Source organism: Myxococcales bacterium (assembly GCA_012517325.1).
Lineage (GTDB): Bacteria > Lernaellota > Lernaellaia > Lernaellales > Lernaellaceae > JAAYVF01.
On the sequence record JAAYVF010000116.1, the window covers coordinates 1 to 54,719 of the forward strand.

Here is a 54,719-nt window from a genome sequence, read left to right on the forward strand (position 1 = left end):
CAAAGCCCGATGCAAAACGGAAAATCGAAAGGGAACAACCAACTGGACGTGGGTCTATCAGGCCTCGGCTCCGAACTCTACGTAACCAAGGGGACATTTTTGCTGCACAGTTGAGGGGACATATTGCCTAAGTATAAACAATCCGCGAAGCTTGACATCCCGGCCTCCGGCTTTATAGATGAAGAGAGATTTTCCCCTTCTTCACGGAAAGGTGAACGCGCATGAGCATTTATTCGCGCCTGATCATCCTGGTCGCCGGCCTGTTCGTTCTCGCCGCGGTTCCCGGCTGCGGCTACAACCGCCTCCAGGGAATGGACGAGGAAGTCAACGCCGCCTGGGCGGAAGTCCAGAACCAATACCAGCGCCGCTTCGACCTGATTCCCAACCTGGTCGAGACCGTCAAGGGGTACGCGGCGCACGAGGCCGACACCCTGAAAGCCGTCACCGAGGCCCGCGCCAAGGTCGGCCAGACCCAGATCACTCCGGAAATGCTTTCGGACCCGGCGAAATTCCAGGAATTTCAAGCCGCGCAATCCGGCCTCACCCAGGCCCTCAGCCGCCTCATGGTCGTGGTCGAAAAATATCCCGACCTCAAGGCCAACACCAACTTCCTCGATCTGCAATCCCAGCTCGAGGGCACCGAAAACCGCATCACCGTCGCCCGCAAGCGCTACATCGACGCGGTCAAGGAATACAACAAGATGGTCCGCTACTTCCCGACCAACCTGACGGCGAAATTCATTCTGCATCTGAAGACGAAAGAAACCTTCACCGTCGAGAACGAAGCGGCCAAGCAAGCCCCGAAAGTCCAGTTCTGAGGCCCGCCTTGCGCCGGCGCTTTTCCGTTTCGGCCTTCGCGCTGCTGGCCGGTCTGGCCCTGCTGTCGGGCGCGGCAATCGCCCTGGCACAGGCAGCCGTGCCGGCGTTGCAAGGGCGCATCAACGATTACGCCGGCCTGCTGGAGGCCGGCCAACGCGAACAACTCGAACAAACCCTCGCCGCGTTCGAGCGCGACACCACCACCCAAATCGTGCTGCTGACGGTGCCTTCGCTGGAAGGCGAGGACATCGAAGGCTTTTCGATGCGCGTCGCCGAAGCGTGGAAGATCGGCCAAAAAAGCAAGAACAACGGGGTATTGCTGATCGTCGCGCCCAACGATCACCGGGTGCGTATCGAGGTCGGCTACGGCCTGGAAGGCCCGCTGACCGACGCGCAGTCGGCGCGGATCGTTCGCGAAGTGATCACTCCCGCTTTCCGCGACGGCAATTATTACGCGGGCATCGCCGGCGGCTTGAACGCCATCATGCGGGCCACCCGCGGCGAGTTCGCCACGCCGACCGGAGCCGTCGGCCCGGGCGGCGTCAAGGAACTGACCTGCCGCCAGATGCTGAGCCTGCTGGCCGGATTGATCGTTCTGATCCTGCTGCTGTCCACCCGCACCGGCCGGTTCCTGCTGTTTGCGATGATGCTTTCCGGCCGCTCCTCGGGTAGCCGCGGCGGTTTCTCGGGCGGCGGAGGCGGCTTCGGAGGCGGCGGCGCCTCGGGTAGCTGGTAATCCAGGGGGAGGATGATGAAGCGACTGACACCTGCCGAACAGGAACGGATCACGGCGACCGTTCGCCGGGCGGAGCAATGGACCTCGGGCGAGATCGTTCCCCTGATCGTCGACGCGGCCGACCCATATCCCTCGGCCGATCTGCTCGGCGGGCTGGCCGGCCTGTTTCTCGTTTTGATCGTCTGGCTGTGGCTGCCGATCGCCTGGCAACCGTTGCCGGTGACCATCACCCTGCTAGCCGGCTTGCTGGCCGGCTGGTCCCTGACACATTTCACGCCGCCGCTCAAACGCGCCATTCTCGGCCCGCGCCTGGCAACCCAGGAAGTGTACCAGCGCGCGGTGCAGGCGTTTTTCGAACACGGCCTGATCAACACGCGCGATCGCACGGGAATCTTGATTCTAGTCGCATTGCTCGAACGGCGCGTGCAGGTGCTGGCCGACGCGGGAATTCATGCCAAAGTGCCGGACGGCACCTGGGACGAAGTGGTGCGGCTGGTGCTCGACGGCATTAAACGCGGCTCGCTGGCCGACGGTATGGCCGCGGCCATCGAACGGTGCGGCCAAATTCTAGCCAAGGATTTTCCCCGCCAACCCGACGATACGAACGAATTGCCCGACGAACCGATCCTCGAAAATCGCTGACTTCATCGCCTCGGCAAAAAAAAAACAGAGCGGAAAAACCGCTCTGTTTCCTGGCAATCGCCTTTCCGGAAACCGCCACGGCCCGCTGGGCCGGAGGCGGCGATCCGAAGCGCTTACTTCGCCGGCGGAATCACGGCATCTTTGAAGGCTTTGGACAAACGAGCCTTCGCCACGATCTTGGCGGGGATTTTAATCGTTTCGCCGGTTGCCGGGTTGCGGCCTTTGCGTGCCTTCCGCTTGGCTTTGGTCAGTTTGCCGATGCCGGGAAGGATGAATGCGCCGACTTTTTTGGTTTCGCCGGCGGCCAGTTTGGCCAGTTCATCGAAGAACAAATTGATGGTCTTCTTCGGCAGTTGGAACTTTTCGGCGAAGTACGTCGTCAATTGCGCCTTCGTCATGGGTTTCTTGTCCGCCATGTCTCTTCTCCTTTTTACTTGGGGGGTTAATTTTCGGATATCATTTTTCCCGCGCGCAGGTCAAGGAAAATCTTCATCGTCAATGCGATTTTCCCTTGTCTGATGGGGCGTCGAGCGTTTTCGTCGCCGCGAAGCCCCGTCAAACAAGGCTTTTGGCGTCGCCCAAATCGCCGCCAAACCGGCCGGCCGCCGCCAAGCCCCACCGCTGGGGCGTCCTCGCGAGTTGGCTTACCGCGTCCGACCGGCGGGCAAAGCCGGAGCGCGCAACGCATCGGTCTGACGAATGATCGAGGGAAATGCGGGCTGGACGGCGGAGGGCGCGGCCTAGTTCGCGCTGTACAGCCACTTGAGGCTGATCAGCAGGCGCTTGATGAGCCGCCGGTCGCCGTCGTCGTCCATGGGAATCTCGGGGTAGTAATTTTTGGATCGCGCCTTGAACATCGGGTGATAGCGCCGCGCCAGCAGGAAGCGCGTGAACAACTGAAAATGCAGGGCCATGGTGGAAACATCGACGTCGTCGCGCAGCGCGCCTTCCTGCACGCCGGAAAGCACCAGGTTCTGGAAGAACAGGGCGGCCCGGCCCTCGAAGCGATCGAAGGTCGCCTGCGTCAGGTCGGCCAAACCGCTGGCGCTGAGGCTTTTGTAAACCTCGAAAAACGCCTGGTATTGAAAACCGCGGCGCGTCGCGACATCCAACAGATACTCGACCCGATCCCAAAACGGCTGGTCCATTTTACCGACTTCGATGTAGGTCTGGCTGAAATACTGAATCGCCCGGCCGAGCACCGCCGCGATCAGATCCTTCTCGTCGTCGAAATACCGCTCGACCATCTCGGCGCCGATATTCAACCGTTCCGCGACTTCCTTGAGCGTGGCATAGCGCAAGCCATGATCGCGCAACGTCTCGGCCGCCGCCATTAAAATCTTGTCCTGGGCGACTTCCGGCAGTTGAAAAAATATGTCTTTCGGCACGATCCGCTCCTCTGTCGCGCGGGCAGCCGTCGCCCGCTTCATCCATCAACTTCCCGTCCGTCCTCCCCGGTATCCGCTGGCGGATTTTTTTCTGCCGCCGCTCACTCGGCCGGCGGTTCCTCCACCGCCGCCGTAGCGGGTTCCGCTTCGTTTTGCTGTGCTGCGGGCAACTCGCGCGGATGATCCTTGATCGTCGCCAACAGAATCAATTCCCACAGATTGTTGTCTTCCAAAGGCGCCTCGGTCGGCGTCAGGGCGACCCGCTGGCTTTGCGCCAGCAGGTGTCCGGCCAGTACGGCCCGATATTCCTTTTTGAAGCCTTTTTTGGTGAGAATCAGCTTTTTAAAAACGCGTTCGCAGCGATCCTGAAATTCCTCGGTGACCAGATCCTTGAGGATGGCGCGCCGTTTATCGCGCCAGAAATCGGCGTGTTTCTCGTCGTACGCCGGATAATCGTCGGCTTTCGCGTAGGCATCGGCAAGCGGTTCGCGTTCGGCCGCCAGATCGAATTTGGCGTAAACCTCGTCGGGATTGTATCGCAGGGCTTTGAGGTCTTCCTCGACCCGCATGAGCCCGGCGAGCGCCACGATGTTCTTGACGAAGTTCTGCATGTTGCCGAACTCGCTGAGCATCTGGTGTTGGACGGCATTCTCGGACAGCGCGACGCCCGACTTGGTCGCGGCCTTGTGCCGTTCCCGACTTTTCGCGTGCGCTTTCATTGCCTTGCGCGCCCGCTTCTGCGCCGCTTGTTTCGTGGTTTTTTTCGCCATGAATCGCCTCGTTTTTCACCTGATAGACAGAGAATATCTATCACAACCGACAATTTTTCGAAAGCGGGACCGACTTCGCGTTACTGAACGTCGGGACTGCCTTCCGTTAAAACAATTAATTGATCGGCATTTACTCCGGTCCAGGTCTCGGTTTCGCCGCCCGGCCATTGCACTTCAATCGTATCCGCCACCGCTTCCTGGGCCAACCCGAAGTGCTGGGTGAACATCGGCGTGGCGCCGAAATGGCCGCGCGGACCCTGCACGTAGCGCACCTGCGTCAGGTCGCCGGCGGTGACCGTGATTCGAGCGCCGATGGCGTCGTGGTTGGCGTTGACGCCCACCAGCTTGACTTCCAACCAGTTGTTCTGATTGCCGATCTCGTTGCGGAACAGCCGGACGCCGCCGCCGTCGCCGTTGAAGGATTCCAGCAGATCCATGTCGCCGTCGCCGTCGAAATCGCCCCAGGCGTTGCCGGTGCCGGCGTGGACTTCGACGCCGGCCCAGTAGGTGATGTCCGCCAGCGTGCCGTCGGCCTGTTGCTCGTACAACCGCGGATAGTGGCCGGAATAAAGGCTCGACATGAACAGGTCGAGCCGCCCGTCGTTGTTGTAGTCGACAAAGCTCGGGTCGACGTCGCCCTCGTCGGGCACGTAACCCGCGGCGTCGGTCTTGTCCTCGTAAACGTAGTCCGGCGCGCCGCCGCTGATCTTGAAGGCCGAGGTGCCGGTGGACGGCTGGTAGCGCGGATGGGCGATCGCCGACTGGATGTAGTCGAGGTTGCCGTCGTTGTTGTAATCGCCGAAATCGGCGCCGAAGTTGATCGCGCCGCCGTACGGATAGGACCGCTGCAGGTTCTTGTCGCGGGCCACGTCCTTGAAGGTGCCGTCGCCCTGGTTTTCCCAGACGTAGTTGTCGTTGCCGCCGTAATTGCACGACATCACGTCATACCGGCCGTCGTTGTTGAAGTCGACCCAGGTCACCCCGTAGCTCGGCAGCGGGATCTCGTCGTTGATGCCGGCGGCATCCGTCACGTCGGCATAAGTGCCGTCGCCTTCGTTGTGGAACAGGTGGTCCGGGTAATAGGGCCCGTAAGGATAGTTGGTCATCCAGCAGGCGACGTAGAGGTCGAGGTTGCCGTCGTTGTCGTAGTCGCCGAAGCCGCCGGAGCTGTAGTACGACAGCTCCTCCAGACCCGTCGTCGTGGTCACCTCGGTGAACACGCCGTCGCCGTCGTTCAGGAAGAGGGCGTTGTGCGTATCGTCGTCGGCTTTCACCGATTCCGTCAACGCGAGGGTATCGTTATCGTCGTCGTTGTCGTCGTCGTCGTCGTCATCGTCGTCGCTCGCCCAGACGTCGATCGTCACCATGGAGATCAAATCCTTGTCGCCGTCGTTGTCGTAGTCGGCCAGGAGGGTCACGCCGCTCTTCGACACCTGATTCAAGCCGGATTCGACGGTCAGGTTGGAGAAAGTGCCGTCGCCGTTGTTGCGGTAATAGAACACGTTGTTCGGCGTGTTGGTGGTATCGAGCTTGGTCAGCACGATGTCCTGCAGGCCGTCGCCGTCCACGTCGACCCAGGCGGTGCGGTGCTGGCCGGTCACGTCGATGCCGGCGGCGGTGGTGACGTCGGTGAAGTACGGATCGCCCTCGCGCTCGCAGAAATGCCGGCCTTCGAGGCGGATCATGTAGTAGCGGCCGATGGCGCCCCAGCGGTCGCCGTACTGCGCGTAAAAGTCGGGCGTGTAATACCGGCATTGATAGTAAGGATCGTCGGCGTAGCTGTAGTACAGCAGGGGCAGGCCGTCGTCCGATAGGTGTTCGTAAGCGACCCAGACCTTGGTGCCGGGCATGAACAGCAGGTTCTGATCGGTGACGTCCACCGTCACCCACCCGCCGTCCTTTTTCACCTCGACCTCGACAGGCGTCATCAGTTCGACCGTGGGGATGAAATCGGTCCAGGGAATGTACTTCGGCACCGAACCCAGGTAATCGGCATACAGGTGGATGCGCGCCGTGCCCTTGCCTTCCTTGAAGTGCAGCTTGATTTTCTGCAGGTGGTAGGGCGCCTGGAACTTGAACTGCATGGCTTCGACGTCGCCGGTCACAAAATCGCGTTTGGCGAGAAACGGCTCGTCGTCCTTGCGGTACTCGAAGTCCGTCCCGACGCAGCGATTCTGATTCTCCGGGCATTGAGCGGCATACAGATCCTTGATCGGGTCGCCGCAGGCGCTCGACGAATCGTCATCGTCGGTCGGGCTGCCGTCGTCATCGTTGTCGTTGTCGTTGTTGTCGTCGTCGTCGCCTTGGTCGCAAGCCGCCAAAAACGCCGCCGACACCAGGATCATCAGGACCAACCAACCCCATTTCGGCATGAGAAACCTCCGTCGGAAAAAACCGTCGCCAGATTAGCATGAACAACGCTTTTCACAAGCCTCCGCTCGTTCTATCTTGGGTCGACCGCCATTCGTCGCGCACCGCATTAAGGAGACGAAAACATGAAAGCGATCCGCTTGCCTCAAACGGGCGACGCCGAACTGTTGGAACTGATCGACCGGCCGATCCCCGACCCGGGACCGCACGATCTACGCCTGCGCGTCATGGCCGCCGGCGTCAATTACGCCGACGTCCTGGTGCGGCGCGGCCTCTACCAACCGATGCCGGACATGCCCGCCTACCCGGGCCTCGAGGTCGCGGGAACGGTCGATGCCGTCGGCGACCGGGTGACGCGCTTTCGCCCCGGCGACCGCGTGGTCGCCAACGTCCCGGCCGGCGGCTATGCGCAATACGCCCTGACCCGGGAGGCGATGGCCGCCGCGCTACCGGACGATATCGACTTCGACCTCGCGGCCGGCCTGCCGGTCGCCGGCATGACCGCCTATCACCTGACGCACACCGTGGCGGCGCCGGAGCCGGGACAGTTCGTCGTCGATTATGCCGCCGCCGGCGCGGTGGGCAGCGTGGTGATCGGCCTGGCCAAAACGCGCGGCGCCCGGGTGATCGCCTTGGTCGGATCGGCGGAAAAAGCGGCGCGGGCCCTGGAACTGGGCGCCGACTGGGCGATCGATTATCGCGCCGAGACCGACGTGCCGGCGCGGGTACGCGAGTTGACCGCCGGGCACGGCGCGGACGTGATCTACGATTCGGTTTTCGGCGCGGCGGCCCACGACGACCTGGCGATGGCGGCGCCCCGCGCGCGGATCGTCTGGTACGGCATCGCCGGTGGTTTGCCCAACTCGAAAAAGCTGCTGGCCGCGATGCTGCGCCGCTTTACGGATTCACCGACGATGTCGCTCTATCATTTGATTTCCTCGCTGCGCTTCGACGCCGCCCGCCACGCCGCGGGCTGGCCGGAACTCTTCGCCGCCCTGCGGTCCGGGCGGGCGCGCCTGCCGCTCGCCGGCGTCTATCCGCTGGCCGAGGCGGCGCGCGCCCATCGCAAGTTGGAAAGCCGGGCGACGATGGGCAAACTGGTGCTGCGGCCGTGGGACTGATCGGGAGACAATTGTTTCAATTGTTGTTCCGGCTGACCGACCAGCGAAAGGAACAACAGCTAAAAACCCTTTTAATTACCGGCATTCCAAGCGGTCGAGGCGCTCCCGGGGAAATGCTCCAATTTTTGTTATAATCCGGCTGGAAAGCCGCCGCGTTGTTTGCTAGTATAGGGGCACTTTGGCTCAGGCTAGTTCCGTCGATTACCCTCTAGACAAGGAGAAGGCGCGCATGGACCGACAAGAGATTTTGGCCCGGCTGCACTTGCATGCGGTGCTGCCGGTACTCGCCAAAGTGGTTGAGTTCGACCGCGAGGCGCGGGAAATCACGCAGGGGTGGCAGGCCACGTTGCAGTTCGGCTACATCACCGGACCGGTGGTGCAGTTGCAGTTCGCCGACGGCAATTGCCGGGTGTTTCGCCAGGCGGTGGCCAAGGCCGACGTCGCTTTTTGGTTCCCCACTCCGGCGATGCTCAACAACCTGTTCCTCGGGCAGGGTTTCACGTTGCCGCTCATCTACGGCTTCTGGAACATCAAACTGGTCAAGGGGTTCATGGCCCTGGCCAAACGCATGGAACACTACCTGAAGGGTTTGGACGGCAAGGAACTCGACGCCGAAACGACCCGCCAGGTATTGACCTGCAAGCTGGCGCTCGCCACCTGGGGCACCGCCGTGCTCGCCGAATGCGATCCGAAACTGGAAGCGTTTTCGAGCCACATTCCGGCCGGCGCCACCCTCAATTTCGTCATCAAACCCGACGGTCCCAACTTCTACCTGAAAAAGACCAACGCCGGCTCGTTCGTGGCCGGTGATGGCAGCGTGTCGGAGCCGACGGCCGAGCTGACTTTCGCCAGCCAGGCGATCGCCTCCCAGTTGCTGGAGGGCAAGTTGGATACTTTCGCCGCGTTGGGCTCGCAAGAAGTGGTCGTCCGTGGTCTGGTACCGATGGTCGACGATGTGAGTGCCATTCTGGCGAAACTCGAAAAATACCTGGGATAGAGAGGGAAAAGCCATGGCAACCAAAAAGACCAAAACGACGGCGGCCGGCCAGCGCCCGGCGCCGAGCTTCGAAAAAAGCCGCGAATATTTCCTGCGGGCGGCCAAAGTGATTCCGGGCGCGATTTACGGCCACCAGAGCCCGGCCCTGACCGTCCCCGGTTCGTATCCGTTTTACGCCACCCACGGCCAAGGCTGCTATTATTGGGATCCGGACGGCAACAAATACATCGACTACATGTGCGCCTACGGCCCGATGGTCAACGGCTATGCCAACCCCGTGGTCGAAAAAGCCGCCCACGAGCAGCTCAATAACGGCAATTGCTTCAATCACCCCAGCCCCGTCATGGTGGAACTGGCCGAGTTCCTGGTCGACTTGATTCCCTTCGCCGATTGGGCCGTGTTCGCCAAAAACGGCAGCGACGTCACCACCTGGGCGACGCTCGTCGCCCGCGAGGTCACCGGCCGCAAGAAGATCGTCGCCTGCCGCGGCGAGTATCACGGCGCCCATGCCTGGTGCACCCCCGGCCACGGCGGCATCATCGAGGAAGACCGGGTCAACATGCTGTATTACACCTGGAACAACCTCGAGGAACTGCGCCAGCTGTTCGAAAACAACAAGGATCAGATCGCCGGCGTGATCATGACGCCCTTCCACCACCCGGCCTTCGGCGACCTGGAATTGCCTGCCCCCGGCTTCTGGGAAGGCGTCCGCAAATTGTGCGACCAGAACGGCACCGTGCTGATTCTCGACGACGTGCGTTGCGGTTTCCGCCTCGACGTGCGCGGCAGCAACTATTACTTCGGCTTCGAGCCGGATATCGCCTGCTATTGCAAGGCGATCGCCAACGGCTATCCGCTCTCGGCCGCCGTCGGCCGCAATTTCCTGAAAAACGCCGCGGCCAACGTCTTTTTGACCGGCTCCTACTGGGCCAGTTCCGCCCCGATGGCCGCCGCGCTGGCCAACGTGGCGTTGCTCAAGAAAATCGACGGCCCGAAAAAAATGCTGCACCTGGGCGATCTGCTGATGAAGGGCCTGGTCGAACGCGGCAAGACCTTCGGTTACGAAATGGTCGCCACCGGCCCGGGCTCGATCCCATTCATTCGCTTCGGCAACGAAAGCAATTTCATGCGCCAGCAGGTCTTCTGCGCCGAAATGACCAAGCGCGGTCATTTCTTCCACCCGCATCACAACTGGTTCCTGTCCACCGCCCACGAGGAAAGCGACATCGAGGAAACCCTCGCGGCCGCGGAGGAAGTGTTCCCGCTGGTGAAGAAACAGTTCAACGATTAGGTTTCGTCATCCGGCGAAACGCGCTCGTCTCGCCGCCCCGGGGGATGCTCCGGGGCGGCGTTTTTCATTTATTAATTCCCCGAAAACGGCCGCGGGGATTGCGAGGCGGCGCGGCTTTGTGTTGTGATACCGATTGCCAACAACGAACAGGATAAAACGGCGCAGCGCATGGCGGAAATAAAAGCGACACCCGAAAACAAAAGCCCGGATCTGCTGGATTCCCTGGACGTCACCGGCCGTTTTCGCGTCCGGTCGGAAACCGACTGGGAGCAGCGGCCCAACAGCTTGCTGGAACGACATCCGTTCGCCTTCGGCTACCTGGCGTTCGCCGGACTGATGGTGCTGATCTTCGCGACCCACCTGACGACCTTCGTCGGCGCCCTGCTTTTTCTCTACCTGATCTCCGATTTTCTGACCAACGATGTGCGCCGGTATGCGCGTTTTCTGCCCAAGGCGTTGCTGTTTTCCCTGTTGTATTTCGCGGTGATCGCGGTTTTCACCGTACTTTCCTACAAGGTGATCCCGGGATTCGTGCGGCAGTTGCCCCAACTGGCGGAAGAACTGCAACAGCAGGCCATCAGCCAGTTCGACTACGCCAACTCGCGGTGGAACCTGACCGATTACGTCGATCCCCAGGAAGTGCAAGGTGCCATCGTCACCGGCACCACCAAGACCCTCGGCTGGCTCGGCAAGTATTTTTCATCGTTTTATAAAGGCTTTATCTTTTTTATCTTCGCCCTGGTGATCAACCTGCTGCTCTATCACCAGATCGAGAAGATCGACGAGGTTTTCGATCGCAAACCCGGCAGCCTGATGAACTTCTTCTACAATTTCATCAAGGCGCGGGTACGGGTGTTTTACTTCTATTTCAAGCGCGTCATGGGCGGGCAGATCATCATTTCGGCGATCAACACCTGCATCTCGGCGGTCGTCATTTTCAGCCTCGCCCTGCCGCACCCGATCGTATTGTTGACCTTGGTCTTTTTCTTCGGGCTGTTTCCGGTGGTCGGTAATCTGGTTTCCAATACGATTTTAACGATCACCGCCTTTGTGACGATTGGCCTCTGGGGAGCTCTGGTCTGCCTGGGTCTCCTGGTGGGCATCCACAAGCTGGAATACTTCCTGAATTCCAAGATCATCGGCGAGATCGTCCACCTGCCGATGGTCATCACCCTGACGGCGCTGGTGGTCTGCGAGGTACTGCTGGGCATCATCGGCCTGATCCTGGCTATTCCGATCGTCCTCTTCATCCGCCACGAAATGGAACGCATTCCGGGAGTGCCGCCGATCACCCGGATAGATCCGCGTTGAGTTCAGGCTCTATATTTTAAAATGATCCATTAGTGTGTTGCTTAATACCTTTAAAAGAGAAGTGAGGCTACATCCCCATTCGTTATTGATCTTGATTTTCATTTACTTCCCAAGCCGATCGGAAAAATATGATATATTCAGTAAATACAGACACTTATACAATGCAACCGACCACTGAAATGTGGTGTATAATACTTCAACAGCCGTGTTGAGTATATTTACACAACTCAAAATCTGCGTATTTTTAGATACTTATCAAGCAATCGCTTCTTGTTCCAGAAACGACCGTTGATAAATTATACAGCCATGATTGGCTGTGTATATTTTCACAACAAACCTAATTGAATCACCATTCATTCTATCTCATTGTTTTCACTTATTAATAGGCAGTTACAAAACTTTTTTCAAAGCAAGGCCGGACTTGGCAAGCTATTTGTAATAGTCCAAAGCGGAACTGAATGGAGGGTACGAAGATGGTAGCGATCCTGGTGGCAATCACGGTGGCAGTGGCAATGATCACTGGTTCCCACATCGAATAGGCAGAAGGGGGGTAAGATCATGGTATTCGCATTGGTAATCGCGACGTTCCTGGTGGCAGTGGCGATCGACGCCTTTGTCATCAAACGGCTCGTTCATAAAAAGGCAAAGGAATTGGCGAAGCGGGAAGCTATCGACCAATACCTCGCTCCCCAGGTTGAAGAAGCGCAAGACATGTTGTTTCACCAAGGTCACACCTGGGTGCGGGTTCTGCGGGCGGTGGTGGAAGTCGGTTTGGACGATTTCACCAGCCGGTTGGTCGGCGAAATCACCAAAATCGAGACCCCGGAAGCGGGCACCAAGCTGCAGAAGGGCAAGAAAGCCTGGACGATCCATTTCGGCGACCGGAGCCTGACCCAGTTGGCGCCGATCACCGGACGGATCATCGAAGTGAACCAGGAACTGCTCAGCGACCCCAAGTCGCTCAACGACTCGCCCTACAAAAACGCCTGGATCATCAAAATCCTGCCGGACGCATTGACGAGCGAGGTTCCCGATCTGTACACTCCGTCGCGTTTCTACAAATGGGTCGATATGCAGAAAGCCCGGTTGGTACAGGAAAGCTTCCCGGAAATGGGCATGGCCTACGGCGACGGCGCGACGATGATCAACGGCGCGGCGCGGTCGATCGACTCCGAGAAGTGGCAGCAAATCGCGAAGAAATTATTCGGCACCAACTAGAACAACAGAGGGTAGGACGATGCACGAATACTTTTACTTTGTAGACTTTGTCCGGAATGTAAAAATCATGGAATACGGCGTGGCCTTCCTGTTCATCGGGCTGTTCGCGCTGTATTACCGCTTCATGATGAAGCCCGAGGCCGCGCCGGCCATGGCGCTGCATAAGGCCGTGGGGCAGGCGATGGATCGCATCCGCGGCTTGTTGGCTCCCGAGGGCCTGGCCTATCACCGCGGCCATGCGTGGGTGAAGGTCGAGGGTCCGCAAATGGCGCTGGCCGGCATCGACGACTTCGCCTCCAAGCTGGTCGGCAAAATCCAGAGTGTGAAGCTGCCGGAAGTCGGCGCGGTGCTCAAGCAGGGCGAGAAAGCCTGGTCCCTGCAGATCGACGGCAAGACGGTCGACATGCTCTCGCCGCTGGACGGCAAGGTCGTGGCGGTCAACCCGGCGGCCGCCGCCGCGCTCGCCGACGATCCGTACGGCAAGGGCTGGCTGGTCAAGCTGGAATCGCCCAAGCTGACGGCGAGCCTGAAAAACCTGCTGACCGGTTCGCTGGCCAAGGTCTTCACCGAACAGTCGCTTGACGCGCTGTTCTCGCGCGCCGGCGGCAACCTGGGCGCGATGGCCGCCGACGGCGGTACGCCGGTCCAGGGCATGGCGAAGAACATCGACCCGCAACACTGGGAGCGGATCGCGAAGGATTTCTTCCTGACGAACGATTAACGGTGCAACCGCCGCGGGGCCGTCCGTCCCCGCCGACGAGCCGGTCCGCGCGGCACATCCGAGAAGCCTGCTTCATTCGCCGGAGTTTTTTCCCCGGCGAATGAAGTTTATTAAAATCCAATAGCGCGGGAGGCAGTCGGTCACATGAAACCATTCATCCAGAAATTGACGCCATTTTTGTTGTTAAGCAGCTTGCTGCTGCTCGCGGCGGTCGTGGTCGCCTTCGCGGCGGAGACCAAACCGCAAGCGACCCCCGACCCGGCCGGGTTTGCCCCGGAAACGGTGACCATTGAAGGCATTAAAAAATTATTCGGTCCGGTCATGTTCACGCATAAGGCCCACCTGGGCTATGCCGGCAAGTGCGAGGAGTGCCATCACCACGCGACGCCCGGCGATTATCCGGCCTGCGGGCAATGCCACAAAAAAGACGAGATCAAAACCAAAAACGACAACCAGATCGGCCTGAAGGGCGCCTACCATACGCAATGCATGGGCTGCCACAAGGCGTCAGGCAGCGGCCCGCTGGGTTGCACCGATTGCCATGAAAAGCTCAAGGAACCGGTAGCGCAACCCAAACCGGCCGCGCCGGCGAAATAATCCGTCGGTTGACGACCAATCCAACAAAGGGAGCATTCAAAAATGACTATCAGTCGCAGAGGTTTTTTGAAGCTCATGGCCGGAGCGGGCGTTGCCGGCGCGGCGGCCACGGTCGGCGTGTCCCAACCGCAAGCCGCCGAACATGAGTTTTACGGAAATCCGGACCGCTTCGGCGTGCTTTTCGACAGCAGTCGGTGCATCGGCTGCCGGAGCTGCGAAGCGGCCTGTAACGCCACCCACGATTTGCCTAAGCCGCCGGCGCAGCCGTTCGACGATCCGAAGGTGCTGAACGAAAAACGGCGGCTCGACCAGTCGCGGTTCACCCTGGTCAACAAATTCACCAAGGAAGAGACCGGGGGCGCGGAAACGTTCGTGAAGATCCAGTGCATGCACTGCGACGAGCCGGCCTGCTTCTCGGCCTGCCTGGCCAAGGCGTTTACCAAGACGCCGGAAGGTCCGGTGGTTTACAACTCGAAGCAATGCATCGGTTGCCGGTACTGCATGCAGGCCTGCCCGTTCTACGTGCCGACCTACGAGTACCAGAACGCCTTCACGCCGCGGGTCCGCAAGTGCACGATGTGCCACGAGCGGATCATCCAGGGCGGCATCCCGGCTTGCGTCGAGACCTGCCCGCAGGAAGCGTTGATCTTCGGCAAGCGCGCCGACCTGATCAAGATCGCGCGCCGGCGCATCGACGACGAAAAAGCCGGTTACGTCGACCACATCTACGGCGAGCAGGAAGTCGGCGGCACCTGCTGGATGTACATCACCAAGACGCCGTTCGAGAAACTGCAATTCCGAATGGACGTGGGCATCACCCCGATGCCGAAGCTCACTTACGGCTACCTGGCAACCATCCCGGTGCTGCACACGGGCCTGCCCATCCTGCTGGCCGGCTTCTACGTCATCACCAAGAACATGAACCTGAAAAAGAAGGAACAGGGAGGTCACCAATGAGCCAGCAAACCGTTGCCGTGCAAAACGTCAAAGCCTCCTGGTTCCGCGAAAAAATCCTGATGGGCAAAACCGTCGGGGAATACATCCGCGGCTTTTTCACGCCGCTCAACCTGGTCGCCGGCCTGATCCTGGCCGTCGGCCTCCCGGTCATGGCCTACCGCCTGCTCAAGGGCCTGGGCGCCTCGACCAACCTGAGCGACATCAATCCGTGGGGCCTCTGGCTGGCCTTCGACATGTTCTTCGGCGTCGCCGTGGCGACCGGCGGTTTCTGCATGGTCGTCGGCGTCTACCTCTTCGGCCGCAAGGACTACAAACCGATGGTCCGGCCCGCCATTCTCACCGGCTTCCTGGGCTACTTCTTCGCGATCGTCGGCCTCGCGTTCGACCTGGGCCGTTACTGGGCGCTGCCCCTGCCGTTTTACTACCTGGGCACCGCCTCGGTCCTGTTCCTGGTCGCCGAACACCTGGCGCTGTATCTGACGATCCAGTTCGTCGAGTTCCTGCCCGCCGTGGTGGAATGGTTGAACCTGCGGCGGATCCGCCTCTGGCTCGACAAGATCCACATCGGCGCGGTCATTCTCGGCTCGGTGCTGGTGATGGGCCACCAATCGGCCCTGGGCGCGATGTTCCTGCTGATGCCCACCCGCCTGCACCCGCTGTGGTACACGACGTTCATTCCGTACCTGTTCTTCACTTCCTGCCTGGCCGGCGGCCTGTCCATGCTGGTGCTGGAAAGCATGATCTCGCACAAGGTCTTCGGCTATCAGGTGAAGGAAACCGACCATGAACTGATGGACCGCCTGACCCTCGGCCTGGGCAAGGCCGCGGCGTTCTGCCTGTTCAGCTACTTCGCCCTGATGGTCCTGTCGCTGATCCGCGGCATGCAATGGCAGATGCTGTTCCACACCGGCTGGGGCTACTGGAAGCTGTTTGAAATCGCCTTCAGCACCCTGCTGCCGATGTACCTTTACGCCATGGCGGTTCGCCACCAGAAAGCTTCGCTGGTCCGGTGGGCGAGCGGCATCACGGTGCTGGGCATCATGCTCAACCGGTTCAACGTCGTGATCGTCGCCCTGAACTGGAACGCGCCGGTCCGCTACTATCCGAGCTGGATGGAAGTGATGCTTTCGCTGACCCTGGCCACCCTGCTGGTCCTGGTTTTCAAGTGGGTCGTCAACCGCATGCCGGTCCTCTACCGCCTGCCCGACTTCCCCGACGAGGATCATTAGTCTCGTTTTTTTAACACTGACCGGAAAAGCCGCGCCCCTTGCCAGGCGCGGCTTTTCTTTTTCAACCGAACTGAATATGGTTAAAAAAACCATCTATCACGGAATCAACCGATGAAAGCCGACGAACTGCGAAACTTGATAGCCGGCGGCGAGAGCGACCGCGTCGAATTCAAGAAATCGATCGCCAATCCTGACCGCATCCGGCAAACGGTGTGCGCACTGGCGAACGATCTCCCGCGGAATGAAAAAACCGGTGTGGTATTCGTTGGCTTGACCGACCAAGGCACTCCTTCCGGTTTGACCATCGATGATAAACTCCTAAAAATACTCGCTGACATTCGCCAGGAAATTTTGCCGTTTCCGGTGATCGCCATCGAACGGCTTTCCCTGCCGAACGGCGAATGTGCCTACCTCGCCGTCGAGCCGGCCATCGATCCGCCGGTCCGGTATAAAAACACCGTCTTCGTGCGCGTCGGGCCCACAACCCGGCAAGCCAATTCGGCCGAGGAATTACGGCTCATTGACAAACGCCGCGCGCATGAACTTCCATGGGACATTCGGGAAGCGCCATCGCTGACCTTGGACGATCTGAACATTGATTTCTTCCAACGCGAATATCTGCCGATCGCCGTTGCGCCGGAAGTATTGGCGGAAAATCAGCGTACGATCGATCAGCAATTGCAATCCCTGCACCTGGCCAATCCCGGTAATCCGCCCAAACCGACCCACCTCGGAATTCTGACCGTCGGCAAGGATCCGCGACAGCACATCCCCGGCGCCTATATCCAATTTATAAGGATCGACGGCGACAACATGGGTGATGCGATCATCGACCAAAAGGAAATCGACGGCCCGCTTTCCGAGTTGTTGCGCCGCTTGGACGATCTGCTGGAAATCAATATCCGCAACGCCCTGCAAATTGCCGGCGGGCCGACCGACACGCCACGCCCCGATTACCCGCTGCTTGCCCTGCAACAATTGGCGCGCAACGCCGTGATGCATCGCCGCTATGAGGGAACCCACGCGCCCGTCCGCATCTACTGGTTTCGCAATCGCGTGGAAATCACCAATCCCGGCGGACCATTCGGCATGGTAACACGGGAGAATTTCGGGTCGCCCGGCCTGACCGACTACCGCAACCCGCACCTGACCGAGGCGATGAAAAATCTTGGCTTCGTGCAGAAATTCGGCGTCGGCATTCCCATTGCCCAGCAACAACTCGAAAGAAATGGAAATCCGCCCTTGGAATTTCAAATTGAGGACAATTTTCTCTCGGTGATTCTTAGGAGCCGATAATGAGTATCCCGGTCATCACTTTTTTCAACAACAAAGGCGGGGTCGGTAAAACATCTCTGGTCTATCATTTGGCCTGGATGTACTCCGAATTGGGCTATCGGGTCCTCGCCGCCGACTTGGACCCGCAGGCCAATTTGTCGGCGGCTTTTCTGGACGAGGAGGAGTTGCTCGAATTCTGGCCGGAAGGCAATCATCCGAAAACAATCTTTGGCTTCCTTGAACCATTGATCAAGGGAACTGGCGATATCGGCGACCCTTTTCTCAAGCCGATCAATGACAAATTGGCCATCATTATCGGCGATCTTTTGCTTTCCACTTTCGAGGATCAATTGTCCGAGGTATGGCCAAAATGTCTCGACCGTGATGAGCGCGCTTTTCGCGTCACCTCCGCTCTTTGGCGTATCCTTCAAAAGGGCGGCGAACAGTTCGAAGCCGATCTGATTCTGATGGATTTGGGCCCGAATCTTGGCGCCATCAACCGCACCGCGCTGATTTCCTCCGATTTTGTCGTGGTTCCTCTTTCGCCCGACTTGTTTTCCCTGCAAGGGTTGCGAAATCTAGGTCCCACCTTGCGGAAGTGGCGAAGCGCTTGGAAGGAGCGATTGGAAAGAAATCCAGCCATGGATATTCATTTGCCATCAGGATTGATGAAACCCATCGGTTACATCCTTTTGCAACATTCCGTGCGTCTCGACAGACCGGTCAAAGCTTACGAACGGTGGATCGAACAAATTCCCGATACTTATCATCGAGAACTTTTGGAAGAACGCGAAAGCCTCATTACCGTGTCCTCGGCGGATGATCATTGTTTAGCGCTACTCAAACACTATCGAAGCTTGATGCCACTTGCCCAGGAAGCCCGGAAACCCATGTTCGCGCTCAAATCGGCGGACGGCGCCATCGGCTCGCATTTGCAAGCCGTGCAGCGGGCGCAAGAAGATTTCGCTAAATTGGCCCGTAGTATCGCCGAACGAACCGGCATCACTCAACAAACGTTTCAACTTTTATAATCACCACGGAAAAATCCGCTTCTTGCGCGGCAGCTTTTCGTTGAGCCGGGTGCGGCAGGGCAGGCAGAACTCGGCGGATTTGAAATCCACGTCCTCGACGTAGGTGGACGAGCGCATCACGCAGACCGGGTCCACGCAGTGCAGCAGGCCGAAGGTGTGGCCCATTTCGTGGATCGCCTCCTTGGCGACGCGCTCGGCCAGGCGCGCCGGATTTTTCGGCAGGCCGTAAAACTCGCTACGCAGGCGGAAGGTGGAGAGGATCGAGCCGACGCCGTTCAACTGGGCCTCGCCGAAGAGAAAAGTAAAGATGGGGAGAAAGAGGTCGACCTCGGCGATACCCTGGATGCGAAACGCGTCCGGCGGCGGGTGGCGGAGCAGGTCGCCCAGCAGCTTGGACACGTGATACTGCTTGCGCACGGCGTCGTAGGCGTACTGGATGTCGGCGAGGCCGTCGCCGACGCGCACTTCGAGCAGAAAGGTCTCGCCCAGGGCGTTGGTCGCCGCCTCCAACACGGCGGGTTCGACCTTGCCCAGCGGCATGAGGTAGACGAGCGACATCCCGGATTATTCTTCCAAATCGCGCAGGCCGTATTTTTTGATCTTGTTGTAGAGCGTCACGCGGTCGATATCCAGCACCTCGGCCGCCTTGGAGATGTTCCAGTTCAAATCCTCGAGCACCTTGACGATGTGCCGCTTTTCCAACTCGCGCAACGGCACCAAATCGGCGCCGCCGACCGGCGCCGCGACCGCCACCTCGTCCGCCGACGGGAAGGACAGGTCGCTGTCGTCGATCATGCCGCCGCGGGCCACCACCATGGCGCGTTCGATGACGTTGCGCAGTTCGCGCACGTTGCCGGGCCACGAATACGTCTGCAGCTTGGCCAGGGCGCGCGGCGTGAAGCCCTCGAACTGGCGGGTCATCGACAGGCCGTATTTTTTCAGCAGGTAATGGGCCAGCAGCGGCAGATCCTCGCGCCGTTCGCGCAGCGGCGGCAGGGTGATCATGAACACGTTGAGCCGGTAGTAGAGGTCCTCGCGGAATTTCCCTTCCTTGACCATTTCCTCGAGGTTGCGGTTGGTGGCGCTGATGATGCGGAAGTCGGTGCCGATTTCCTTGGAGCCGCCGAGGCGGTAGAAGCGCTTGGTCTCGATGACCCGCAACAGGTCCATCTGCATTTTCGGGGTGATGTCGCCGATCTCGTCGAAGAAGATCGTGCCCTTGTCGGCCATTTCCAGCTTGCCCTTGCGGGCGAACTGCGCGCCGGTGAAGGCGCCCTTTTCGTGGCCGAACAGCTCGCTTTCCAGCAGGCCCTCGGGATACGCGCCGCAGTTGATGGAGATCAGCGGGAAATAGCGCCGGTTGCTGTTTTTGTGGATCGCCCGCGCCACCAGTTCCTTGCCGGTGCCCGATTCGCCGCGGATCATCACCGTCGCGTCGGTGTTGGCGACCTCCTGGATCATCTGGATGACGCCCTTCATCGCGGGCGTGTCGCCGACGATCTCGTCGGTGGAAAACAGTTCGTTGACCCGTTCCTTGAGCGCCTGGTTTTCAGAGAGCAGGCGGAGCCGTTCGATGCCGTTGCGCACCAGGTGGCTGAGTTCGTCGGGGTCGATCGGCTTGCAGATGTAGTCGAAGGCCCCGTCTTTCAAGGCTTGGATGGCGGTGTCGACCGAGGCGAAGGCGGTGATGATGATCGTGATCAGGTTGGGATCGATTTTGCGGATGTGGCGCTGCAGCTCGATGCCGTCCATGCCGGGCATCTTGATGTCCAGCAGCACGATGTGCCAGCGTTCGTTCTGCAATTTCTGCATCGCCTCGTTGGCGTCGGCCGCCGTGTCGACCCGATAGCCGTCGGCCTGGAACCAACTGGCCAGGGAATCGCGCACCGAAAACTCGTCGTCCACGATCAGAATGCCAATATCCTGCGGATTCATCAGACCGGCTCTCCTTTCGCGTTGGCGTCGGACGGCGGCTCCCCGGCGGGCGCCGGCCGTTCGCGCGGCAATACGATGGTGAACGTGGTGCCCTGGCCCACTTGCGAGGTCACTTGAACGGTGCCGCCGTGCGACTGCACGATCCCGTAAACCACCGACAAACCCATGCCGATGCTTTTCTTGCTTTCCTTGAGCGAAAAGAACGGCTCGAAAATGCGCGGCAGGATCTCCTCGGGAATGCCCTTGCCCGTGTCGATCACCTTGATCGTCACCTCTTTTTCGGCGGCGCAGTCCGTCCAGACCCAGAGTTTGCCGCCCTTTTCCATCGCGTCCAGCGCATTGACCATCAGCGCGACGAGCATCTGCTGGATGCCGCTGGAATCGCAGTAGAGGCGGTCGCTGCCCTCGCCGCCGCTCTGCTTGCCCAGTTCGACGTTCTTCATGTCGGCGCTGTGCTTGATCAGGGCGATGCTCTTGTCGACGATCGAAGTGAGGTTGTCCCACTTGAACTCGCCGAACGACTGCTTGGAAAACATCAGCAGATTTTTCACGATGTCGCCGACGCGCTTGACCTCGCCGGCCGACAGCTCGAGGTACTGGTTGATCTTGTCGCCGCTCTGCGGCGGCGGCGTCTCGCGGCCGAGCAGCTTCATCGTCAGCTTGAGGTAGCTCAGCACGCCCGACAACGGGTTGTTGATTTCGTGGGCGACCATCGCCGACAGCTTGCCGAGCGAGGCCATCTTTTCCTGCATCAGCACGCGGTCGTGCGCCTTCTCCAACTCCGTGGTGCGCTCGTGAACCTTTTGCTCGAGCGTCCGGCTCCACTCCACCAGGTCGGCGTGCGCCTCGCCCAGCCGGCGGGTCATGACGCCGAACGACTCGGCCATCGCGCCGATCTCGTCGTTGCCGGCCGGCGGCAGCTTGACGCCGAAATCGCCGTGGGCCAGCGCCGTCGACGCGCGCGTCAACTGGACGATCGGCCGCATCAGGTAGCGCGAAACCAGCAGCGCCAGCAGCACCGTCGCCACCAGGGTCAGCGCCAGGAAGCCCAGCAGGAACTTGACGTCGGTGTAGTACGGCTCGAGCGCCTCGTCCTCGAACAGCGCGACGATGATGATCCAGTCGTAGGGCTTGAAGTAACCGACCTTGGCCAGTTTGGTCTTGAGCTTGCCGGAATCGCCGGGCCACGGGTAATGGATCGTCTTCACCTCGCCGGGCGCCAGGTGAATGGCATCGCGGCGGATCTGTTTGAGTTCCTCGCCGCCGATCATGTTAATGGCGAACAGGTTCTGCTTTTCGAGGTGGGGATGGACCTGGAACGTGCCGCTGGAATCCAGTACGTAGCAGTAGCCCGTCCGGCCGACGTGGATGCCGCGGATCAATTCGCGCAAGGTCAGGAAGCGATCGCCCGTCTGCCAGGCCGGCGAGGCGCCGGAAACCTGATCGACCTCGTTGTGGCCTTCCTGCCGGATGCGGTCCAGCGCCTCCTGGGCCTCGCACAACAGGGTGATCATCTTGACGATGCCGTCCAGCTCGTGCTCGGCGGAGCGCAGATTGAATTGCCGCAGGTTTTGCAGGCTGGCGAAGCCGTAGCCGACCAGCGGCACCAGGGAAATGGCGAGGAACATCAGCAGCAGTTTGCGGCCGAAGAGACCGAGCGACGGAAACCGCGAGTTTTTCGGCTTTTTTTCACCCATGTTCGTTACATCGCCGCACCGTTGGAAATGACGGATCGAAAACAAACTACCACATATAAACGATTGGTAACACAGTTGTCGCGGCTTGGGTAGGCGGTTCGTGGCCGAGAAAACGATTCGTGAGGGAAGGCATTATAAAGCAAAAAAAACCTTTCCCTGCTTCGTTGGGACGAAGCAGGGAAAGGTCGGTGTCTCGCGTTCGTCGTCGCCGCCTAGAGCGGCAGGACAAACCCCATGGCCTGGGTGTCGGCGTCGATCGAGCAGATCTTGGTCATTTCCAGGTTGGCCTGGCAAACGTCCTGCTGCACGGTTTCGCGCGTGACGGTCAGTTGATTGGCGCGCATGGTTTCTTTTTTGGGAAAGAAGAACCAGAGCTGACCCGTGCCGTCCAGCAGCGTTTTGTATTTGTTGGCGAGCGCCGTGGCGTCGTCTCCCTCGCGCAACCAGATCAGCACCATGGGCACCTTGGCGCCGGCCGGCACTTCGTAAACCAGCGAGGCGTGACCGTGCTGTTCGGCTTGGATTCGATCGACGACCTTCGGATCGGGACTCACCATCAACAAACGATCATTCGGCCAAATTCCCAACTTGGCGGAGATAGATTTCAAGCGACATCGCCTCCTTGACCAACACTCCCCCCACACAGCTCTTCCATCGCCCCCCGGGAGGTTGCGTCAATTTAATTTTCCGCTACGATCCATCGCGAAAATTATCGCGTTAGTATTTCCTCAACACGCTGCATTTGCAAGCCGATCTCTTTTTGGTATTCCATCGCTCCTTCGAGATGCAAATAACCTTTCGAGACGGCCTCCACCATCTGGACCTTGGCGGTCAGCACCTGATATGCGGCGTCAAAATCCGGAAACTCGAACAGCACGAACGGACGCCGGCGCGTGTAGATGCCGCGGCCGGATTTGGTCTTGCCGGCCTTCATGCGCAAGTAGGCCGCCGGGCCGTTTTTCACGGCAAACTGAAAGATGCGGTCCGGGCTGATCTTCGTCATGTCGGTCATTTCCGGATCGCCGGCCTTGTTGAGCTGCGACATGGCGGTCGTCACCATGTAGAGCAGCAGCTTGACCTTGAGCGCGCGCTTGGCCGGATCCTTCGGGTCGGCGTCGGGCATAAGGATCTTCAGGCTCAGCAGCAGCGGCACGACGCGCACGATCACGTCGAGCCGGTACAAGCCCTTCACCGCCGGCAGCGCCAGGCGGCCGGCGAAGAAATCGTTGAGCGACTTGAGATCCTTGAAAACGAACGCCACCGTCGGCTTCTCGTGCCGGCCCTGCACCACCTCGAGCGTGTCCTCGGCGAAGACCAGGTGGGCGGCGGTGTCGGTGTCCTTGACCTCGAACTGCACCACGCCGGTCAGCTTCTTGGTGAGCAGGCGGATCCATTTTTCATCCTCGCGCACCACCTTGGTCAGCGGCAGCGCGGCGCGCAAAAACAGTCGGGCCTGGATTTCGTCGGGCGTCGGCATGGCTACACCTCGTCTTCCCAGTTTTCGTCCGCCTCGAAGTCCATTTTCAGGACGGCCTGAATGGCCTCGATGATGCCGTCGGCGTCCATCTTGTAATAGTGCAGCAGATCGTCCGGGTAACCGACGATCGAAAACTCGTCCTGCAGGCCGAGTTTGCGCAGCACGCAGCCCTTGCCGGAGGCGGCGATGACGTCGGCCACCGCGCTGCCGAGGCCGGCGAACACGTTGTGGTCCTCGACGGTGATGACGCGCCGGGTTTCCAGCACCGCTTCCAACACCGCCTGTTCGTCGATCGGCTTGATGGTGTGCATGTCCAGCACCTTCACCGAGATGCCCTGCGCCTTGGCCATTTCCGCCGCTTCCACCGCGCCGGCCACCGTGCGGCCCGTGGCGATGACGGTGACGTCGGTGCCCTCGTGCAATTTAATCGCCTTGCCGATCTCGAAGGGGAAATCGCGCTTCTTGTGCACGGGCGGCTCGAAGCTGCGGCCGATGCGGATGTACACCGGGCCGTCGTAGGCGATCGCCGCTTCCATCGCCTTGGCGGTTTCGAAGGCGTCGGCGGGGGCGATGACGACCATGTGCGGCATGGCGCGCATCACCGAGAAGTCCTCGGTGCAGTGGTGCGTCGTGCCGGCCTGGCCGAACGAGGTGCCGCTGTGGGTGGCGATGATCTTCACGTTGCGCTTCTGGTAGGAGATGTCGGTGCGGACGAATTCCGCGCCGCGCAGCGCGGCAAAGGCGGCGAAGGTGGAGATGACCGGAATCAGGCCGGTGGCGGCCATGCCGGAGGCCATGGCGATCATGTTGATTTCGGCGATGCCGACGTTGAAGAACCGGTCGGGGTGATCCTTGCTGAAGCGGCCGATCTTGGTGGAGCCGGCCAGGTCGGCGGTCAGGGCGACGATTTTTTTGTTTTCGTGGCCGAGCTTGGTCAGGACTTCGCCGTAAATTTCGGCTTGGGTCATATGGTCGGCGTCTTCGACCGTCCAGGTGAGGCCTTTCACGGTTTGTTTTGCCATGGTCATTTCCCCTTATAATTCCGGCGGAGCGATTCGAGGGCCTGTTTCGCTTTCGCCTCGTCCAACCCGGCGTAGTGCCAGCCGGCCTGGTTTTCCATGAAGTCCACGCCCTTACCCTTGACCGTATTGGCGAGGATGAGCACCGGTTTTTCGGTTTCGGCATGGGCGGTTTCGATCGCGTCGCAGATCTGGTCGAAGTCGTGGCCGTCGATCTCGATCACCCGCCAGCCGAAGGCTTCCCATTTGGCCTTCAGCGGTTCGAGGGCCATGATTTTCTCGGTTGGGCCGTCGATGCACAGGCCGTTGCGGTCGACGAAGGCCGTCAGGTTGGTGACCTTGAAGTGCGCGGCCGACATCGCCGCTTCCCACACCGGGCCGGCATCGAGTTCGCCGTCGCCCATCACGACGTAGGTGTGCCACTTCTTGCCCTGCAACCGGGCGCCCATGGCCATGCCGATGCCGATCGACAGGCCGTGGCCCAGCGAACCGGTCGAGGCGTCCACGCCGGCGACCTTCAGGCAGTCCAGGTGCATGCCGAAGGGCGAGCCGGTCTTGTTGAATTTCTTTAGGTCTTTCTTGTCGAAGTAGCCCAGGTCACCCAGGATGACCGCGTGGCCGACGCCGCCGTGGCCTTTGCTGAGAATGAAGCGGTCGCGCTGATCCCATTGCGGTTTCTTGGGATCGATCTTCATCACCCGATAGTAAAGCGCGACCAGAATGTCCGTCTGGCTGAACGCGCCGCCGATGTGGCTGCCGCCGCAGGCCAGCGTGGTGTCGACGATGCCCTCGCGGATCCGCAGGGCGATCTCCTCCAGCTTCTTCCGTTCTGCAGGTTTTAGCGCCATGGTGTGTCCCTCATTCCAAACTTTGAAACAATTTTTGGGGTGTTCGTGGCCCGGCGAAAGGCCAACCTTCAAACGCACGTCAGAAAACGAAAATTTTCGTATTGTCCTTATCAGAATGTGTTTTAGCTCACCGCGGCCGCCGCGCGCCCGGCCGCGTTCGACGCGGCGCGCCAACGGCCGAGTGTGCATTTTTACACAAACCTTGGAACGATTTCAACGCGGGGGTCCGCCCCGGTTCAACCGGCGAAATAGCGCTCCAGCCGCTGCAGTCCCTCGGCCAGGTTTTCGTACGAGTTGGCGTAGCTCAGGCGCAGGTACCCCTCGCCGCCCGGGCCGAAATCGGTGCCCGGCGTCACCGCCACGCCCGCCCGTTCGAGGATGTCGAACGCCAGCTCGTAGCTGTTCAGGCCGCGCTTGGCGCACTGGGCCTTGGCGTTGCCGAAGACGTAGAACGCGCCGGTCGGCGCGACGGTCACGCCCAGGCCGATCTCGCGGCAGCGCGCCAGCAACAGCCGGCGGCGGCGGTCGTAGGCCAGACGCATGGCCTCGATTTCAGCGGCGCAACCTTGCAAGGCGGTGACGGCGGCGGCCTGGACGAAATCGCCGGCGGAGATGAAAAAGTTCTGCTGCATTTTCTGGATCGGCCGCGCCAGTTCGGGCGGCACGATCAGGTAGCCCAGGCGCCAGCCGGTCATCGCGAAGCATTTCGAGAAGCCGTTGACGATCACCGTCCGCTCGCTGAATTCGCGGGCGCTGGCCGCGCGGCCCTCGTAAACCAGGCCGTGGTAGATTTCGTCGCTGACCACCACCGGGCCCAGATCGCAGATGGCCGCCAGGCGCTCGCGGTCCAGCAGGTTGCCGGTCGGGTTGGACGGGCTGTTGACGAGGATCGCCTTGGTGCGGGGGGTGATTTTCGCGGCGATCGCCTCGGGCCGGTACTGAAAGCCGTCTTCCTCGTACACGTCGACGAACACCGGCGTGCCGCCGCCGAAAGCGACGATTTGCGGATAGCAGGCGTAGCCGGGATTGGCGAGGATGACCTCGTCGCCCGGATCGCACAGCGCCTGAAAGGCCAGCAGCAGGGCCGGGCTGGAACCGGTGGTGACGATGATCGCGTCGGGGTCGATGGTGGTGCCGTACTGCTCGGCGTGCCAGCGGGCGATGGCCGCGCGCAGTTCGCGGCGCCCCATGCTGTGCGTGTAGTGGGTGCGGCCGGCGCGCAGCGCCTCGGCGGCCGCGTCGATGACGCAGGCGGGCGAATCGAAATCGGGTTCGCCGACCTCCAGGTGGATGACGTGCCGGCCGGCGGCTTCCATCGCCTGCGCCTTTTCCAACACTTCCATCACCAGAAACGGCGGAATCGAAACGCTTTTTTCGCTGGGCTTGATCATGGTCGCGGTCCTCGGTTGCTGGGGATTTTTGTAGCATTTGCCCGCTGTCTTGGAAAGCGCCCGCCGGGTTTTCCCGGTTGACCGCGGGCCGGCGGCAACCCATTATTTAGCCAAGATCAGCAACCGGGAGCGGACGCGATGCCGATTTACGAATACCGCTGCGAAAAGTGCGGCAAGGTCAGCAGCTTCATGGAGAAAATGTTCGAGCCGCCGCGCCTGTTCGGTCGCCGCAAGAAGTGCGCCCACTGCGGGTCGAAAAAACTGACGAAAATCCCCAGCGGCTTCGGCATCAGCGTCGAACGGACGCGCAACGAAACGCTCAACGAGCTCAAATCGCTGGGCAACGTGCAGTTCGTGCCCCAGACGACGCCCCCCGCCCCCGCCGGCCCGCCCCCGGGCGGCTGCCCCTACGAAAAACAATTCAAGGAAGAGCAAGCCAAGGCCGACGCCGCCGAGCACGAACGCAAGGCGCGCGAACCGATCGTCGTTTCGTGATCTTCCCTACCGATTGAAAGCCCGACCAGCGACACCCGGGGAACCGGCGCCGGCGGCGCCGAGATCTCAGTTGGACTGTTCCAGCGTCTGCACCAGCAGCATCAGGGTGCGGTTGACCGGCGCGTCCAGCCCCAGGCTTTCGGCCAGTTTGACCACCGCCCCGTTGAGGGCTTCGATCTCGGTGCGCCGCTTTTTGAACAGGTCTTGCAGCATGGTGGGCAGGTGATCCGCGGTGTGGGCGAGATACTGCTCCACCTGGGTGACGGGGCTGTTGTAGGTCAGTTTGATGTTCGCCGCTTGCAGGATGCGTGCGGTTTCCTCGACCGCCAGGCGCATCAGTCGCCGGGCCGGATCCAGGTTGAGCACGTTGCCGTGCCGCACCCGCGTCAGCGAGGCGATGGCGCCGACGCCGATCTGCACCAGCACGCGGCTCCAGCGCAACGACCGCAGGTCGTCGGCGACGGTGGTCTTGATGCCGTGCCGCGACAGGAAGGCCGCGGCCGCCGCCGTGCGTTCGGCGGCGAGCGGATCGAACGGGGCGATCGCGGTGTCGCCCCAGGCGGTGTGCAGCAGGTGCCCGGGGGCGAGCAGGGCCGCGCCGAGGTTCGTGGCGCCGCCGGCGACGCGTTCGGCGCCGAAGGTTGCGGCGAGGATTTCCTCGTTGCCGATGCCGTTTTGCAGCGACAGGACGAGGGTGCGCGCGTCGGCGAACGGCGCGGCGGCCTGGGCGGCGTCGGCGGTATCGTGGCATTTGACGAGGATGACGATCAGCTCGGGCGGCGTGCGGGTCGTCGGCCGGTCGCCAATCGGCACCGGCAGGATTTCCGTGCCGCTGATGCCTTCCACGCGCAGCCCGCCGCGGCCGACGGCCTGCACAAGGCGCGGATCCTTGTCGACGAGCATCACCGAGGCGCCGGAGCGATGGAGCAGGTAGGCCACGAGGCCGCCCATCGCGCCCGCGCCGACGATCAAGGTATTCATCTCCCCCCTCGAATCCAACGGCCGGCGAGCGAAGCCGGCCAACACCATCAATCCGCACGCCGCAGCCCTTCCCGCGATCCGGAAAGGGCTACGGGCGGATCCATTCGGTCCGGTAAAAAAAGGACCAGCCCGGGGCCGGTCCTGGCGATCAAACGAATCGCAACCGCTTAGAGCGGCTTGTTTTCGGGAGCTTTTTTCTCTTCGCCCTTTTTCTCGGGAGCCGCGGGAGCCGGAGCCGGCACCGCCACGCCTTCCAGCTTCGCCTTGATCAGCACGAGCTGCTTGGAGAGCACTTCGAGATCGGGCATCACGTCCGGGCCCGCCACGACTTTCATCGAGTTGACCGCGGATTGGAAGCTGTCGACGCTGCGCAGGAACATGACGCGATCGATGCGCTTATCGACCAATTCGCCGTTTTTCACGGCGGTCACGATGGATTCGTTCATCGCGTTGACTTTCAGATCCATCGCTTTTTCGAATTCCTCGAGATTCGGCGTATCGCGACGGGCATTGATGGCCACCAGCGCCAGCGCCAAAACGGCCAGGATCAAAGCCAGGCCCGGGATAAAGCCGATATGTTTCTTTTCGTCCACCTTCGTATCCTCCTTTTTACCAAGTTGCTGATTGTGTCCGGGATCCTTTGTCGCGAACGCCGGCGGAATTCCTTCCGGCGTTTCTTTTCGTTCCTGCAAAGTCCGATGAGTGGCGCAGTAGTCGGAACCAGCGACCGCGTTGGCCGGGCAGGCATTTCCCGTGCTGGTGACCGCACGACACTGCATTCGGATGGGAAACCCCGATTTCAAGAAAACAAAAAGTTTTCTATATGCTTCACCATAACAATCACGCCGAAGGGGTGTCAAGGCAATCCTTGTCCATCCCCGGCGCGGCCCAAGCGAGAAAAAAACAAAATCCTTTGTTTTTACTTCGCTTTTTCCTTGAGCTTGGCGCGCAGCAATTCCAAACCGAACCGTTTCATCAGCATCCGGTCGAGCATCCCTTCGGGCATCAGGCGCTTGAGCAGCGGAAAACGGGTCGAACCCTCGCCCAGGCGGATCAGGCGCGGCGGCACCGGCTGCGTCAGCAGATCGACCAACGTCCGCGAAAATTCGTCGGTCGGCGTGGCGTTTTCCTGCGAGGTCTGGGCGCGTTTGATCAGGAACTCGGCGATCGGATGGTAAAGCGACCCGGGCCCGCCGAACTGGCCGGTCAGCGAGGCGGCGTTGTCGCCGAAGCGCGATTGGATCGCGCCGGGCTGCACCGCGACGACGTCCACGCCCAGCGGCGCCAGTTCCATGCGCAAGGCCTCGGAAAACGACTGCATCGCCGCCTTCGAGGCGCAGTAGGCGCCGGCGAACGGGGTGGTCAGCACGGCCGAGACGCTGGTGACGTTGACGATTCGCCCGAAGCCGTGCTTGACCATGTGCGGCACGACGGCCTGGATCAGGGCCAGCGCGCCGACGACGTTGGTTTCGAACTGCCGGCGGATTTCGGGCAGCGGTAGTTCGATCGTCGGGCCGAACAGGCCGAAGCCGGCGTTGTTGATCAGCATATCGATCCGGCCTGCCGCCGCGAGGACCTCGTCCACGGCGTGTTGGATCGAAGCGGGGTCGGTGACGTCGAGGGCCACGATGTCGAAATTTTCCGCCTTCAACTCGGTCAGCGATTCGGGGCGGCGCGCCGAGGCGAAAACGCGGTGCCGGCGTTGCCGGAAGTCGCGGGCCAGCGAATACCCGATGCCGGAAGAACAACCGGTGATCAATACATTCATTTGTTCGGGCATGGTCATGATCGGTCCCTCCCTCGCCGCGACTCAATCGGCGGCGACGATCCAGTGTCCGGGCTCCACCTCCCGCCAGTCACCGACCGACGGAAACCGGTCAGGAGCCTCCGCTTCCGGCGCGCTCCCGTCCCGCATTAATATCCGACGCACCTCGGGATGCAAAGCGGGGATCGAGGCGATCAGCGATTGCGTATACGGGTGGCGCGGCCGCGCGATGACGGTCTCGGTCGGCCCCATTTCGACCGGCCGGCCGCGATACAGCACCAGCACCCGTTCGGTCAGCGCCCGCACCACGCGCAAATCGTGCGAAATGAACACCAGGGCGACGCGCGTCTCGCGGACCAGATCGGCGAGCAGCCGCAGAATCTGGGTCTGGATGGAGACGTCGAGGCTGGCGACCGGTTCGTCGGCCACCAGCAGGTCGGGCGAGACGATGAGCGCCCGCGCGATGCCGACGCGCTGGCGCTGGCCGCCCGACAGTTCGTGCGGCCGGCGGTTGAGCAGCGAGCGGTCGAGGCCGACCTTTTCCAGCCAGGCCGCGACCAGGGCGCGGCGCGCGGCGTCGTTTTCGCCCAGGCCATGCACCTTGAGCGGCTCGGCGATCGCGGCGCCGATGCGCAGGCGCGGATCCAGCGCGCCGGCGTTGTCCTGAAAGATCATCTGCACCCGGCGCCGCACGCGCCGGCGCGCCTCGCCGGTCACACGGTGCACGTCCGCGCCGTCGAGCAGCACGCGCCCCGCGTCCGGCGTCACCAGGCCGACGATGATCCGGCCCAACGTGGTTTTGCCGGAGCCGGATTCGCCGACCACGCCCAGCTTCTCGCCGGGCCCCAGCGTCAAGCCGACTTCGCGCAGAGCCGCCACCGGCCGCCCGCGCCGGTTCATCAGGCCGCCGGCGGCGTGAAACGTCTTGCTCACGCCTTCCACGACCAGCCATTGCTTTGCAACGTCAGACATCGAAAACGATCCGCACCCGCCAGCCGTCCGCCGCGGCGACGACCGCCAGATTGTGATAAGTCACCGCCTTGATCGCCCCCGCCGGCGCGACCAGCGGCAAAAAGTCGACCTCGCCGGCCAGTTCGCGGTTGGTCGCCGTCGTCAGGCGCACCGCCACCGGCGCTCGTTTTTCCACTTCCGACAGATACAACAGTTCCGCCAGCCACCGGACCAGCAGTTCCTCGCGATCCGGGCCCGAGAGCGCCAGCCGCCGTGCCTTGCCCGGCGCCCGTTCGTCGACCCCGCCAAGTCGGGCGGCCAGCGCCCGCGTGGCTTCGACGACCAGCGCCGGCCAATCCGGCGCGGTGATTTCGAGGCAGAGATCGGCGGTGTGCGGCAGTTCCCGCCACGGCATGGTCATTCGCCCGCGCGCAACGACTTCCAGAACGGCCGTTGGTTTTCGAGCACCTTGCGAATCACCATTTCAGTCATTTCCTCGCGGAGCAGAGGCGGATTCGCCCAGGCCGCCGGGGCGCGGTCATCGAGCAGCACCTGCAGCGTTTTGCGCACGCCGTCGGTCAGGCCGCCGAGGTGGTAGCCGCCCTCCAGCGCGAACAGGAGCCGGCCGTGGGCGCATTGCCGGGCGATCTCGATCAGGCGTTCGGTCAACACGCCGTAGGCTTCGGTGGTGAGTTTCATCGCGCCGAGCGGATCGTTCTCGTAGGTGTCGTAGCCCGCGCTGACGATGACCAGATCGGGCTCGTATTCCAGGGCGATCGGCTTGATGATCCGGTCCATGAAGGCCAGATAATCGCCGCCCCCGAACCCGCCCGACAGCGGAATGTTGACCGTGTAACCCTCGCCCTCGCCGAATCCGACTTCGTTGAAGTTGCCGGTGCCCGGGTAATAGGGGAACTGATGGGTGGAGACGTACAGCACGCGGTGCGAGCGCTCGAAGCAATGCTGCGTGCCGTTGCCGTGGTGCAAATCCCAGTCGTAGATCAGCACCCGGCGCGCCTGGTGTTTCTTGAGCGCGTATTCGGCGGCGATCGCCACGTTGTTGAACAGGCAGAAACCCATCGAATGATTCGCCTCGGCGTGGTGGCCCGGCGGCCGCACCGCCGCAAAGACGTGCTCGACCTCGCCGGCGTACAGGGCGTCGACCGCCGTCAACAGGCCGCCAGCGGCCAGCAGCGAAGCGCGATACGTCTGCGGGCAGGTGCCGGTATCCGGATCGAGCCGCACGTAGCGCCCCTCGGTGCGCGCCACCATATCGACATAATTCCGGTCGTGGACCCAGGTCAGTTCCTCGAGCGAGGCCTCGCGGGGCGCGATCATCGTCAGGCGGTCGGCGAACTCACGGGCGACCATATCGTAAATGGAGATCAGTCGATCGGGGCTTTCCGGATGGTAATCGTCGATCACGTGCTCGAGATAGAGCGGGTGCTGCACGAAACCGGTCTTGGCCATGACGAACGTCCTCCGGACGAGATGCCCGCCAATTATCCGGCATTAACCCGGGTTGTCAATCAATGCCGCCGCTCGCCGGCGGCTGTGGAGCCGGGCGCAAATAACGTTCCAGAAACGCGGCGAGTATCGGATAAGCGGCGAGTTTGTTCGTCATTTTGCGCAGACCGTGGCCCTCGTCGTCATAGATCAGCAGTTCGACCGGGTTGCCGCGCTGCCGGAGCGCCTGGACGATCTGCTCGGCTTCGCCCAGCGGCACGCGCGGATCGTTGCGACCGTGGATGACCAGTAGCGGCGCGCGGATCTGATCGGCGCGATGCAGCGGGCTGAGCCGGCGCAGCAATTCCCGGTCGGCGGCCAGCGAGCCGTATTCGGCCTCGCGCTGCGCCCGCCGCCACGGTCCGGTCTGCTCGAGGAACGTCTCGAAATTGGCGATCCCCACGATGTCCACTCCGGCCGCGAACAAATCCGGATATTCCACCAACCCGGCCAGCACGAGATAGCCGCCGTACGATCCGCCCAGCAGCGCCAGGCGGCCGGCGTCGATCTGCGGCAGGTTCTTTTTGATGAACACCGCCGCGTCGGCCACGTCGCGGACCGCGTCCACACGCTTTTCCTTGTCGTCCAGGTGCAGATACGTCTTGCCGTAACCGCTGCTGCCGCGGATGTTCGGCGCGACGACCGCGTAGCCGCGACTGAGAAAATATTGAAACAGCCAATTGAACCCCGGCCGTTCCTGCGATTCCGGCCCGCCGTGCAAATAGAGAACGGCCGGCGCCTTGTCGGCGGCGGACCGGTTGCCGGGCAGATAAACGAAAGCCGGCACCCCTTTTTCGTCGCGCGTCGGATAAAACGCCAGCTTGGGCGCGATGAACGATTCGGCCGGAATTCCCGCCAGGTCGGAAAAGGTCAGTCGCTTCGTCTCGCCGTCGGCCAGATTCTCGACGTAGACCTCCGCCGGGACCGTGGGGCTGGTGTACACCAGCAACAGGCGGTCGCCCTGCGGTGAAAGATCGAGATCGACCAGGACGCCCTCGGGCAATCGCGGCGGCGGCAGCAATACGTTCCGGCTGATGTCGGTGATCACGATCCGGGAAAATCCCTGGTTATTGAGGGTATAGGCCTGGACGACGCCGTTGCGCGAAAAAACGAGTTGCTCGGCTTCCAGACGGCCGCGATCCTGATAATTGAGCGTCAGGTTTTCCACGTCCATGAACGCCGGTTGCGACCATTCGATGCCGAGGTTCGAAATCAGTTGAAAACCCTTGGCCGACTTCGGGCCGACCGGCCAGACGACCGGTTGATAAGTCGCCCAACCCGAATGCTTGGTCAGTAGCATCGGCGCGGTATCCGGCTTGACCAGATCGACCAGGTACAAATTGTTGTTGAACGACGATTCCCACTCCGCTACCACCAACCGCTCGCCGCTGGGGCTGAATGCCTTGGCTTCGAGATTCGCGTCCCTCTGCAGAACGCGGCGGCTTGTCCGGGTCGCCGGATCCATCACGTAAACGTCGAAGAACGCCGCCTGCCGCTCGTTGGAGGTATAGGCGAATTGCCGGCCGTCGCGCGACCAGGCGCCGAAATGAAAAATGGCCTTTTCGTCGGCGGTCAACGCTTCGGTCTTGCCGGTCAGCGGATCGGTCAGAAAAAGCTGGGTGCGTTCGTCGCCGGCCTTGGCCAGCTCGAACACCAGAACGTGCGGATCGGCCGGCGACGGCGCGAACGCGTCGACGGGATCGTCATACGCGGTGATTTGTATCGGCTCGCCTCCCGAGGTATCCAACCGCCAAAGCTGATAGGTGCCGCTGACGTTAGTCCGATAGACCACCGTTTTGCCGTCGGCCAGCCAACGCGCGCCGACGGCCTGCTTGATCTGTAAATAGGACTCCACCGAATGGAGCGGTTGAGCGGCTGTTTCCGGTTCGGCGAAAACCGCCATTGTCGGCCCCACCGCCGCCAAAAAGAGGATAAAGAAGAATAAAATCCAACACTTTTTACCCATTCGTCAAAAACTCCGTTCCGCTTTACCGTCGTTTCGCCTCAACCTTGCCGAGGAAAAATGGGAAATGCAATCGACTATCTTTTTTTGTTTGATTGCTGAGAACCAATCCTTATAATGATTTTGACGGGTGCCCCTTGCAAAAGGTGGAGAAAAAGAAAAAAATCGCACCCCAGGTCGGCCGAGTGCGTACATTGAAAACCGACACCTTCTTTCCCGCGGAAGGCTTCGGTTGCTGGAAGGCAGAAAAAAGAGAATGAAACCAGTTGGTCTTCATCTGGTGATCTCACGCGTTCGCCGGCGGGTCCTGCTGACACGTTTGATTCACGCCCTCTCCTACGCGATTCCGGCGGCGGTCTTCGCTTCCACGATCGTGGTGTTGTTGCATTCGCTCAACCTGGTGGGTGCGGATACACTGCTGACCGTCGTCTTCTCGCTGGCCGCTGCGGTATTGGCCGGCGGCGCGACCTTCGCCGCGCTCGGGGCCTCGACGCGTCGCCTAGCCTGGGATCTGGACCAGCGCGCGGCCCTGCAGGATCGACTGACCAACGCCTTGTATTTTTCCGGCTTGCCCACGCGCCATCCCTTGATGGATCTGGCGATCGCCGATGCCGAGACCGTTGCTCCGACCTTGCCCCTCGAGACGTTGGTCCCCGTCTGGCAACCCGGCTACAGCCGCCGGTTGGCGACCCTGTTGTTGGCGATTCCGCTGGTGTACGCGGCGGCGGCGATCAATTGGCTCTCGCTGCTGCGCGAACCGGCGAAGTCCGACATCCAAGGCATCGCTCAACCGTTGCCGAGCGAATTGGCCGAGGAAGGGTTCCGCGATCTGCCGGCGGCGGCGCAGTTTCTGCCCGCGCTGACCGGGTTGCGCGGCCTGGTGGGCGATTGGCGGGCGCGCCTGACCGAGCTGCGCGAGAACGCGCGGCAACTGGCCATGCAGGCGCCGGCGGAACCGACGCTTCCCGAAACCATCTATAAAGAAGACATGGCCGAGAAGTCCGAGAAACGGCCGATGGGCGCCGGGGCGGTGCTGGCGGCGGACGGCCTGCCCGCGGTGCGTCCCAACGATCGCCTCAACCCGACCGACCTGCGGGCGCTGGGCGAAGTGGATGCGAACATCGATTCCTCGATGCGCAAGGCCTTCGAGCAACTCGACTCGACCCTGCTGGACAAAGACCCGCGCCTGGCGTCGGTGCAAGCCTACGTCGACAACATGCGCGACAATTCGAACAAGGGAATGGACGCCGCCTCGAACCTGATGATGCAGTCGTTGTTCGGCCAGAACCAGGGCCACGAAGGCGACCCGATGGGCTCGTTCCGCAACAAGACCCAGGGCGCCCAGCAGCAATCATTCAGCGAATTTCTGCAGGAATATTCCAAGCACCTGGGCCGCATGGTGGATGCCAAGCAGGATGTCAACGACAAGCGCGCCGCCAACCAAAAGAGCAACCCGACGCCGCAAAATCCGGTGCTGGTTTCCGATCAAGGGCAGCCGCTGCCGCCCAACGGCGAGATGCGGATGGTCAAAATGGATCCCAACCAGGTCCAAGGGGTCAAGTTGAACACCGAGATCGGCCAGCAGATCAATCCGAACAATGGCCCGTCGAAGGCCGGGCGCGGCGGCGGCACCTACCGCGGCGCGATCAAGATGAAACACGAGGACGTCACGGGAACCGGGCGCCAGGAAACCCTGCAGGGCCAGGTCGGCGAGGGCCGCTCCTCGGTGCAGATCCTGGAAGACCTCGAAGGAGCCGACAAAGCCTCCTACGACAAGATCATGGCGACCTACCAATCGGAGGCCAAGGAGTTGCTGCAGGATCCGACGATTCCCATGTCGATTCGCGCTTACGTACAACGCTATCTCAGTTCCATCAGTAGCGGTCAATAACCGCGGATCGCCGCCCGTTGCAATGAGTTGCCCGGGTTGTCGCCGATCCGTCCGTTAGGGAGAGTTGCTTGGGCCGTTTGTTTGACGACGAGTTTTTGAAAAAGCTCGATTACCTGTACCTGCTCTCGAAAAAGCTGTTCGCGGGCAAGGATACGGCGCAAACGCGCTCGAAAAAAACCGGTTGGGGCATGGAATTCGCCGATTACCGCGATTACAACGCCGGCGACGACCCGCGCTACCTCGACTGGAACCTCTACGCCCGCATCGGCCACCTGGTGACCAAGCTGTTCCACGAGGAAGAAAACCTTAACGTCTATTTTCTGCTCGACGCCAGCCGCTCGATGGATTACGGGCACCCGAGCAAATTCGATTACGGCCGCAAGGTCGTCGCCGCCCTGGCCTACATCGCGCTGGCGAACCTCGACATGGTGTCGATCCAACCCTTCGGCGCCGAGTTGCTGCCCGAAATGTCGCTGGTGCGCGGCAAGGGCCAGATCCTGAAAATCTTCGAGTACCTCGAAAACCTCGAGCCGGCCCCGCAGACCGACATGGAAAAGGCGTTCCGCGCCTTCGCCAACCGCACGAAGAACAAGGGCCTGCTGGTGGCGGTGTCCGATTTCTGGGACGAAGCGGGCTACGAACGCGCCCTGAAGATCGCCTTCGCCGGCGGCTTCGACCTGTCGGCCATCTGCCTCCACCACGAATACGAAGCCGATCCGAAGTGGCGCGGCACGATGACCCTCAACGACAGCGAAACCAATCGCCGGCTGCAGGTCACCATCAGCCCCCGCACCCTGAAGAAATACCGGGTCGAATACGAAGCCTATCTGGAAAAACTGAAAACGGTCTGCAACGCCCTGCGTTGCCATTACCTGTACGCGCGCACCTCGATCCCGTTCGAGGACATGATCCTGCGCGTCTTTCGCGAGGGGCAATTCATCAAATGATCGCCCACGGCATCGGCTGGATCACTTTCGCCATCCTTTACGGCTCGCTGGCCGCCGCGGTGATCGTGGTCTTTCTGCTGCGCCTGACGCGCCGCGGCCGGGCGGTCAGCTCGACGCTCATCTGGCAGAAGGTCATGGGCACCACCCGCTCGTTCTGGCAGGAACTGGCCAGCCTGCTCGTGCAACTGCTCCTCTTCCTGCTGATCTGCCTGGCGCTGGTCGATCCGCGGCCGCCCGCCGCCGAAATCAACCGCCGCTGGATCGCCCTGGTCTTCGACACCTCCGAAAGCATGGCCGCCGTCGACGGCGACGCCTCGCGGCTGCGGCAGGCCGGCCGTCACGCCTGGCAGACCATCGAAACCCTGGCGCCCGTCGACCGCGTGATGATCGTCGCCGCCGGGTCCACCGTCGAGGCGCTGACGCCCTTCACCTCCGACCGCGAGGAAATCAAAAAAGCGCTCGGCGCCCTGTCGGCCGGCGGCGGCGCGCCCCGGATGGACGACGCGCTCGCCTACGTCGCGGCCGCTTTTTCCTACGCCGGCGTCGGCGAAAAAGACATCAAGCAGCTGATCGTGATCACCGACCGGCCCGATCGCGTCACGCCGCCGCAGTGGCCCGACACCGCAACGACCGTCGTCGGCGCCGGGTCGCCGGCGCCCAACGTCGCCATCACCTCTTTCGCCGTGCGGCAGACCGCGAACCTGTCGGATTCCTACGACGCGCTGGTGGAAGTGATGAATTACGCCGACGCGCCGGCGAAAACCGAATTGGCGGTCTACACGCCGACCCAGACGCTGGGCGTGCAGACCCTGCAACTGGCGCCGGGCGGCCGCTACTCGCAGGTCGTCGGCCTGCCGGTCGGCGCGGCGGGCAAGCTGACGGCGCTGCTGCGCAAGACGGAGTTCGCCGACGGCGGCAAGGACGCGCTGCCCAGCGACGACGCCGCGTTCGCCTTTTTGCCGGCGACGCCCAAAGCGCGCGTGCTGCTCGTCGGCGGCCAGAACCTGTTTTTGCGCAACGCGCTGGGGCTGGACCAGACGATCGACCTGACGACGATCCCGAACGGCGATTACCATCCGGGCCTGACGGCCCGCTTCGACGTGGTCGTCTTCGATAAATTCGCCCCGGCCCAGCCGCCGGCCGGCAGCGCGATCTACTTCGCGCCGCCGCCGGGCGGCCCCTTCGTGGTCAAGGCCAACAAGAAAAATCCGGCGACGACCGGCTGGGCGGACGGCAACCCGCTGTTGCAGCACGTCACGATGAGCGAACTGCACATCGAGGAAGCCCGCGTGCTGCAGCCGCAGGACAAGGACATCGTCCTGATGGGCCACTACGACGGCGCCCTGATGCTGCTGCGCGAAAACGGCGGGCGCTACCTGCTGGGTGTTGCCTTCGACCTGGTAAAGAGCGATTTTCCGATCCAGCCGGCGTTTCCGATCTTCCTGCACAACGCCGTGCAGCTCTTCAGCCGCAAACCGGAAGGCGAAATCCGCACCGGCAACCGGCTGGGCGAAAAGGTCGAACTGGCCGTGACCCCCGGCCGGCAGCAGGTGATCGTGCAGGACCCGCTCGACCAGAAAATCTCCGTTCCGGTGCGGAGCGGGCGCGCCCTGTTCCGCCCGACCGTCCCGGGCTTCTACACCTACGCCGACGCCGACGCCCTGCGCGTCCTGGCCGTCAGCCTGACCGATCCGGAGGAATCCGACCTTCACCCGACGCCGGGGGCGGCGCTGCCGACCTTCCCGCGGTCGCTGGAAGGCGAAACGCGCGAAATTTTCTGGCCGTGGCTGGTGCTGGCGGCCTTGGTATTAATCGTTCTGGACTTGGTGTTGTTCTATCATGGGCGACTGGCTTAATTACCTGCGCGGGCTCTCGCTGGGAGTCTCGACCGGAACGACGATCCTGCTGGTCCTCGGCCTGGCGGGCGCGATCGCCTCGCTGGCGTTCTTTTCGCGCCGTAGCCGGCTGATGCTGCAACAATGGCTGCGGATTCTGCTGGTGGCCTCGACCGGCGTGTCGCTGCTGCTGGGCGTCCTGGCTTACGCCCAACTGTCGCACACCAAAAAGGAAAAACAACTGGCGGTCATGTTCCTGGCCGACGGTTCGGCGTCGATTCCCGACGGCGAATGGGACCGGGCGCGCGACTGGATCCGCCAGGCCGAACAATCGGGGGGCGACACCTGGACGCGCCGCCTGATCTTCGCCGGCGATCCCCGCTTGTTGTCGCCCGAGCAGGCGAAAAACGACGACGCCTTCCGGCGGCCGGATGACCCGTACGGCACCAACATCGCCCGCGCCTTGCAGCACTCGTTCGATCTGTTCCCCGAAAATTGCACGCGTCGCGCGATCCTGTTGACCGACGGCAACCAGACCGAGGGCGATCTGCTCACCGCCGCGACCCAGGCGGCCGCCCACGGCATCGAACTGGACGCCGTCGTCCTCGACACCCGCACCGACCGCGACCTGTACGTCGAATCGATCTCCGTCCCCGCGGCGGCCCGGCCGGGCGAGCGCGTCAAGGTCGGCGTCGCCGTCGTCACCAACTACGCCACCGCCGCCAAGCTGACGATCATTCTCGGCGGCAAGACGATCCTCAACCAGACCGTCAACGTCGAACCGGGGCGCAACAATTTCAGCGCCGAGGCCGCGGTCGGCGAACAAGCCGCCGCCACCGCGAGCGCCCGCCTCGACGCGCCCGACGACCTGCATCCCGAAAACAACGCCATGTCGGCGTCGCTGCGCATCGCCGCCCGCCCCAAGGTGGCCTTTTTCTCCTCGCGCCTCGACGCCGATCTGCCGCTCGTCGAGGCCCTCGACGGCTCGCGCATCCAGGTGCAGCCCGCCTCGTCCGAACAACTGCCGTCGCAGCCGGGCGCGCTGTACCCCTACGACGTGGTCGTCCTGGCCGATCCGAATTACCAGACGATGACGGCGGCGCAGCAGGGCGCGCTGTTGCAATACGTCAAGGAAGGCGGGGGCGGCGTGCTGGTCATCGGCGGCGAAAACACCGGCGAGCTGGGCAAGAAAGACAACCGGGCGCCGATCAAAAAGATGATGCCGGTCGAATTCAAGGAAAAGAAAAAGACCGAGCCCAATCCGGTGACCCTGGTGCTGGTCATCGACAAGTCGGCGTCGATGGCCCGGCAGCGCAAGTTCTCGATGGCCGTGCAGGCGGCCAACGAAACGATCAACGAACTCGACGAACGCAGCCGCATCGGCGTCATCCTCTTCGACGATTATCCGCGCTGGGCCATTCCGTTGCAGAAGGTCGGCAAGGAAGACAACAAGAAGAAGATGGAAGAGGAGCTCAAGACCTACGGCGTGGACGGCGGCACCTCGATCTATCCGGCGATCAGCGAGGCCTACAAACTGCTCAAGGACGACACCGCCAAGGTCAAGCACATCATTCTGCTCTCCGACGGCATCTCGCTGACCACCTTCCAGCAGTGGGGCCACCTCGTCGAATGGATGGGCAGCAAGAAGATCACCATCTCCTCGGTGGCGCTGGGTTCGGAATCGGACCAGGAGCACCTGAAGAAGATCGCTTCGGTCGGCAAGGGCCGCTACTACTACACCGAGGACTTCTCGCAGATCCCCCGCATTTTCCTGGAGGAAGCCAAGCAGATCACCAAAACCGGCACGGTCGAAAAGAAGTTCAAACCGGCCGTGCTGAAAAAAGGCGACCTGCTCGAAGGCATCGACGCCGCGGCGTTGCCCGAATTGACCGGCTACAATCCGGCCGCGACCAAGCCCACCAGCGAGGTCTACCTCACCGCCGATCGCGAGGAACCGCTGCTCGCCCGCTGGCGCTACGGCCTGGGTCGCGTCACCGCGCTGGCCACCGACACGGGCGGCAAATGGGCGGCCGACTGGCGGACCTGGCCCGGCTACGGCAATCTGATGGCCCGTCTGGTGCGCGGCACCCTGGCCGACATGGCCCTGCGCAACTACCGCATCGAGGCCGTCACCGCCGACCGGCAAGCCGCCACCCGGATCGACGTCACCGATCAGTTCGGCAATTTCGTCAACGACCTCGACCTCGCGCTGAAGATCACCGGCCCCGACGGGACGCCGCAAGAGGCGACGCTCAAGCAGACTCAGCCGGGCGGCTACGAAGGCCGGTTCCCGGTGCCTGAATACGGCGCGTATTCGCTCCTGGTCGAGCCGCGCGGCGGCGGCCTGCAGCGCAGCCAGGGCGTCGGCCAGGTGAATCTGGCGCCGCCGCCCGAATTCGTCGCGGTGCAACCCGACCGCGCTCTCCTGACCCGGGCCGTCGCCATCGGCGGCGGCAAGCTCAATCCGGCGCCGGCCGAGGTGTTCGCCGCGCCCGAGGTCGAATACCCGCGCCGCGAACCCCTGTGGCAGTATATGCTTTACGCCGCGTTGGCCAGCATGTTGCTCTCGCTGCTGATCCGCCGCGGCCTGTTTGGAGGATAAACCATGAGCGATTATCAAGCCCGCGTCGCCGAATTTTCCGCCTTGCTGCGCGAAGTGCGCAACCAGATCGGCCAGGTCATCGTCGGCCAGCAGACCGTCGTGACCGAACTCCTCAAAACCATCTTCGCCAACGGCCACGCGTTGATCGAAGGCGTCCCGGGCTTGGGCAAAACCCTGCTCGTCTCGACCCTCGGCCAGGTGTTCCGCCTCGGCAGCCGCCGCATCCAGTTCACGCCCGATCTGATGCCGGCCGACATCCTGGGCACCAACCTGATCGTCGAGGACGCGGCCGGCCGCAAGCGATTCGAATTCCAGAAAGGCCCGGTCTTCACGCAGATCGTCCTCGCCGACGAAATCAACCGCGCCACGCCCAAAACTCAGTCGGCCCTTCTGCAGGCGATGCAGGAACGGTCGGTCACCGTCGCCGGCGTCACCTACGAGCTGGACAAGCCGTTCTTCGTGCTCGCTACGCAAAACCCGATCGAAATGGAAGGCACCTATCCGCTGCCCGAGGCGCAGGTCGACCGCTTCCTGACCAAGATCCTCATCCAGTACCCGAACCAGCAGGAACTGATGGCGATCCTCGACCGCACCACCGGCGCCGCGCCCCTCGAGGTGAAGACCGTCATGGACAGCGCGAAGATCCTCGCCGCCCAGAAGCTCGCCGCCGAGGTGCCCGTGCCCGACCACGTGCGCGACGCCGTCACCCGCCTGGTGCTGGCCACCCATCCCGAAAGCGACCTGGCCTCCGACATGGTGAAAAAGTACGTGCGTTACGGCGCCAGCCCGCGCGGCGGCCAGGCCATGTTGATGACGGCGAAGGTCACCTCCCTGATGGACAACCGCTACTCGGTGAGCCTCGACGACGTCAAATCGGTGTTGCACATCTGCATGCGCCACCGCCTGCTGCTGTCGTTCGAAGGCGAGGCGGAAGGCGTCAAGACCGACGACATTCTCGCCGATCTCGAAAAGCGGCTGCTGAAGTAGCCCGTCCGATTAAAGCGAAACGGCCGACGGATCGCCGCCGGCCGTTTTTATTTAATTCACCGGTTCTTTATTTGGTCTTCGGCAACTGTGGGCCCGCGCCGAGCATCAGCTTGCCCTGAAAATAGCGGCTCATGATCATCGGGTACTGCTCGGCCCACAGTTCCAGGCCGTCGCGACGGATCGACAGCAGGTTGAAGATTTTCGTGTTGTGCGGCAGGAAATTCGCCAGGTCGGCCGTCGGCGCAAATCGCGGGCAGGGAAACGAGGCGCACTCGCCGCAGAGAAACAAGCTTTTCTCCTTGGCGCAATAATAAGTCTCGCAGACCTTGCCTTGCAGCGGCGTCGGCGAACCGGCGGCCGGTCGGCAACCGGGACATTTGGCGCGATCGGGCGTGGTCTTCATCTGCTCGGCGAGCGATTGGGCCAGGGCTTCGTTCACGTTGGCCAAGTACAACGGACACTTCCCACAATACAATCCGCAGGGCGCCACCAGGTTCTCTTGCACCGGCATTGCTTCAATTCCTTTCCGCTGGCATTGAGTGACATTTCCACTGTAGCACTTTGACCGGGGGCAAGAAACCGACTCGCGGAATTTTTTTACTCGCGGGGGAGACTGAATCGCAAGCGCGTGTCGCCGACCAGAATGGTATCGAGGTTCGGCGTCAACCGATGCCGCTGCACCTTCTGATTGTTGACGAACAGGCCGTTGCGGCTGCCGAGGTCCTCGATCACGTAGCCCTCGGCCGTGTGCCGGATGACGGCGTGATGGCCGGAAACGAGTTTGTCGACCAGGGCCAGGTGGTTGTCGGGAGCGCGGCCGATGGTGAACGCGGCCTGCCGCATCAGGAACCGGCGGGCGCCGGCGCTTTCGCCGAAAACCTCGATGAACGGAAACCGCGCCAGCCGCTGCCGGCGGCCGGGCTCGAGGGCGACCTCCTCCGGGCGCAGCAGGCGGGTTTCGTCCAGTTCAGCGGGGCGCGGCCGGTCCGGTTCGTCGTCCGCGCCGCGCGGCCGGCGGCGCGCTTGCATGGCGTTGACCATCGTCGCGCTGTCGTCGACGGGCGGCGCGAACCATTCGAACGTCAGGGCGATGACGCCGACGATCAACTCGTCGCCGGCCGCCGCCGCCTCGTCGGCGGTTCCCAACGGGTGATGGTTGAGAAAGGTCGCGTTCTCCGAGCCGAGGTCGCGCACGGAAATCCGGCCGTCCGCCACCGTGACCAGCGCGTGCTCGCGCGAGCACTCGGGATCGTCGAATTGAATCTCGCAATGCGGCGCGCGGCCGATCCGGTTGGGCCCCTCGCGCAGGGGCAGTTCGATCCGGCGGCCTTGGTCGTCGGCGGCCACCAGGCGGGCCGTCAGGCGTTTACTTTCGCTCATGCGGATATTGTCGGGCGGGATTCGCCGCCCGGTCAAGCGAAAAGAAGGCGACGGTTTGCAGCCGGCCCGAGTCCTGGCATACAATTTATCCACCTTCCGAGGATGCAGTGGGGGCCGCCATGGAAGATCGTTTTTACAAGAACGTGCTCGATCATCTGCACGACGGCATCTATTTCGTCGACCGCGAGCGCCGCATCACCTATTGGAACCAGGGCGCCGAACGGCTGACGGGTTATTCCGCCGCCGAAATGGTCGGCCGTTATTGCCACGACAACCTGCTCAACCACGTCGACGACAAGGCGCAGCCGCTTTGCCTCGACCGGTGCCCGCTGGCCCACACCATGGAAGACGGCGAGCCGCGCGAGGCCGAAGTCTACCTGCATCACAAGCAAGGGCACCGCCTGCCCGTCGAGGTGCGCACGACGCCTCTGCACGACGAGCAGGGCCAGGTGCTCGGAGGCATCGAAATCTTTTCGGACAACTCGGCCAAGATGGCCATTGTGCAGGAGCGGCGGCAGTTGGAAAAACTGGCGATGCTCGATCCGCTGACCGAGGTCGGCAACCGCCATTACGCCGAAATTCAGATCAACAACATCATCCAGGAAAACACCCGCTATAGCTGGCCCTTCGGCCTGCTGTTCATCGACATCGACCACTTCAAGCAGGTCAACGACCGCTTCGGGCATGCCATCGGCGACATGGTGCTGCGCATGACGGCGCGGACGATGACCAACAGCCTGCGCACCTTCGACCAGGTCTGCCGCTGGGGCGGCGAGGAATTCGTCGCCATCGTCAAGAACGTGGACCGCGAGCAGCTGTCGATCGTGGCCGAGAAGGTGCGGTTCTTCGTCGAAAGCTCCTACCTGACGATCAAGGACGAATCGCTCAACGTCACCGTCTCCATCGGCGGCGCGATCATCCGCGCCGACGACACCATGCCGCTGCTGATCGAACGCGCCGACCGCCTGATGTACCGCGCCAAATCCGGCGGCCGCAACGCCGTTGCGTTGGAATAAGTCTCCGGATCACGATTCACGGATCAACGCGAACGAGGGGCACGAAATAAAACAAGATATGTTTTCCCATTCGCGTTCATTCATGTTTATTCGCGGTTCCAATCCTGTTCTTTCTTTATCAAACGGCGTTGGGGTGTCACGGTCTTCGATCCTTCAAGATCGATGGCCGTGCCCTTCGCGAACCCGGGTTCAAGACCGACTACGAAGCGCGTTTCTTGAAATGTTCGATGACCTCGTTGATCTCGCTGTCGTATTTTTCACCATATGGGAAAATGAGTGGTAAAAACGTCTTTTTGTTGATGACCAGCAACATAGTTCCGAGCAAATTAAATTTCCTGATGGACACCACTTGCGAAAAGGGAACGTCTTCTTTTTTGCTTTTACCCAATACTTCAAGGCCGTTATCGGAAAATTCGACGATCGATATTTTTCGATAATCCCAATAAGCCAAGGCAAACAGCAGCGCCGCGCCGATCAAAATGAGCAGGGATATATTACCGAGCAATTCACCATTTAGGTTTTTTAAACCATATCGGATGGGAAACAGAGCCGGAATAATCACCAAATAAACCAGCGTCAGCAAAATAAAAGTGCTAATAAATGATAAAATGCCGACCGAAAATGAAAGCCGCACCATATCGCTGTATTTGATCACCAGCGTGTGTTTCATTTGGCTTCCCTCGCGAAATGAATTGTCCGGCTTGTCGTTTTTCCTGGTTGGTGAATTAAAAAATACTACTTTATGTTCAACGATGTAAAGAGAAGACGAGGCGCCCTCGTTCCGCGATTGAACGTATGACCTGCCATGGCGAGTGACCACTGAAAAGCCGCTTGCCGGAGCACGGCCATGAACCCTGCGCGGACTCGGGTTCAAGACCGTGGCACCCAGGAAATTCTCAATCATGGTGACGGATGTTCATGGGCCAGGGAAACCACCTTGATGAGCCACTTCTTTTTCCCGCGAAGCGCAGGAGAAAGTGGATCACTTTTCGACCATCGCTCGATCAATTCAGGCAATAATCGGCGCCGATTTCCAGACAGGTCGCCTCTGGCAGGAAGTGCGTGGCGAGCAGGTGCGCCGCGTCGTAAAGCACGGCGCAACCGTCGGCGCATTCCTCCTCCGAGTAAGCGTCCCAGCAGTACGTGCCGACCTGCGCTTCGGCTTGAAAACAGCAAACGCAAGCGTGATCCGTCGGCGGCGAAGCGTCGTCGTCGGCCGGGGAAGCGTCGTCGTCGCCGGAATCGTCGTCCTCGTCGTTGCAGGCGGGAAAAAACAGCAGCGCCGCGAGGCAAGCCCCGAAAAACAAACAGGCCAGCGGCGGCAATAAGTGCTTCATGCCCAATTTCCCTAGTGCGGCGCCGATCAATTCTTCTGAACCAACTCGCCGTAAATATGGCCGACAAACGCCTCGGATTCGAGGCGCAATACGTGGTGCGGCGGGTTTTTATCGACCCACAAAAAAAGCTGGCGTACTTTTTCGACATCGGAGCCCTGGACATTGCCGGTCGATCGGAGGATGCGCGGTTGCACCTTCCAGGTATCGAATTCGCCCAGGCCGATTTTGATCCGTTCCTCGCCGATGACCCGGTAGGTCAGATCGTGGCGGCGTTTGCCGTCGAACGCCTTGAGGTTGTACTGCTGGCCGATCGACAGCGGCGAACGGCGCAGAAAGAGAATGGCGCTGAGCGGATCGTAGTGATCGAGCGGCGCGTCCTTGGGCGACAACGCCTTGCGGGTGTTTTTGATGATGCGGGTGCGGGAGCCGATCAGCAGATTGGCGGTCGGATCGCGGCGGATCTCGGTGTCGAGAAAGAAACTGGCTTCGCGCTGCTCGAAGAAGAACCGCTGGCAGGCGAGCTTGTCGGCGGTGGTTTCGACCGAAATTTTATCGCGCACCCGCCAGATCCAGTCGAGCTTGGGCTTGCCTTGAATCTGCACGACCGCCTTGTAGCCGGGCACGCCGGCCACCGTCGCCGGGTCGATGGCGATCGTCGCGGTGGCCGCGCTGATATTCTGCCAGCCGAATTCGTAGACCAGGCGTTCGGTCCCGAAATCCGCCGCCGGCGAGCCGGCGGCCCACGCCAGCAGAGCGATCAGCGGCAACAGGGCGATCCGCCACCCGCACTTCATGGTTTGGGTTCCTCCTGGCTGGTGAGCCGGCTGAGCAGTTCGTAATGTTCGCGGGTCCATTGCACCCACTGGTTGTTCTGCCCGAGATCGGCCGCGAGCTGCAGATTGCGGCGATAGGCGGTCAGCGCCTTGTCGAGCACGGGGTACAATTTTTTCTCGAGCTTTTCGCGGTAACCCGCCCGTTCGTCGGCGGGCAGATCGCGCGGCTCGGGCACCGCCAGCACCGCGCGGTAGAATTCCTCGAAGCCCAGGCCGATCTTGTAAAGCGCCGCCGTGATCCACAGCGGTTCGTAGGTCCGCACCGCCTGCGTGTAATAATCGCGCGCCGCGATCAGATATTCCGCCTTTTCCCGCAAATCCAACGCCAGCGCGGCTTCCTCGCCGCCCAGCGCGACCGCGGCGAAGCGCCGGTAATAAATCTCGCCCATGATGAAGTAGCCTTCGGCATAGGCCGCCCGCGCGTGGACGATGCCGCGCTGCAGGTTGCGGTCGTTTTCCGGCAAGGCCATTTCGAGATGATGTTCGGCCAGCACCTCGTCGCCGGCGTAGTAGGCCGCAATGCCCAGCCGCGCCCGCGCCTCGTTGAAAATCAGCGGTGACACGCCGAATTGGCTGAGGATGCTTTCGAATTCCTTTTCGGCCTCGGCGTACCGTTCCAACTTGACCAGACAGACACCGGCCCGCATGCGGACTTCCTCGATCAGCACGCCGCGCCCGGGCGGGTTGGGAAATTCCCGGTAAACCCGCAGGGCCTTTTCCCATTGGCCGGTCTGCTCGTTGACCAGCCCGAGGTTGTAGCGCGCCAGCGGCGCCACTTCGCTGTCGGGGTATTCCTTGAGGATTTTGTTGTAATTGAGGGTCGCCTTTTCCCACTCGGCGCCGACGTAGGCCTTGTCCCCGCGGTCGAACAATTCGTAGGCATCGTAAATGTCGCGATTCCGGCCCGTCGGGTCGCCGACGATGGTGGTCGGCGGCAGCACCAGCGTCGCGCCGATTCGCGTGGAAGCGCAGCCGAGCGGCCCGCAAAGCAGGCCGATCGCCAACGCCAGCAGGATCCAACCCACTCGTTCGGCGGCAGCGGTTCGCGAAGTCATGGCGCCATCTCCGGATCTCGTCCGCCCACCAGCATGACCGATCGAGGTTTGGTCGCGCAAGTCCGGGGCGGTCCGGCTATTCGTTGAAGCGGAAGGGGAAGGTTACGGTTTTCGGCGAACCCTCGAAGGCCGGGAAGTTCATCATCATGACCCGGCGCACCAGGCATTGTTCGATTTCGGCGTTGCCGATCGACGAACCGGCGACCACGGCGTTGGTCACCGCGCCGCTGGGATTGACGACGAACCGCATCTTGACTTCCCCCTTCGCGTCGGGGTTCTTGGCGAAGCAGAACTTCACGCGGCCCATGTACTTGCCGATGGTCGATTTGATCTGATCGGCGCTGATATTGGCCAACGGCGCGACCATCGGCGTGGGCGTCGTCGGTTTGGCGATGATTTCCTCGGTGCCCTTGGCGGGCCCGCCGGAAGGCTTTTCCTCGCCCGGTTTGTTGCCGGTATTCGCGGCGACGGTCGTTTCGCTCTTGAGCTTGGTCAATTCGTCCAGCGCGCTTTTGGCCTCGTCGTTCTTTTCGTTGACGAACAAGACCTTGCGGAAGCTCCATTCGGCCTTGTCGTATTTCTTGTTTTTCAGCAGCCCGCGGCCGAGCGTCAGGTAATGGTTCTCGATTTTTTTCATCCCGTCCTGCGCCGCGACGTTTTTCGGGTCGATGTCCATCACGAACGTGTAGATGCCGTAAGCCGATTCGTCGGGCGGATCGGTGATGCGATTGATTTTGAAATAGGTGTCGGCCTGGACCAGCAGCGCGTCGACCATTTCCTCGAAGGTCGGACCGCCGGGTTCGGGCATGATCGTCACGCCTTCCAGATCGAAGGTGTTGGTGTCAGCGACCGGCGTCGGTTGCGCCGGCGCTCCGGACCACCGATCTTTCAGCGCGTAACCGACGACCGCCAGGACGGCCAGGACGACCGCCGTGGCGGCCAGCCAGACCAGCGGCGAACGGCGCGCGGCTGGCCCGGCCGCCGGCGCCGCTTCCTCGGCGACGCGCAACGTCGCTTTTTCCTCGGCGGCGGGCACCGCGCCCTCCTCGGTGAAAAATTCTTTTTCCACCGCCCGCAACGCGCGATCCATCTCCGGCCCGGCTTTGGTTTCGCGCCGATCCATTTCGCCGATCGCGACGATGTGCTCCACCGCCTCGGTGAGATCGGATTTGGAAACGCGCTCGGACAACGCTTCCATGGCGCTCTCGGCGGCCTCGGCCAGTTGATCCTCGGTGGCCAAGGCGGCGCCCGCGAACGCCGTCTCGCGCCCTTCCGGCGGCAAGGCCAGACGGGCGTTTTCGAACGCGCCCAGGAACGCTCCCGCCGTCGGCGGCCGCAGATCGGGATCGTGGTCGCCGGCCATCAGCGCCAAATCCAGCAAAGCCGGCGAATGCGGGCCTTTGATCACCGGCGGTTGGCCGGGAGTGCCGCACTTGCCGAGGGTCAGCAGGTATTCGAGCAACTTGCCGAGCGAATAGACGTCGGCGGAACCCGACAGAATGCCGCTCTGGCGGAATTCGGGCGCCCAGAACTCCTGGGCGGACATGATTTGAAAATCGGCTTCGGCCAGCATCGGGCGCAGCGAGCCGGCGACTCCCAGGTCGGCGATCTTGACGCCGGTCTTGCTCATGAAGATGTTTTGCGGATTCAGGCCGAAATGCGCCTGTTCCGGATGCTCCTCGATGACCCGGCAGACCTGGTGCATGACCTCGGCCAGTTGGTCGGCGGGAAAGCCGCCCTCGGGAGCGTGCTTGGCGACGGCGCCGACCAGCTTTTCCAGCGTCAGCGCGTTGATGAATTCCTCGACGAAATAGACGAGGTGTTGCGAGTGGCCCGTTTCGAAAACGCGGACGAGGTTCGGGTGCGTCGTGAGATGGGTCAGCCGATTGCCCAATTCCACCAGGTGGCCCACGGCGCCGTTGCGGCCGGTGAACCGCTCGTAAAAGACCTTCACCGCACGGGTCTTGCCGCTCGCTTCTTCCTTGGCTCGATAGACGTAACCGAAATTGCCGCGGCCGACGACCCGTTCGACCCGGAACCGGTCGTCGATCACCTCGCCCACGCCGAAGGTGCGGACGGTCAACGACTTTTCGATCGCGCCGTCAATGGAATTGAGAACGTCGTCGGAGAAGATATCTTTCAAAGACTGAGGCCTCTCTTTGTTGCTTCCCACTCGTAACCGGTAATGGATACTCCCACCTTTGCCGACGGCGCGACGCCCGCAAATCTAGCGACCGACTGGAACCTCTTCCGTGAAATTATGTTTCACCACCGGGCATCCGTCAAGGCGATTCGCCGCTTTTTCCGGCCGGCTAGAGACGAATGACCACGGTTCGCGACAGTTTGTCGTGCCACCCCTGCTTGTTGGGGTCCAGCGCGATCCAAAAAATCCCCATGCCGAAGAACGCCAAGGCGAAACAGGCGGCGACGAACCGGAAAAAAGCGGTCAGATAGCCAATCGGTTCGCCGTGCGTGGTGAACACCTGCAACCGCATCAGGCGCTTGCCCAGCGTTTGTCCGGACGTGCCGTGCAAATAAGTGAAATAGGCCGCCGATAAAAACAAAAACAAAATATAAAACGGCAGACCCAGCATGCGCACCACCTCGGCCGCGTCGCCCCCCTTGCTGCCGGAGACCAACCGGCCGATCACCAAAAACAAACCCAACACCAGCAACAACAGCAAGAAATCGATCAGCGCCGCCAGACCGCGATACACCAGGCCGCCCTTGGGGATCACCTCGGCGCCGGTTGCCTCGTCGGCGTCTTCCTCTTCTTCTTCCGGAAATTCATCCGGTTCGGCCAATGCGCCCGGCTCTTCCGGGAGTTCCGCGAAGGCGACTTCCTCGGCGGCCTGACGCGGCGGCGCGGCCAGGGCCGGCGGCGTCCATTCGGTTGACTCGACCTTGGGCTTTTCGCGCGAACGGGGTTGGGCCAGGTGCGCGAGAACGTCTTCCGCCCGCGCCATCGAACGCGGCGCCGGCTCCGCCGATTCCTCGGCCCTCGGTTCGGCGGCGATCGTATGGAAATTCAGGGTGGGCAGCGGCGTTTCGGCGGTAGCCGGACTTTCGGCGACCGGCGCGACGATCGGTTCCGGTTCGAGCTCGGGTTTCGGCTGGGCTTGCTTCGCCTGTTCGATCAATTCCAACGCGTGTTGGCGCGCCTCTGCCGCCTTTTGTTTTTCCCGCTCGACCGTTTCGCGCTCCCGCGAAAGCCGATCGCGTTCCTCCTGCATTTTTTCCGCGGCTTCCGAAAGCAATCGCCGCTCTTCCTGAAGGCGGACGACTTCCTCTTGCTGCAGGCGCAGGAGATTGGCCTTGGCCTCGGCATCCTCGCGGTATTTGTCTTCCTGGGCCCGGCGCATCTCCTCGGCCAGCCGTTCCCGCTCCTTCCGCGCCTCTTCCAGTTCGCGGCGGATCTGTTCCTTGGCGCGCTGCGCCTCGGCCAGCTCGTGCTGGATCTTCTTTTGCGCTTCGAGAATCGGCGCCAGATCGACGGTTTTTTCCGCCGGCGGCGCGGGACGCGGCGGGCTGGCGGCGAACGCCGAAGCGCTACGCTCGGGTCTGTCGTGCTTTTCCACCGGCACCGCAACTTCGGCCGGGCGCGGCTTGACACTTGCCGCGGCGGCAAGCGGCTCTTTCCAATCGCGGACTTCGCGCCGATCCGCCTCGGCTTTTTCGATCCGCCTGGCCAGGGCCAATTTTTCGCGCTTGAGGGCGTCCAACCGGCGGCCCAGCCCGGCGGCCTTTTCCTCGGGCGCGTGATTGTATTCCCGCTGGAGCCGGGAGATTTCCTCGCGCAATTGCCGCTCGCGGGCAATCAGGTCCGGAAAGTTTTGACCCGCTACGCCCGGTTCGGCCGCTTTCTCATCCGCTCCCGCGTAACGGAAGGAATCTCTGGCCGCCCCCTCTGACGGGGCTTCCCGCCGCGAGCGCAGGCGATCGAACCAGGACGGTTTGGCCTCGGGTTTGCCTTCGCGAAACGCCACGAGGTCGAAACCGCATTTTTTGCAGTGGTCCAGGTCGTCGAACGAGACGAAATTGCAGCGCGGGCATCTCACGGTTCAAACCCCGTTATTCGGAAAGCCAAGGTGCCAGTTCGTAGCACGATCCCGGCCAGGCCGTCAAGATTGAAAAGGATTACCGGATGGTCGATATTTGTTTTTTCATCAGATGTGTATATAATATACGAAACGCCCCGATTTCTTCCGGGTTCGACGAAGGACCTCCTGTTCCTACCGCCCATTCCTTCGTGGGATACCGGAACGGAGCGCGGCCGATCCGGTTAACGGCCGGGAAGTTTTCCGACCGAACTCGTCGCGCGATAGAAAGTGCGCTTTTTGCCGCGGGACGAAGGGACATAGAGAGGAGTCTCCCGAACAATTCGCGATAAGTTTCGAAAACCATTCCGGTAAACCAAAAAGAAAATACAAAAGATAACTATTCATTACGTTCGCCGGGAAAACCTTTCCAACCCATCGGCGACCGCTTCGCCGAAGTTCCAAAAAAACTCTTGTAATCGCCCAAAAAAACTGCCATTTCGCGCAATCCGCAAGCAAAATAAAAAATTTTTTTATATAAAATTGTAACTATTCGTATTTTTAGGCAATATTTGACAAATACCAAAAGCGGTCGATTTTTCTCTTGACCGGATAAAAAGAGGTGTGATAGACGATTCCATGATGCGGTGAGGAATGAGTCGATTCCTCGCAGGGATGTGATTGTACGTTAATTGTAATTTTGTCCCATTCGCCAGGTTGGGCGTTGCCGATAACCCCGAAGAGATAGACGACTCGGGGGAGCCTATTTGTCTTTCTCGGGCTATTGGCAGGACAAAGCAACACAAGAAGGAGGACGATAAATGAACCTGTTGAAGAACAAACTCTTTTTGCTGGCGCTGGTCGCCATGCTCGCGATGGGCATGGGCGCCTTCGTCGTTGCGTGCAGCAGCGGTGACGATGACGACGACGACGACAACGACGACAACGACGACGACTCCTGGACCGACGATGATTCCGGCGACGACGACAGCGGCGACGACGACAGCGGCGACGATGACGACGACAACGACGACAACGACGACAACGACGACGTCACCTACACCTGTGACGGCGTTGCCGACGGCATGGTCAACACCTGCGGCATCACCCTGCTCGACCTCGAAGGCACCCAGCAGGATGTGGCCGGTTTGACCGCCTGGTGCGAAGCCTCCGAAGAGTTCATGGCGGCGAAGCTTGCTTCTCCGTTCTGGACCTGCATTGGCGACGCGGTATTCGTCGATTTCTGCGACGAAGCCTCCTTCGATGCTTGCTTGGCTCCGGCTGATCCGGGCAGCGGCTGCGGCTCGGCCGTGCACGGCATCTATGCTTGCGGCGTTGTGTGGACCTTCACCGACACCACCTTCTGGATTCCCGAAATGGATATGCAGGCGGCTTGCGGCTCCCTGACCGACTGGCCGTGGTCTTGCTACGCTGATTGCGTCTCCAACACCACCTGCTCCGATCCGCCCACCCAGGCGGAAGCCAATGCGATGATCGCTTGCCTCAACGCTTGCGACGCGAAGTAAATCCATCGCATCGATTGACAGTGATGAGGAGCGGGGTTTCGGCCCCGCTCCTTTTTTATTACCCCGCGAGCGGCCGAACGAAGCGTTTCGGCTCCCTTCTCGGGGCAGATTCAGTCGGAGTGGAGCCTTGACCGCTTTCCCGCGCTCATGGTAATCAGACTGAACCTTTGAAAACGACCAGACCGGCGAAGCAATCGCCGCTGGCATGGAGGAATGAAATGTCACGAAATCACAATCAGCGGTTGCAGTGGTTCTTCCTGGCGGCGTTGCTGTTGACCCTGGCGGCCGGCCTGTTCTTCATCGCCTGCGATGAAGACGAAATCGACACCAAGGAAACCGACACCGGCAATCTGGCATTGCTCGACGACGACGACGATTCCGGCGACGACGACGACAACGACGACAACGACGACAACGATGACAACGATGACAACGACGACACCAGCGACGACGATACCGGCGACGACGATACCGGCGACGACGACGACGACAACGACGACAACGACGACAATGACGACAACGACGATAACGACGACAACGACACGACGCCGTAACGACTTGCCGCAAAAACAAAAATAAAACCCCGCGGAAACCCCGCGGGGTTTATTTTTTCCGAATAACTACCTGTTCCCGCACCCTTCGAGACGGCCAAGGGCCTCCTCAGATAATGGAAAGGACTGACCCCCGATGCATGTCTGTTAGACAAGCGGCATCATTGGGTGATTCACAACCTTACCCAACAGGAGGACAGTCCCATGGCTATCGTAACCTA

The 54,719-nt window shown here is 61.5% G+C and carries 50 protein-coding genes; 23 read left to right on the plus strand and 27 right to left on the minus strand.

Annotation, left to right across the window (positions count from 1 at the left end; genetic code table 11):
• Positions 1–221 precede the first annotated feature (221 nt).
• The 3 genes from GX444_19210 to GX444_19220 are packed head-to-tail and all read left to right on the plus strand — an operon-like array spanning position 222 to position 2,197.
• Positions 222–818, plus strand: a complete 597-nt coding sequence (locus GX444_19210) for a LemA family protein (GenBank protein NLH50709.1) — start codon at positions 222–224, stop codon at positions 816–818.
• 41 nt (positions 819–859) lie between these two features.
• Positions 860–1,555, plus strand: coding sequence for a hypothetical protein (locus tag GX444_19215; protein NLH50710.1), 696 nt, complete (start codon positions 860–862; stop codon positions 1,553–1,555).
• Positions 1,556–1,567: 12 nt separating this feature from the next.
• Positions 1,568–2,197 (plus strand): hypothetical protein, encoded by a 630-nt coding sequence (locus tag GX444_19220; GenBank protein ID NLH50711.1) that lies wholly within the window; start codon positions 1,568–1,570, stop codon positions 2,195–2,197.
• 113 nt (positions 2,198–2,310) lie between these two features.
• On the opposite strand, the gene GX444_19225 is transcribed toward GX444_19220, so the two are convergent.
• The 4 genes from GX444_19225 to GX444_19240 all read right to left on the minus strand — a co-directional run bounded on the left by GX444_19225 (position 2,311) and on the right by GX444_19240 (position 6,727).
• The gene (locus tag GX444_19225) at positions 2,311–2,613 is read right to left on the minus strand and encodes an HU family DNA-binding protein (GenBank protein ID NLH50712.1); all 303 of its coding nucleotides are present in this window, start codon (positions 2,611–2,613) and stop codon (positions 2,311–2,313) included.
• A 324-nt stretch (positions 2,614–2,937) separates the two neighbouring features.
• A complete protein-coding gene (locus GX444_19230; GenBank protein NLH50713.1) occupies positions 2,938–3,585 on the minus strand; it encodes a TetR/AcrR family transcriptional regulator in 648 nt (215 codons plus the stop codon).
• Positions 3,586–3,686: 101 nt separating this feature from the next.
• Entirely contained in the window at positions 3,687–4,355 is a 669-nt protein-coding gene (locus GX444_19235) for a hypothetical protein (GenBank protein ID NLH50714.1), read from the minus strand.
• A gap of 80 nt (positions 4,356–4,435) precedes the next feature.
• The gene (locus GX444_19240; GenBank protein NLH50715.1) at positions 4,436–6,727 is read right to left on the minus strand and encodes a CRTAC1 family protein; all 2,292 of its coding nucleotides are present in this window, start codon (positions 6,725–6,727) and stop codon (positions 4,436–4,438) included.
• A 123-nt stretch (positions 6,728–6,850) separates the two neighbouring features.
• On the opposite strand from GX444_19240, the gene GX444_19245 reads away from it, so the two are divergent.
• The 11 genes from GX444_19245 (at position 6,851) to GX444_19295 (ending at position 18,473) form a co-directional block, all read left to right on the plus strand.
• A complete protein-coding gene (locus tag GX444_19245) occupies positions 6,851–7,846 on the plus strand; it encodes a zinc-binding dehydrogenase (protein NLH50716.1) in 996 nt (331 codons plus the stop codon).
• Between the two features lie 229 nt (positions 7,847–8,075).
• Positions 8,076–8,843 carry a hypothetical protein gene (locus GX444_19250; protein NLH50717.1) on the plus strand — a complete coding sequence of 256 codons (768 nt, stop codon included), beginning with the start codon at positions 8,076–8,078 and terminating at the stop codon, positions 8,841–8,843.
• 13 nt (positions 8,844–8,856) lie between these two features.
• Entirely contained in the window at positions 8,857–10,134 is a 1,278-nt protein-coding gene (locus GX444_19255) for an aminotransferase class III-fold pyridoxal phosphate-dependent enzyme (GenBank protein ID NLH50718.1), read from the plus strand.
• Between the two features lie 168 nt (positions 10,135–10,302).
• The gene (locus tag GX444_19260) at positions 10,303–11,445 is read left to right on the plus strand and encodes an AI-2E family transporter (protein NLH50719.1); all 1,143 of its coding nucleotides are present in this window, start codon (positions 10,303–10,305) and stop codon (positions 11,443–11,445) included.
• A 558-nt stretch (positions 11,446–12,003) separates the two neighbouring features.
• Positions 12,004–12,663 (plus strand): glycine cleavage system protein H, encoded by a 660-nt coding sequence (locus tag GX444_19265; protein ID NLH50720.1) that lies wholly within the window; start codon positions 12,004–12,006, stop codon positions 12,661–12,663.
• 67 nt (positions 12,664–12,730) lie between these two features.
• Complete coding sequence (locus tag GX444_19270; GenBank protein NLH50721.1) at positions 12,731–13,384, plus strand: glycine cleavage system protein H; 654 nt, start codon at positions 12,731–12,733, stop codon at positions 13,382–13,384.
• A 144-nt stretch (positions 13,385–13,528) separates the two neighbouring features.
• On the plus strand, positions 13,529–13,981 hold the full coding sequence (locus GX444_19275) for a cytochrome c3 family protein (protein NLH50722.1): 453 nt from the start codon (positions 13,529–13,531) through the stop codon (positions 13,979–13,981).
• Positions 13,982–14,023: 42 nt separating this feature from the next.
• A complete protein-coding gene (locus GX444_19280) occupies positions 14,024–14,938 on the plus strand; it encodes a 4Fe-4S dicluster domain-containing protein (GenBank protein ID NLH50723.1) in 915 nt (304 codons plus the stop codon).
• Entirely contained in the window at positions 14,935–16,167 is a 1,233-nt protein-coding gene (locus GX444_19285) for a hypothetical protein (GenBank protein NLH50724.1), read from the plus strand. The genes GX444_19280 and GX444_19285 overlap by 4 nt, the downstream gene beginning before the upstream one ends.
• Before the next feature lie 111 nt (positions 16,168–16,278).
• On the plus strand, positions 16,279–17,463 hold the full coding sequence (locus GX444_19290) for a transcriptional regulator (protein ID NLH50725.1): 1,185 nt from the start codon (positions 16,279–16,281) through the stop codon (positions 17,461–17,463).
• Positions 17,463–18,473 carry an AAA family ATPase gene (locus GX444_19295; GenBank protein NLH50726.1) on the plus strand — a complete coding sequence of 337 codons (1,011 nt, stop codon included), beginning with the start codon at positions 17,463–17,465 and terminating at the stop codon, positions 18,471–18,473. The genes GX444_19290 and GX444_19295 overlap by 1 nt, the downstream gene beginning before the upstream one ends.
• Here the strand turns inward: GX444_19295 and GX444_19300 are convergent, their stop codons facing one another.
• From GX444_19300 to GX444_19335, 8 genes are all read right to left on the minus strand, one after another.
• The gene (locus tag GX444_19300; GenBank protein NLH50727.1) at positions 18,474–19,031 is read right to left on the minus strand and encodes an archaemetzincin family Zn-dependent metalloprotease; all 558 of its coding nucleotides are present in this window, start codon (positions 19,029–19,031) and stop codon (positions 18,474–18,476) included. It abuts the gene before it with no gap.
• A gap of 6 nt (positions 19,032–19,037) precedes the next feature.
• The gene (locus GX444_19305) at positions 19,038–20,408 is read right to left on the minus strand and encodes a sigma-54-dependent Fis family transcriptional regulator (protein NLH50728.1); all 1,371 of its coding nucleotides are present in this window, start codon (positions 20,406–20,408) and stop codon (positions 19,038–19,040) included.
• Positions 20,408–22,105 carry a HAMP domain-containing protein gene (locus GX444_19310; protein ID NLH50729.1) on the minus strand — a complete coding sequence of 566 codons (1,698 nt, stop codon included), beginning with the start codon at positions 22,103–22,105 and terminating at the stop codon, positions 20,408–20,410. Before GX444_19310 ends, GX444_19305 begins: the two co-directional genes overlap by 1 nt.
• A gap of 212 nt (positions 22,106–22,317) precedes the next feature.
• Positions 22,318–22,713: a DUF3052 family protein gene (locus tag GX444_19315; GenBank protein ID NLH50730.1), complete on the minus strand. Its 396-nt coding sequence runs from the start codon at positions 22,711–22,713 to the stop codon at positions 22,318–22,320.
• A 101-nt stretch (positions 22,714–22,814) separates the two neighbouring features.
• Positions 22,815–23,582, minus strand: coding sequence for a hypothetical protein (locus tag GX444_19320; protein ID NLH50731.1), 768 nt, complete (start codon positions 23,580–23,582; stop codon positions 22,815–22,817).
• A 2-nt stretch (positions 23,583–23,584) separates the two neighbouring features.
• On the minus strand, positions 23,585–24,550 hold the full coding sequence (locus GX444_19325; protein ID NLH50732.1) for a transketolase family protein: 966 nt from the start codon (positions 24,548–24,550) through the stop codon (positions 23,585–23,587).
• A gap of 56 nt (positions 24,551–24,606) precedes the next feature.
• Positions 24,607–25,449 carry a transketolase gene (locus GX444_19330; GenBank protein NLH50733.1) on the minus strand — a complete coding sequence of 281 codons (843 nt, stop codon included), beginning with the start codon at positions 25,447–25,449 and terminating at the stop codon, positions 24,607–24,609.
• A 236-nt stretch (positions 25,450–25,685) separates the two neighbouring features.
• Complete coding sequence (locus GX444_19335) at positions 25,686–26,840, minus strand: pyridoxal phosphate-dependent aminotransferase (GenBank protein ID NLH50734.1); 1,155 nt, start codon at positions 26,838–26,840, stop codon at positions 25,686–25,688.
• Positions 26,841–26,978: 138 nt separating this feature from the next.
• Here GX444_19335 and GX444_19340 point away from each other — a divergent pair, with 138 nt between their 5' ends.
• On the plus strand, positions 26,979–27,335 hold the full coding sequence (locus GX444_19340; protein ID NLH50735.1) for a zinc ribbon domain-containing protein: 357 nt from the start codon (positions 26,979–26,981) through the stop codon (positions 27,333–27,335).
• Between the two features lie 66 nt (positions 27,336–27,401).
• Here the strand turns inward: GX444_19340 and GX444_19345 are convergent, their stop codons facing one another.
• The 7 genes from GX444_19345 to GX444_19375 form a co-directional block, all read right to left on the minus strand.
• Positions 27,402–28,316: a 2-dehydropantoate 2-reductase gene (locus GX444_19345; protein ID NLH50736.1), complete on the minus strand. Its 915-nt coding sequence runs from the start codon at positions 28,314–28,316 to the stop codon at positions 27,402–27,404.
• 167 nt (positions 28,317–28,483) lie between these two features.
• Positions 28,484–29,176, minus strand: a complete 693-nt coding sequence (locus GX444_19350; GenBank protein NLH50737.1) for a hypothetical protein — start codon at positions 29,174–29,176, stop codon at positions 28,484–28,486.
• A gap of 59 nt (positions 29,177–29,235) precedes the next feature.
• The gene (locus GX444_19355; GenBank protein NLH50738.1) at positions 29,236–30,096 is read right to left on the minus strand and encodes an SDR family NAD(P)-dependent oxidoreductase; all 861 of its coding nucleotides are present in this window, start codon (positions 30,094–30,096) and stop codon (positions 29,236–29,238) included.
• Positions 30,097–30,126: 30 nt separating this feature from the next.
• Positions 30,127–31,053, minus strand: coding sequence for an ABC transporter ATP-binding protein (locus GX444_19360; protein NLH50739.1), 927 nt, complete (start codon positions 31,051–31,053; stop codon positions 30,127–30,129).
• A complete protein-coding gene (locus tag GX444_19365) occupies positions 31,046–31,447 on the minus strand; it encodes an archease (protein ID NLH50740.1) in 402 nt (133 codons plus the stop codon). The genes GX444_19360 and GX444_19365 overlap by 8 nt, the downstream gene beginning before the upstream one ends.
• 2 nt (positions 31,448–31,449) lie before the next feature.
• Positions 31,450–32,502, minus strand: coding sequence for a histone deacetylase (locus tag GX444_19370; protein ID NLH50741.1), 1,053 nt, complete (start codon positions 32,500–32,502; stop codon positions 31,450–31,452).
• Between the two features lie 55 nt (positions 32,503–32,557).
• Positions 32,558–34,504, minus strand: a complete 1,947-nt coding sequence (locus tag GX444_19375; protein NLH50742.1) for a S9 family peptidase — start codon at positions 34,502–34,504, stop codon at positions 32,558–32,560.
• Between the two features lie 253 nt (positions 34,505–34,757).
• Here GX444_19375 and GX444_19380 point away from each other — a divergent pair, with 253 nt between their 5' ends.
• From GX444_19380 to GX444_19400, 5 genes are all read left to right on the plus strand, one after another.
• On the plus strand, positions 34,758–36,392 hold the full coding sequence (locus GX444_19380) for a hypothetical protein (GenBank protein ID NLH50743.1): 1,635 nt from the start codon (positions 34,758–34,760) through the stop codon (positions 36,390–36,392).
• 68 nt (positions 36,393–36,460) lie between these two features.
• A complete protein-coding gene (locus GX444_19385) occupies positions 36,461–37,339 on the plus strand; it encodes a DUF58 domain-containing protein (protein NLH50744.1) in 879 nt (292 codons plus the stop codon).
• Positions 37,336–39,195: a VWA domain-containing protein gene (locus GX444_19390; protein NLH50745.1), complete on the plus strand. Its 1,860-nt coding sequence runs from the start codon at positions 37,336–37,338 to the stop codon at positions 39,193–39,195. Before GX444_19385 ends, GX444_19390 begins: the two co-directional genes overlap by 4 nt.
• A complete protein-coding gene (locus tag GX444_19395; GenBank protein NLH50746.1) occupies positions 39,179–41,776 on the plus strand; it encodes a VWA domain-containing protein in 2,598 nt (865 codons plus the stop codon). Before GX444_19390 ends, GX444_19395 begins: the two co-directional genes overlap by 17 nt.
• A gap of 3 nt (positions 41,777–41,779) precedes the next feature.
• Positions 41,780–42,763, plus strand: a complete 984-nt coding sequence (locus tag GX444_19400; GenBank protein ID NLH50747.1) for an AAA domain-containing protein — start codon at positions 41,780–41,782, stop codon at positions 42,761–42,763.
• 67 nt (positions 42,764–42,830) lie between these two features.
• On the opposite strand, the gene GX444_19405 is transcribed toward GX444_19400, so the two are convergent.
• Both GX444_19405 and GX444_19410 read right to left on the minus strand, forming a co-directional pair.
• Entirely contained in the window at positions 42,831–43,274 is a 444-nt protein-coding gene (locus GX444_19405) for a DUF3795 domain-containing protein (GenBank protein ID NLH50748.1), read from the minus strand.
• Positions 43,275–43,360: 86 nt separating this feature from the next.
• A complete protein-coding gene (locus GX444_19410; protein ID NLH50749.1) occupies positions 43,361–44,143 on the minus strand; it encodes an FHA domain-containing protein in 783 nt (260 codons plus the stop codon).
• A 119-nt stretch (positions 44,144–44,262) separates the two neighbouring features.
• Between GX444_19410 and GX444_19415 the strand changes: the two genes are divergently transcribed.
• Complete coding sequence (locus GX444_19415; protein ID NLH50750.1) at positions 44,263–45,159, plus strand: GGDEF domain-containing protein; 897 nt, start codon at positions 44,263–44,265, stop codon at positions 45,157–45,159.
• Between the two features lie 199 nt (positions 45,160–45,358).
• On the opposite strand, the gene GX444_19420 is transcribed toward GX444_19415, so the two are convergent.
• The 6 genes from GX444_19420 to GX444_19445 form a co-directional block, all read right to left on the minus strand.
• A complete protein-coding gene (locus tag GX444_19420; protein NLH50751.1) occupies positions 45,359–46,063 on the minus strand; it encodes a hypothetical protein in 705 nt (234 codons plus the stop codon).
• Between the two features lie 100 nt (positions 46,064–46,163).
• Positions 46,164–46,496, minus strand: coding sequence for a hypothetical protein (locus GX444_19425; protein ID NLH50752.1), 333 nt, complete (start codon positions 46,494–46,496; stop codon positions 46,164–46,166).
• Between the two features lie 26 nt (positions 46,497–46,522).
• Positions 46,523–47,290 (minus strand): DUF3108 domain-containing protein, encoded by a 768-nt coding sequence (locus tag GX444_19430; GenBank protein ID NLH50753.1) that lies wholly within the window; start codon positions 47,288–47,290, stop codon positions 46,523–46,525.
• Entirely contained in the window at positions 47,287–48,384 is a 1,098-nt protein-coding gene (locus tag GX444_19435; GenBank protein NLH50754.1) for a tetratricopeptide repeat protein, read from the minus strand. Before GX444_19435 ends, GX444_19430 begins: the two co-directional genes overlap by 4 nt.
• A gap of 76 nt (positions 48,385–48,460) precedes the next feature.
• Complete coding sequence (locus tag GX444_19440) at positions 48,461–50,527, minus strand: AgmX/PglI C-terminal domain-containing protein (protein ID NLH50755.1); 2,067 nt, start codon at positions 50,525–50,527, stop codon at positions 48,461–48,463.
• A gap of 169 nt (positions 50,528–50,696) precedes the next feature.
• The gene (locus GX444_19445) at positions 50,697–52,442 is read right to left on the minus strand and encodes a hypothetical protein (GenBank protein NLH50756.1); all 1,746 of its coding nucleotides are present in this window, start codon (positions 52,440–52,442) and stop codon (positions 50,697–50,699) included.
• Between the two features lie 800 nt (positions 52,443–53,242).
• On the opposite strand from GX444_19445, the gene GX444_19450 reads away from it, so the two are divergent.
• Both GX444_19450 and GX444_19455 read left to right on the plus strand, forming a co-directional pair.
• A complete protein-coding gene (locus tag GX444_19450) occupies positions 53,243–53,947 on the plus strand; it encodes a hypothetical protein (GenBank protein ID NLH50757.1) in 705 nt (234 codons plus the stop codon).
• Positions 53,948–54,165: 218 nt separating this feature from the next.
• Positions 54,166–54,501, plus strand: a complete 336-nt coding sequence (locus GX444_19455) for a hypothetical protein (protein ID NLH50758.1) — start codon at positions 54,166–54,168, stop codon at positions 54,499–54,501.
• The last annotated feature ends 218 nt before the right edge of the window (positions 54,502–54,719 follow it).

Bases quoted from the DNA above. Each gene is read 5' to 3' on its own strand.
- GX444_19210 (NLH50709.1), top strand. From the start codon at position 222: ATGAGCATTTATTCGCGCCTGATCATCCTGGTCGCCGGCCTGTTCGTT.
- GX444_19220 (NLH50711.1), top strand. From the start codon at position 1,568: ATGATGAAGCGACTGACACCTGCCGAACAGGAACGGATCACGGCGACC.
- GX444_19225 (NLH50712.1), bottom strand. From the start codon at position 2,613: ATGGCGGACAAGAAACCCATGACGAAGGCGCAATTGACGACGTACTTC.
- GX444_19235 (NLH50714.1), bottom strand. From the start codon at position 4,355: ATGGCGAAAAAAACCACGAAACAAGCGGCGCAGAAGCGGGCGCGCAAG.
- GX444_19240 (NLH50715.1), bottom strand. From the start codon at position 6,727: ATGCCGAAATGGGGTTGGTTGGTCCTGATGATCCTGGTGTCGGCGGCG.
- GX444_19245 (NLH50716.1), top strand. From the start codon at position 6,851: ATGAAAGCGATCCGCTTGCCTCAAACGGGCGACGCCGAACTGTTGGAA.
- GX444_19250 (NLH50717.1), top strand. From the start codon at position 8,076: ATGGACCGACAAGAGATTTTGGCCCGGCTGCACTTGCATGCGGTGCTG.
- GX444_19255 (NLH50718.1), top strand. From the start codon at position 8,857: ATGGCAACCAAAAAGACCAAAACGACGGCGGCCGGCCAGCGCCCGGCG.
- GX444_19260 (NLH50719.1), top strand. From the start codon at position 10,303: ATGGCGGAAATAAAAGCGACACCCGAAAACAAAAGCCCGGATCTGCTG.
- GX444_19265 (NLH50720.1), top strand. From the start codon at position 12,004: ATGGTATTCGCATTGGTAATCGCGACGTTCCTGGTGGCAGTGGCGATC.
- GX444_19270 (NLH50721.1), top strand. From the start codon at position 12,731: ATGGAATACGGCGTGGCCTTCCTGTTCATCGGGCTGTTCGCGCTGTAT.
- GX444_19275 (NLH50722.1), top strand. From the start codon at position 13,529: ATGAAACCATTCATCCAGAAATTGACGCCATTTTTGTTGTTAAGCAGC.
- GX444_19280 (NLH50723.1), top strand. From the start codon at position 14,024: ATGACTATCAGTCGCAGAGGTTTTTTGAAGCTCATGGCCGGAGCGGGC.
- GX444_19285 (NLH50724.1), top strand. From the start codon at position 14,935: ATGAGCCAGCAAACCGTTGCCGTGCAAAACGTCAAAGCCTCCTGGTTC.
- GX444_19290 (NLH50725.1), top strand. From the start codon at position 16,279: ATGAAAGCCGACGAACTGCGAAACTTGATAGCCGGCGGCGAGAGCGAC.
- GX444_19295 (NLH50726.1), top strand. From the start codon at position 17,463: ATGAGTATCCCGGTCATCACTTTTTTCAACAACAAAGGCGGGGTCGGT.
- GX444_19300 (NLH50727.1), bottom strand. From the start codon at position 19,031: ATGTCGCTCGTCTACCTCATGCCGCTGGGCAAGGTCGAACCCGCCGTG.
- GX444_19305 (NLH50728.1), bottom strand. From the start codon at position 20,408: ATGAATCCGCAGGATATTGGCATTCTGATCGTGGACGACGAGTTTTCG.
- GX444_19310 (NLH50729.1), bottom strand. From the start codon at position 22,105: ATGGGTGAAAAAAAGCCGAAAAACTCGCGGTTTCCGTCGCTCGGTCTC.
- GX444_19320 (NLH50731.1), bottom strand. From the start codon at position 23,582: ATGCCGACGCCCGACGAAATCCAGGCCCGACTGTTTTTGCGCGCCGCG.
- GX444_19325 (NLH50732.1), bottom strand. From the start codon at position 24,550: ATGACCCAAGCCGAAATTTACGGCGAAGTCCTGACCAAGCTCGGCCAC.
- GX444_19330 (NLH50733.1), bottom strand. From the start codon at position 25,449: ATGGCGCTAAAACCTGCAGAACGGAAGAAGCTGGAGGAGATCGCCCTG.
- GX444_19335 (NLH50734.1), bottom strand. From the start codon at position 26,840: ATGATCAAGCCCAGCGAAAAAAGCGTTTCGATTCCGCCGTTTCTGGTG.
- GX444_19340 (NLH50735.1), top strand. From the start codon at position 26,979: ATGCCGATTTACGAATACCGCTGCGAAAAGTGCGGCAAGGTCAGCAGC.
- GX444_19345 (NLH50736.1), bottom strand. From the start codon at position 28,316: ATGAATACCTTGATCGTCGGCGCGGGCGCGATGGGCGGCCTCGTGGCC.
- GX444_19355 (NLH50738.1), bottom strand. From the start codon at position 30,096: ATGCCCGAACAAATGAATGTATTGATCACCGGTTGTTCTTCCGGCATC.
- GX444_19360 (NLH50739.1), bottom strand. From the start codon at position 31,053: ATGTCTGACGTTGCAAAGCAATGGCTGGTCGTGGAAGGCGTGAGCAAG.
- GX444_19365 (NLH50740.1), bottom strand. From the start codon at position 31,447: ATGCCGTGGCGGGAACTGCCGCACACCGCCGATCTCTGCCTCGAAATC.
- GX444_19370 (NLH50741.1), bottom strand. From the start codon at position 32,502: ATGGCCAAGACCGGTTTCGTGCAGCACCCGCTCTATCTCGAGCACGTG.
- GX444_19375 (NLH50742.1), bottom strand. From the start codon at position 34,504: ATGGGTAAAAAGTGTTGGATTTTATTCTTCTTTATCCTCTTTTTGGCG.
- GX444_19380 (NLH50743.1), top strand. From the start codon at position 34,758: ATGAAACCAGTTGGTCTTCATCTGGTGATCTCACGCGTTCGCCGGCGG.
- GX444_19390 (NLH50745.1), top strand. From the start codon at position 37,336: ATGATCGCCCACGGCATCGGCTGGATCACTTTCGCCATCCTTTACGGC.
- GX444_19395 (NLH50746.1), top strand. From the start codon at position 39,179: ATGGGCGACTGGCTTAATTACCTGCGCGGGCTCTCGCTGGGAGTCTCG.
- GX444_19400 (NLH50747.1), top strand. From the start codon at position 41,780: ATGAGCGATTATCAAGCCCGCGTCGCCGAATTTTCCGCCTTGCTGCGC.
- GX444_19405 (NLH50748.1), bottom strand. From the start codon at position 43,274: ATGCCGGTGCAAGAGAACCTGGTGGCGCCCTGCGGATTGTATTGTGGG.
- GX444_19410 (NLH50749.1), bottom strand. From the start codon at position 44,143: ATGAGCGAAAGTAAACGCCTGACGGCCCGCCTGGTGGCCGCCGACGAC.
- GX444_19415 (NLH50750.1), top strand. From the start codon at position 44,263: ATGGAAGATCGTTTTTACAAGAACGTGCTCGATCATCTGCACGACGGC.
- GX444_19420 (NLH50751.1), bottom strand. From the start codon at position 46,063: ATGATTGAGAATTTCCTGGGTGCCACGGTCTTGAACCCGAGTCCGCGC.
- GX444_19425 (NLH50752.1), bottom strand. From the start codon at position 46,496: ATGAAGCACTTATTGCCGCCGCTGGCCTGTTTGTTTTTCGGGGCTTGC.
- GX444_19430 (NLH50753.1), bottom strand. From the start codon at position 47,290: ATGAAGTGCGGGTGGCGGATCGCCCTGTTGCCGCTGATCGCTCTGCTG.
- GX444_19435 (NLH50754.1), bottom strand. From the start codon at position 48,384: ATGACTTCGCGAACCGCTGCCGCCGAACGAGTGGGTTGGATCCTGCTG.
- GX444_19450 (NLH50757.1), top strand. From the start codon at position 53,243: ATGAACCTGTTGAAGAACAAACTCTTTTTGCTGGCGCTGGTCGCCATG.
- GX444_19455 (NLH50758.1), top strand. From the start codon at position 54,166: ATGTCACGAAATCACAATCAGCGGTTGCAGTGGTTCTTCCTGGCGGCG.